The sequence below is a fragment of the Pseudomonas sp. BN417 genome (assembly GCF_029871205.1).
Taxonomy (GTDB): domain Bacteria; phylum Pseudomonadota; class Gammaproteobacteria; order Pseudomonadales; family Pseudomonadaceae; genus Metapseudomonas.
This window is the reverse complement of sequence record NZ_SSOJ01000120.1, coordinates 1-43,172: the sequence shown is the minus strand read 5'-3', so window position 1 is coordinate 43,172 and position 43,172 is coordinate 1. Positions and strand designations below refer to the sequence as shown.

41 protein-coding genes and 1 pseudogene are annotated in these 43,172 nt (G+C 64.3%); 24 read left to right on the top strand and 18 right to left on the bottom strand.

The genetic code is table 11. The features are described 5' to 3' along the window. Nucleotides 1–381: 381 nt before the first annotated feature. From rnk to E8F11_RS15090, 4 genes are all read right to left on the bottom strand, one after another. Complete coding sequence (rnk, locus tag E8F11_RS15105; protein ID WP_280289640.1) at nt 382–789, bottom strand: nucleoside diphosphate kinase regulator; 408 nt, start codon at nt 787–789, stop codon at nt 382–384. Between the two features lie 140 nt (nt 790–929). Further along, nucleotides 930–1,133 (bottom strand): DUF1289 domain-containing protein, encoded by a 204-nt coding sequence (locus E8F11_RS15100; RefSeq protein ID WP_280289639.1) that lies wholly within the window; start codon nt 1,131–1,133, stop codon nt 930–932. Further along, nucleotides 1,114–1,446 carry an iron donor protein CyaY gene (cyaY, locus tag E8F11_RS15095; RefSeq protein WP_280289638.1) on the bottom strand — a complete coding sequence of 111 codons (333 nt, stop codon included), beginning with the start codon at nt 1,444–1,446 and terminating at the stop codon, nt 1,114–1,116. Before cyaY ends, E8F11_RS15100 begins: the two co-directional genes overlap by 20 nt. Before the next feature lie 11 nt (nt 1,447–1,457). Beyond that, nucleotides 1,458–2,501, bottom strand: coding sequence for an AraC family transcriptional regulator (locus E8F11_RS15090; RefSeq protein ID WP_280289637.1), 1,044 nt, complete (start codon nt 2,499–2,501; stop codon nt 1,458–1,460). 140 nt (nt 2,502–2,641) lie between these two features. Between E8F11_RS15090 and E8F11_RS15085 the strand changes: the two genes are divergently transcribed. The 6 genes from E8F11_RS15085 to E8F11_RS15060 are packed head-to-tail and all read left to right on the top strand — an operon-like array spanning nt 2,642 to nt 7,222. Next, complete coding sequence (locus E8F11_RS15085) at nt 2,642–2,782, top strand: lipoprotein (protein WP_280289636.1); 141 nt, start codon at nt 2,642–2,644, stop codon at nt 2,780–2,782. 14 nt (nt 2,783–2,796) lie between these two features. Further along, entirely contained in the window at nt 2,797–4,044 is a 1,248-nt protein-coding gene (gene lysA, locus E8F11_RS15080) for a diaminopimelate decarboxylase (protein WP_280289635.1), read from the top strand. Nucleotides 4,045–4,054: 10 nt separating this feature from the next. Then, nucleotides 4,055–4,885, top strand: coding sequence for a diaminopimelate epimerase (gene dapF, locus E8F11_RS15075; protein WP_280289634.1), 831 nt, complete (start codon nt 4,055–4,057; stop codon nt 4,883–4,885). Further along, complete coding sequence (locus tag E8F11_RS15070; protein ID WP_280289632.1) at nt 4,882–5,595, top strand: DUF484 family protein; 714 nt, start codon at nt 4,882–4,884, stop codon at nt 5,593–5,595. Before dapF ends, E8F11_RS15070 begins: the two co-directional genes overlap by 4 nt. 29 nt (nt 5,596–5,624) lie before the next feature. Beyond that, on the top strand, nt 5,625–6,521 hold the full coding sequence (gene xerC, locus E8F11_RS15065) for a tyrosine recombinase XerC (protein WP_280289631.1): 897 nt from the start codon (nt 5,625–5,627) through the stop codon (nt 6,519–6,521). Next, nucleotides 6,518–7,222 carry an HAD-IA family hydrolase gene (locus tag E8F11_RS15060; RefSeq protein WP_280289630.1) on the top strand — a complete coding sequence of 235 codons (705 nt, stop codon included), beginning with the start codon at nt 6,518–6,520 and terminating at the stop codon, nt 7,220–7,222. The genes xerC and E8F11_RS15060 overlap by 4 nt, the downstream gene beginning before the upstream one ends. 225 nt (nt 7,223–7,447) lie before the next feature. Here E8F11_RS15060 and sutA read toward each other — a convergent pair whose 3' ends face one another. From sutA to glnK, 4 genes are all read right to left on the bottom strand, one after another. Beyond that, a complete protein-coding gene (gene sutA, locus E8F11_RS15055) occupies nt 7,448–7,762 on the bottom strand; it encodes a transcriptional regulator SutA (RefSeq protein ID WP_280289629.1) in 315 nt (104 codons plus the stop codon). 76 nt (nt 7,763–7,838) lie between these two features. Next, entirely contained in the window at nt 7,839–8,264 is a 426-nt protein-coding gene (locus E8F11_RS15050) for a secondary thiamine-phosphate synthase enzyme YjbQ (RefSeq protein WP_280289628.1), read from the bottom strand. Nucleotides 8,265–8,401: 137 nt separating this feature from the next. Then, a complete protein-coding gene (locus tag E8F11_RS15045) occupies nt 8,402–9,721 on the bottom strand; it encodes an ammonium transporter (protein WP_280289627.1) in 1,320 nt (439 codons plus the stop codon). 34 nt (nt 9,722–9,755) lie between these two features. Then, nucleotides 9,756–10,094, bottom strand: a complete 339-nt coding sequence (gene glnK, locus E8F11_RS15040; protein ID WP_003457590.1) for a P-II family nitrogen regulator — start codon at nt 10,092–10,094, stop codon at nt 9,756–9,758. A 410-nt stretch (nt 10,095–10,504) separates the two neighbouring features. Between glnK and E8F11_RS15035 the strand changes: the two genes are divergently transcribed. From E8F11_RS15035 to E8F11_RS14995, 9 genes are all read left to right on the top strand, one after another. Beyond that, nucleotides 10,505–10,768, top strand: a complete 264-nt coding sequence (locus E8F11_RS15035; protein WP_280289626.1) for an accessory factor UbiK family protein — start codon at nt 10,505–10,507, stop codon at nt 10,766–10,768. Nucleotides 10,769–10,805: 37 nt separating this feature from the next. Further along, nucleotides 10,806–12,302, top strand: coding sequence for a YifB family Mg chelatase-like AAA ATPase (locus tag E8F11_RS15030; protein WP_280289625.1), 1,497 nt, complete (start codon nt 10,806–10,808; stop codon nt 12,300–12,302). Nucleotides 12,303–12,603: 301 nt separating this feature from the next. Beyond that, nucleotides 12,604–14,580: a choline BCCT transporter BetT gene (gene betT, locus E8F11_RS15025; protein ID WP_280289623.1), complete on the top strand. Its 1,977-nt coding sequence runs from the start codon at nt 12,604–12,606 to the stop codon at nt 14,578–14,580. Nucleotides 14,581–14,818: 238 nt separating this feature from the next. Next, a complete protein-coding gene (locus tag E8F11_RS15020) occupies nt 14,819–15,619 on the top strand; it encodes a TlpA disulfide reductase family protein (RefSeq protein WP_280289622.1) in 801 nt (266 codons plus the stop codon). Between the two features lie 433 nt (nt 15,620–16,052). After that, complete coding sequence (locus E8F11_RS15015; protein ID WP_280289621.1) at nt 16,053–16,652, top strand: fimbrial protein; 600 nt, start codon at nt 16,053–16,055, stop codon at nt 16,650–16,652. 52 nt (nt 16,653–16,704) lie between these two features. Next, nucleotides 16,705–17,412 (top strand): molecular chaperone, encoded by a 708-nt coding sequence (locus E8F11_RS15010; protein WP_280289620.1) that lies wholly within the window; start codon nt 16,705–16,707, stop codon nt 17,410–17,412. Nucleotides 17,413–17,515: 103 nt separating this feature from the next. Continuing rightward, entirely contained in the window at nt 17,516–20,029 is a 2,514-nt protein-coding gene (locus E8F11_RS15005; RefSeq protein WP_280289619.1) for a fimbria/pilus outer membrane usher protein, read from the top strand. 19 nt (nt 20,030–20,048) lie between these two features. Then, entirely contained in the window at nt 20,049–20,258 is a 210-nt protein-coding gene (locus E8F11_RS15000; protein WP_280289618.1) for a hypothetical protein, read from the top strand. Continuing rightward, nucleotides 20,255–21,283: a fimbrial protein gene (locus E8F11_RS14995; protein WP_280289617.1), complete on the top strand. Its 1,029-nt coding sequence runs from the start codon at nt 20,255–20,257 to the stop codon at nt 21,281–21,283. The genes E8F11_RS15000 and E8F11_RS14995 overlap by 4 nt, the downstream gene beginning before the upstream one ends. A gap of 267 nt (nt 21,284–21,550) precedes the next feature. On the opposite strand, the pseudogene E8F11_RS14990 reads toward E8F11_RS14995, so the two are convergent. Further along, nucleotides 21,551–21,850 (bottom strand): annotated as a pseudogene (locus tag E8F11_RS14990) (hypothetical protein); the annotation flags it as partial. Nucleotides 21,851–22,088: 238 nt separating this feature from the next. On the opposite strand from E8F11_RS14990, the gene E8F11_RS14985 reads away from it, so the two are divergent. Further along, nucleotides 22,089–22,988, top strand: coding sequence for a molecular chaperone (locus tag E8F11_RS14985; RefSeq protein WP_280289616.1), 900 nt, complete (start codon nt 22,089–22,091; stop codon nt 22,986–22,988). 17 nt (nt 22,989–23,005) lie between these two features. Further along, complete coding sequence (locus tag E8F11_RS14980; RefSeq protein WP_280289615.1) at nt 23,006–24,064, top strand: fimbrial protein; 1,059 nt, start codon at nt 23,006–23,008, stop codon at nt 24,062–24,064. Nucleotides 24,065–24,325: 261 nt separating this feature from the next. Here the strand turns inward: E8F11_RS14980 and E8F11_RS14975 are convergent, their stop codons facing one another. Beyond that, on the bottom strand, nt 24,326–25,243 hold the full coding sequence (locus E8F11_RS14975; protein ID WP_280289614.1) for a LysR substrate-binding domain-containing protein: 918 nt from the start codon (nt 25,241–25,243) through the stop codon (nt 24,326–24,328). Nucleotides 25,244–25,379: 136 nt separating this feature from the next. Between E8F11_RS14975 and E8F11_RS14970 the strand changes: the two genes are divergently transcribed. Further along, complete coding sequence (locus E8F11_RS14970; protein ID WP_280289613.1) at nt 25,380–26,777, top strand: NorM family multidrug efflux MATE transporter; 1,398 nt, start codon at nt 25,380–25,382, stop codon at nt 26,775–26,777. Between the two features lie 355 nt (nt 26,778–27,132). On the opposite strand, the gene E8F11_RS14965 is transcribed toward E8F11_RS14970, so the two are convergent. Next, complete coding sequence (locus tag E8F11_RS14965) at nt 27,133–28,806, bottom strand: bifunctional diguanylate cyclase/phosphodiesterase (RefSeq protein ID WP_280289612.1); 1,674 nt, start codon at nt 28,804–28,806, stop codon at nt 27,133–27,135. Between the two features lie 256 nt (nt 28,807–29,062). On the opposite strand from E8F11_RS14965, the gene rep reads away from it, so the two are divergent. Both rep and E8F11_RS14955 read left to right on the top strand, forming a co-directional pair. Continuing rightward, nucleotides 29,063–31,075, top strand: coding sequence for a DNA helicase Rep (gene rep, locus E8F11_RS14960; protein WP_280289611.1), 2,013 nt, complete (start codon nt 29,063–29,065; stop codon nt 31,073–31,075). Nucleotides 31,076–31,120: 45 nt separating this feature from the next. Next, nucleotides 31,121–31,693, top strand: a complete 573-nt coding sequence (locus E8F11_RS14955; RefSeq protein ID WP_280289610.1) for a xanthine phosphoribosyltransferase — start codon at nt 31,121–31,123, stop codon at nt 31,691–31,693. 119 nt (nt 31,694–31,812) lie between these two features. Here E8F11_RS14955 and E8F11_RS14950 read toward each other — a convergent pair whose 3' ends face one another. From E8F11_RS14950 to dadA, 5 genes are all read right to left on the bottom strand, one after another. Beyond that, entirely contained in the window at nt 31,813–32,235 is a 423-nt protein-coding gene (locus E8F11_RS14950) for a c-type cytochrome (RefSeq protein WP_280289609.1), read from the bottom strand. 132 nt (nt 32,236–32,367) lie between these two features. Continuing rightward, nucleotides 32,368–32,916, bottom strand: coding sequence for a cupin domain-containing protein (locus E8F11_RS14945; RefSeq protein ID WP_280289608.1), 549 nt, complete (start codon nt 32,914–32,916; stop codon nt 32,368–32,370). A gap of 186 nt (nt 32,917–33,102) precedes the next feature. Further along, complete coding sequence (gene alr / locus E8F11_RS14940; RefSeq protein ID WP_280289607.1) at nt 33,103–34,170, bottom strand: alanine racemase; 1,068 nt, start codon at nt 34,168–34,170, stop codon at nt 33,103–33,105. 67 nt (nt 34,171–34,237) lie between these two features. After that, on the bottom strand, nt 34,238–34,591 hold the full coding sequence (locus tag E8F11_RS14935; protein ID WP_280289606.1) for a RidA family protein: 354 nt from the start codon (nt 34,589–34,591) through the stop codon (nt 34,238–34,240). Then, a complete protein-coding gene (dadA, locus tag E8F11_RS14930; protein ID WP_280289605.1) occupies nt 34,566–35,864 on the bottom strand; it encodes a D-amino acid dehydrogenase in 1,299 nt (432 codons plus the stop codon). Before dadA ends, E8F11_RS14935 begins: the two co-directional genes overlap by 26 nt. A 158-nt stretch (nt 35,865–36,022) precedes the next feature. Here dadA and E8F11_RS14925 point away from each other — a divergent pair, with 158 nt between their 5' ends. Both E8F11_RS14925 and E8F11_RS14920 read left to right on the top strand, forming a co-directional pair. Beyond that, the gene (locus E8F11_RS14925) at nt 36,023–36,511 is read left to right on the top strand and encodes an Lrp/AsnC ligand binding domain-containing protein (protein WP_016495366.1); all 489 of its coding nucleotides are present in this window, start codon (nt 36,023–36,025) and stop codon (nt 36,509–36,511) included. 110 nt (nt 36,512–36,621) lie between these two features. Beyond that, entirely contained in the window at nt 36,622–37,944 is a 1,323-nt protein-coding gene (locus E8F11_RS14920) for an FAD-binding oxidoreductase (protein ID WP_280289604.1), read from the top strand. Between the two features lie 119 nt (nt 37,945–38,063). Here the strand turns inward: E8F11_RS14920 and E8F11_RS14915 are convergent, their stop codons facing one another. Then, nucleotides 38,064–39,221, bottom strand: coding sequence for an MFS transporter (locus E8F11_RS14915; protein ID WP_280289603.1), 1,158 nt, complete (start codon nt 39,219–39,221; stop codon nt 38,064–38,066). A gap of 135 nt (nt 39,222–39,356) precedes the next feature. Continuing rightward, entirely contained in the window at nt 39,357–40,850 is a 1,494-nt protein-coding gene (locus E8F11_RS14910; RefSeq protein WP_280289602.1) for an aldehyde dehydrogenase, read from the bottom strand. Nucleotides 40,851–41,079: 229 nt separating this feature from the next. Between E8F11_RS14910 and E8F11_RS14905 the strand changes: the two genes are divergently transcribed. Together E8F11_RS14905 and E8F11_RS14900 are read left to right on the top strand one after the other, a co-directional pair. Then, nucleotides 41,080–42,420, top strand: a complete 1,341-nt coding sequence (locus E8F11_RS14905; RefSeq protein ID WP_280289601.1) for an aspartate aminotransferase family protein — start codon at nt 41,080–41,082, stop codon at nt 42,418–42,420. Nucleotides 42,421–42,434: 14 nt separating this feature from the next. Further along, on the top strand, nt 42,435–42,800 hold the full coding sequence (locus E8F11_RS14900; RefSeq protein WP_280289600.1) for a cupin domain-containing protein: 366 nt from the start codon (nt 42,435–42,437) through the stop codon (nt 42,798–42,800). Nucleotides 42,801–43,172 lie beyond the last annotated feature (372 nt).

Below are 43,172 nucleotides of genomic sequence, written 5' to 3'. Positions count from 1 at the left end.
CCTGCGCAACGCTTCCGCTCGGCCTGCTGACGGGGCAGAGTCGCTGCCCCACCTCTTCTGCACTGGTTCAGGCAATGAGCAGGCATCAGGATTACCGCGTCCTGTCAGGCGCGAGTCACCCCTCGCCCTCCGGGGCGAAGAGGCACGCTGTCGGAAGCACCGCTTCCGGTGCCGATAAGCGCCTTAGCGCGCAGCGATCAGGCTGGGGCGCAGGGCGGGGGCCGGGGGTGAGGGATGCATCAGGCAGGCGCGGAGGTCTGAAAGAGCCGTACTAGACGCATCTATTCGGTGCTGCAACAGCTAACGCAGACATAGCAACTGAAATCGCCCCTACGGCAGCAGAGCCCTGCAAGACTGAGCCGGCGGGGCGGCGAGGGGGGATCAGCGGCTGTATTCGCCGGCCGCCTCGGGCTGGTATTCGACAGCCAGCAGCGTCAGCTTGAAGGTCTTGCCGCCGGGAACCGGCCAGTCGATGTGCTGGCCGACGGACAGGCCGAGCAGCGCACTGCCCACCGGGGCGAGAATGGAAACCTTGCCCTCGCCACCCGCGTCTTCCGGGTAGACCAGGGTCAGGTGGTAGTCCTTGCCGCTGCCTTCTTCGCGGCAGTGCACACGGGAGTTCATGGTCACCACGCCTGGCGGCACCTCGTCGTGGCCAACCACCTGGGCGCGCGCCAGCTCCCGCTCCAGCGCCTCGGCACCGGGGCCGAACTCCTCCAGGCTGTCGAGCAGGCGCTCGAGGCGTTGCAGGTCGAGACGGGTAATGGTGATGGTCGGCTGGGTGTTCATGGCGAAGGCAAGACTCCTTGTGTGACTCGAAAAAAGCGAAACCCCGCCCGAAGGCGGGGTTTCAGAATTTGTCTGCCCGGACAATTTGCCCGGAGGCCTGACAGTACGTCAGCACGGCGGCGATTGGCAAGACCGCGCGGTCAGCCGGGCATCGGGCGCCGCCGTTGCTGGGCAGCAGCGCAGATCTCGCGGCGACGCGGGTCGCTGGCCTGGTTCCATTCGCAGATTTCCGCCAGGGTTCGACCGCAGCCTACACAGACGTCGGTCTCATCCAGACAGCAGCGTCGGACACAAGGCGACGGGTGGCGTGCCGCAGAGGCGCTGTCAGAGTTCGTCGAACTCAAGGTCTTCGCCCGCCTGTTCGCGGGTCACGCGGTTGAGCAGCTCGCCCAGGGGCTCGTCGCTGCTGTCGCAGATCCAGCGGCCGCTCGCTTCATCGTAGTCGAAGTGGAAGCCGCCCGAACGCGCTGCCACCCAGAGCTGGCGCAGCGGTTCCTGGCGGCTGAGGATCACCTGGCTACCGTTCTCGAAGCGCACGGTGAGCACGCCGGCGCTGTTCTCCAGGTCAATGTCCAGGTCACTGTCATCGAATGCGTCTTCCACCTGTTCCTGGACGGCATCGACCAGGTCGTGGAATCGGGCTTCGCTCAAACTCATCGGGGTTTACCTCAGGGCATAGGGTGTGAAGGGCGACGGTACTCGCCGAGGCTCTGTCCGGTCCAGCGGCGGAAGGCGCGGGCCAGGGAGCCGGGCTCGCTGAAACCGACCAGGAAGGCGATATCGGCCAGTTCCAGGGCCGGATCGCGCAGATAGTGCAGCACCAGCTGCTGGCGAGTCTCGTCCACCAGCTGGCTGAAGGATAACCCGGCCTCCCGCAGGCGGCGCTGCAAGGTTCTCGGGCTGAGGGAAAGGGCCTCGGCGAGCCGCTCCAGGTCCGGCCCCTCGGCGGCCAGTTGGGCGGCCAGCGACTCGCGGGCGCGGTCGAGGACGCTATGGCCTTGGCGCAACTCGCCGAGCAGGCGCTCGGCATAGGCATCGAACAGGCGGCGAACCTCGGCGTCGGCCTGGCCGAGCGGCGTCGACAGCAGGCGCCGGGGAAAGACCAGGGCGTTGTCCACCTGGTTGAACGATACCGGGCAGCGGAAGATGCGCAGGTGCTCCGAGACGTCCGCCGGCGCCGGATGCTGGAAGCGCACCTCGGTGGGCGGGATGTCCAGTCCGGTTATCCAGCGGCCGAAGGTCACCCAACCGGCCAGGGTCTCCTCCGCCAGCAGGACCCGCTGCTGCGGCAGAAGCGGCTGCCAACTGTGCGCCACCTGCGGCTCCAGGCCTTCGCGTACTGGTTCGTCGGCCAGCTCCACGCGGCCGAGGTTTCCCACTAGCGCCGCATAGCGCGCCTGTCGATGGAGGGCGTCGGCCAGGGTGGCGCAGCTCATCAGCAGGTAACCCAGCACACCGTAGTAGCCGGGCCGCACGGCCTCGCCCAGGTGCAGGCCGAGCTGCGGGTCGCCGGACAGGCGCGCGGCCTGGCCGAGCAGCTCCAGGTAGGCGCTGGCGGCGATGCGCTGGTCGCGCTGGGCGAGGATGGCCGGGGTCAGCTGCACATGCCCGAGCAGCTCGGCCGGGGCCACGCCGCTCTGCCCAAGGTGCTCCACCAGTCCCTGCAGATAGGCGACCGAGACGGAGCCGGCAAGGGATGCGCCGATGTCCATGGGATCTCCTTTTTCCAGGGGCCAATGCTAGCCCCGCGCAGGCCCGCAGGCCACGCCGGACGGGAATTCCGCCGAATAGGCAAGGCGTCGGGGGGTCGGTATACTCCGGAACAATTCACGTTTTCTGCAAGGATTCCGTCATGAAGCGACTCCACGCCCCCTTCGTCGCCCTGCTCGCCGCCGCCTGTCTGCTGGCCGGCTGCGGCCAGAAAGGCCCGCTTTATCTGCCGGACGACGAAAAAGCAGCGAAAGAACACCAGAAAGACGTGTACATCCGCTGACCGGGAGAGTCGCCATGGACGCTTTCACTTACCGCGACGGTGAGCTGTTCGCGGAAGGCGTAGCGCTGTCCGATATCGCCGCCCGGTTCGGCACGCCTACCTACGTCTATTCCCGTGCCCATATAGAGGCCCAGTACCAGGCCTATGCCGACGCCCTCGCCGGCGCGCCGGGCATGGTCTGCTACGCGGTCAAGGCCAACTCCAACCTCGGCGTGCTGAACCTGCTGGCGCGCCAGGGTGCGGGCTTCGACATCGTCTCCAGCGGTGAGCTGGAGCGCGTGCTGGCTGCGGGCGGCGATGCCTCGCGCATCGTCTTCTCCGGCGTCGGCAAGAGCCGCGACGACATGCGCCGCGCCCTGGAGGCCGGCGTGCACTGCTTCAACGTCGAGTCGCGCAACGAGCTGGAACGCCTGCAGAACGTGGCCGCGGCCATGGAAGTGAAGGCCCCGGTGTCCCTGCGGGTGAACCCCGACGTGGATGCCGGCACCCACCCCTACATCGCCACCGGCCTCAAGGAAAACAAGTTCGGCATCGCCATCGACGAAGCGGAAGCCGTCTATGCCCATGCCGCCACCCTGTCGAACCTGGACGTGATCGGCGTCGACTGCCACATCGGCTCCCAGCTCACCAGCCTGGAGCCTTTCCTCGACGCCCTCGACCGCCTGCTGGCGCTGATCGACCGCCTCAAAGCGCGCGGCATCGCGATCCGCCACCTCGACCTCGGCGGCGGCATCGGCGTGCGCTACCGCGACGAGCAGCCGCCGCTGCCCGGCGACTACATCCAGGCCGTGCGTCAGCGCATCCAGGGCCGCAACCTGGCGCTGCTGTTCGAGCCAGGGCGTTCCATAGTCGCCAATGCCGGCGTGCTGCTGACCCAGGTGGAATACCTCAAGCACACTGAACACAAGGATTTCGCCGTGATCGACGCGGCCATGAACGACCTGATCCGCCCGGCGCTCTACGACGCCTGGATGGACGTGGTGCCGGTAGAGCCCCATACCGGCGAAGAACGTACCTACGACCTGGTCGGCCCGATCTGCGAAACCGGCGATTTCCTCGCCCGCGAACGCACGCTGGTGCTGGCCGAGGGCGATCTGCTGGCGATACGTTCCGCCGGCGCCTACGGTTTCGTTATGAGTTCCAACTACAACACCCGCGGCCGCGCCGCCGAAGTGCTGGTGGACGGCGAGCAGGCCTTCGAGGTCCGCCGCCGCGAAACGATCGAAGACCTTTACGCCGGCGAAAGCCTGCTGCCGCAGTGAGGGCGCAGCCATGCTATTGCGCTTCACCAAGATGCACGGCCTCGGCAACGACTTCATGGTCCTCGACCTGGTCAGCCAGCACGCGCACATCCAGCCCAAACACGCCAAGCAGTGGGGCGACCGCCACACCGGCATCGGCTTCGACCAGTTGCTGATAGTCGAGGCGCCGACCAATCCGGATGTCGACTTCCGCTATCGCATCTTCAACTCCGATGGTTCGGAAGTGGAGCAATGCGGCAACGGCGCACGCTGCTTCGCCCGCTTCGTCCTCGACAAGCGCCTGACGGTGAAGAAGCGCATCCGCGTCGAAACCAAGGGCGGCATCATCGAGCTGGATGTGCGGCCCGATGGCCAGGTCACCGTGGACATGGGGCCGCCGCGCCTGGTCCCGCAGCAGATCCCCTTCAGCGCCGACGGCGAAGCCCTGAGCTACCCGGTGGACGTGGATGGGCAGACCGTCGAACTGGCGGCCATCTCCATGGGCAATCCCCATGCGGTGCTGCGCGTCGATGACGTCGCCACTGCGCCAGTGCACAGCCTGGGGCCTAAGCTGGAACATCACCCGCGCTTCCCGCAACGGGTGAATGTCGGCTTCCTGCAGATAGTCGACCGCAAGCTGGCCAAGTTGCGTGTCTGGGAACGCGGCGCGGGGGAAACCCAGGCCTGCGGCACCGGCGCCTGCGCCGCAGCGGTAGCGGCGATCCGTCAGGGCTGGATGGACTCCCCGGTGCAACTCGACCTGCCGGGCGGCCGGCTCTGCATCGAGTGGGCAGGCCCGGGGCACCCCGTTATGATGACCGGACCCGCCGTCCGCGTATTCGAAGGACAGGTTCGCCTATGACCGACCAGCACCAGGATCAGGATCAGGATCAGCCGCATCACCTCGACGCCGAGACCGTGGCCGCCTACCTGCGCCTCCATCCGGAGTTCTTCGTCCACCACGAAGAGCTGATTCCCGAAATGCGCATCCCCCACCAGCCGGGCGATGCCGTGTCCCTGGTGGAGCGCCAGATCAAGCTGCTGCGCGAGCGCAACATCGAGATGCGCCATCGCCTGTCGCAGCTGATGGACGTGGCCCGGGAGAACGACCGGCTGTTCGACAAGACCCGCCGTCTGGCGCTCGACCTGCTCGACGCCTCCTGTCTGGAGGAAGTAGTGGGCGCGGTGGAAGACAGCCTGCGCCATGAGTTCCAGGTGCCCTTCGTCAGCCTCATCCTGTTCAGCGAGAACGCCCTGCCGGTGGGCCGCAGCGTCAGCGCAGCCGAGGCGCACCAGAGCATCGGCGGCCTGCTCGCGGGCGGCAAGACCATCTGCGGCGTGCTGCGCAGCCACGAGCTGGAGTTCCTCTTCGGCAGTGATGAGCGCGACCAGGTCGGCTCCGCCGCCGTGGTCAGCCTGACGCACCAGGGCCTGCACGGCGTGCTGGCCATCGGCAGCCCGGACCCGCAGCACTACAAGAGCTCCCTCGGCACCCTGTTCCTCGGCTATGTCGCCGAAGTCTTGGCCCGAGTGCTGCCGCGCTTCGCCACACCGCTGCGTTCGGTGAGATAACCGCACACCGCGCATCCCAAGGAAGTCCCATGCAAGCCGACCTGGATGCCTACCTGAACCACCTGCGCAGCGAGCGCCAGGTCTCGGCCCACACCCTGGACGGCTATCACCGTGACCTACTGAAAGTGCGCGCGCTCTGCGAGAAATTCGCCATCGCCGACTGGAACGACCTGGACGTGCGCACCCTGCGTAGCTTCGTCGCAAGGCTGCACCAGGATGGCCTCTCCAGCCGCAGCCTGGCCCGCCTGCTCTCGGCCGTGCGCGGCCTCTATCAGTACCTGATCCGCGAAGGCCGCTGCCGCCACGACCCGGCCAACGGCTTATCTGCCCCCAAAGGCGCCCGACGCCTGCCCCGGGCGTTGGACGCCGACCGCACTCTGCAGCTGCTGGACGGCGCCGTGGAAGACGACTTCATCGCCCGCCGCGACCAGGCCATGCTGGAACTCTTCTACTCCTCCGGCCTGCGCCTCTCCGAGCTGGTGGGGCTGGACCTCGACGGCCTCGACCTCGCCGCCGGCCTGGTGCGCGTGCGCGGCAAGGGCAACAAGACCCGCGAACTGCCGGTTGGGCGCAAGGCCCGCGAAGCGCTGGACGAGTGGCTCCCGCTGCGCGCCATGGCCGGCCCCGGCGACCAGGCGGTGTTCATCAGCCAGCAGGGCCGCCGCCTGACCCCACGAGCCATCCAACTGCGGGTGCGCCAGGCCGGTGTTCGTGAACTGGGCCAGCATTTGCACCCGCACATGCTGCGGCACTCCTTCGCCAGCCATATGCTGGAGTCGTCCCAGGACCTGCGGGCGGTCCAGGAACTGCTCGGCCACGCCGACATTTCCACCACCCAGATCTACACCCACCTGGACTTCCAGCACCTGGCCTCGGTCTACGACCAGGCCCACCCCAGGGCCAAGCGACGCGGAGCGGACGAATGAGCATCCGACTGATCACCTTCGACCTGGATGACACCCTCTGGGACAACCGCCCTGTAATCGAGGGTGCCGAAACGGCCATGCGCGACTGGCTGATGGAACACACCCCAGCCCTGGGAACCCTGCCGGTGGAGCACCTCTGGGCCATACGCGCCGAGGTCCTGGCCGCCGAGCCGGCCCTCAAGCACCGCCTCAGCGAGCTGCGCCGGCGCACCCTGCGCCGCGCGCTGCAGGGCGTCGGCTATTCCGCCGAGGACGCCGTAGACCTGGCCGAAGGTGCCTTCCAAGCCATGCTCCACGCGCGTCACCGCATCACCTTCTTCCCCGACACCGTGCCCACCCTGGAGCGCCTGGCCAACCGCTATAGCCTGGGGGTGATCACCAACGGCAATGCCGACGTGCGCCGCCTGGGCCTGGCCGACTACTTCAAGTTCGCCCTCTGCGCCGAGGAACTGGGCATCGGCAAGCCGGACCCGGTGCCCTTCCTCGAAGCGCTCAAGCGGGGCGGGGTCAGCGCAGGGGAAGCCGTGCACATCGGCGACCATCCGGCCGACGACATCGAAGGCGCACGCCGCGCCGGCCTGCGCGCCATCTGGTTCAATCCCCTTGGCAAGGAGTGGAGCGGCGAGCAGCTGCCGGATGCGGAAATCACCAGCCTGGCCGAGCTGCCCGGCGTGCTGGCGCGCTTGGCGCGCTGGCATTGAGGGAAGAGCCTCTCTCGTAGGGTGGATCACGCTTCACCGATCCACCATCGGCGTTCGGCATGGCAGACCTGGTGGACAAAAGAGCGCTGTCCACCCGACAGATCCGACGGGCGAGCCCGCGGACTTTCGCGAATGAATTCGCCCCCACAAGTGCCCGCCCCACGCCATTCCAATCGCCCATGAAAAAGCCCGCCATATAGCGGGCTTCTTCGACGGGTGCCTGCCTCAGATGGGGCGGCTGCCGTACTTGCTGTCCGGCTTCTTCGGCGGGTCGGCTACCACGTTGGGCTCGACCTCTTGCACCTTGCCGCCACGGGCCAGGAAATCTTCCATGGCCTTGGCCAGGGCGTCACGCTCTTTCTGCTTGGCTTCGATGCTGGGCATCTCTTCGACTTCGACTGCGGCCTTGGCCTTCTTCCCGGAGGGAGCAGGGGCCTCGCCTTCGTCGTCGCTATCACCATCATCGGCTGCAGCCAACTCTTCGCCGTCGTCCTCGTCGGCCGCTTCCAGCTCGTCTTGTTCCAGTTCTTCGTCGCTCATGTTCTACCTCATGCCTTGCCAAAGCAGGTTAGTTATAGCCCAGCTGCGCCAGCTTTCTAACGCTGCCGGAAAAAATTCAGGGCACCTCGCCGTGCAAGGTCGCCATCACCCTGCGCGCACCGCCCTGGTCGCGGTGCTCGCCCAGGTAGACACCCTGCCAGGTGCCCATCGCCAGTTGCCCGTCATGGACCGGCAAGCTCAGCTGGCAGCCCAGGAGACTGCCCTTGAAGTGCGCGGGCAGATCGTCCGGCCCTTCATAATCATGTTCATAGTCGCTTTCACCCTGGGGCACCAGGCGATTGGAGAATCGCTCGAAATCCCGACGCACTGCAGGGTCGGCATTTTCGTTGACCGTCAGGGAAGCCGAGGTGTGCTGCAGCCAGAGGTGCAACAGACCGACGCGGTAGCGCCTCAGTTCCGGCAATGCCGCGAGGATTTCATCCGTGACCAGATGGAAGCCACGCGGCCTCGGGCGCAAGGTGATCAGGGTCTGCTGCCACATCCGCAAATACCTGTCTCGGCTCGTTCGGCGGGCATTCTAGCGCGGCCGCTGAAAAAACAAAGGGCGCCTTGCGGCGCCCTTTCGGCTTTCTTGCCAATTCCCCCGCCGGCAGCTGCCGAACGGGGAAATCACAAGGATCAGAGGTTGTAGCCGCGCTCGTTGTGCTGGGCCAGGTCGAGACCGACAGTCTCTTCCTCGTCGTTGACTCGCAGGCCCATGACCACGTCCAGCACCTTGAGGATCACGAAGGTGACGATGCCGGTGTAGACCACGGTGAAGGCCACGCCTTGGAACTGGGTCAGCAACTGGGCGCCGATGTCTTCGACGGTGCCGAAGCCACCCAGCGCTGGGGCTGCGAAGACGCCGGTCAGCAGGGCGCCGACGATGCCGCCGACGCCATGCACGCCGAAGGCATCCAGGGAGTCGTCGTAGCCCACCTTGCGCTTGAGGCTGGTGGCGCAGAAGTAGCAGATCACGCCAGCGACCAGGCCGATGACCAGGGCACCCATCGGGCCGACGGTACCAGCGGCCGGGGTGATGGCGACCAGGCCGGCAACCACGCCGGAAGCGATGCCCAGGGCGCTCGGCTTACCGTGGGTCAGCCACTCGGCGAACATCCAGCCCAGGGCAGCGGCGGCGGTAGCAATCTGGGTGACCAGCATGGCCATGCCGGCAGTACCGTTGGCGGCTACCGCGGAGCCAGCGTTGAAGCCGAACCAGCCGATCCACAGCATGGCGGCGCCGAGCAGGGTGTAGCCCAGGTTGTGCGGGGCCATCGGGGTGTGCGGGTAGCCCTTGCGCTTGCCCAGCACCAGGCAGGCCACCAGACCGGCGACACCGGCGTTGATGTGCACCACGGTGCCGCCGGCGAAGTCCAGCACGCCCCAGTCCCACATCAGGCCGCCGTTGCCGCTCCACACCATGTGGGCGATCGGCGCATAGACCAGGGTGAACCAGACGGCCATGAAGATCAGCATGGCGGAGAATTTCATGCGCTCGGCGAAGGCGCCGACGATCAGGGCCGGGGTGATGATGGCGAAGGTCATCTGGAAGGTGATGAACACGCTCTCAGGCACCGCGTACACCAGGCTGCTGGTGTTCAGGCCGCTGAGGAAAGCCTTGGACAGGCCGCCGACGAAGGAGTTGAAGTTGACGACGCCCTGTTCCATGCCCGTGGTGTCGAAGGTCAGGCTGTAGCCGTAGACCACCCACAGGATGCTGATCAGGCCGGTGATGGCGAAGCACTGCATCATCACCGAAAGAACGTTCTTGGACCGCACCATGCCGCCGTAGAACAGTGCCAGACCGGGAATAGTCATGAACAGCACCAGCGCGGTAGCGACGATCATCCATGCCGTATCGCCGCTGTTCAGCACGACCTCGTCGGCGGCCATGGCCAGGCCGGGGGTAACGAGGGACAAAAGGGCTCCTAGCCCTGCGGTTTTACGCAGAGTCATGTTGTTTTCTCCTGGGGCGTTGGGGTTCGGCGGCTTAAATCGCGTCTGTGCCGGTTTCGCCGGTACGGATACGGATGGCCTGTTCCAGATTGACGACGAAAATCTTGCCGTCACCGATCTTGCCGGTATTGGCTGCCTTGGTGATGGCCTCGATGACCCGATCCAGCTGGTCGTCGGCGATAGCCACGTCAATCTTCACCTTGGGCAGGAAATCGACAACGTACTCGGCGCCACGGTACAGCTCGGTGTGGCCCTTCTGCCGTCCGAAGCCCTTGACCTCGGTGACCGTGATGCCCTGCACACCGATCTCCGACAACGACTCGCGCACGTCGTCGAGCTTGAAAGGCTTGATGATGGCGGTGACTAGCTTCATGAAACTTCTCCCGTGTTTGGTTGACTTGCCCCAGGAAAAACGAACCCGGCTCAAGTCTAAGCGCAGTGTCTGGCTTTGTAACGCGTCGGACCGCCCTGGCTCGGCACTCCGACAAAAAAACCAACCGCTTCTGGCGAAACACTCCCCCGCCTCGCCCGGTGCACCGGAACTGCATCGGTGCATGCGTCGCTCACCACCTAGCAGAAATCTTGCCAGCTCCCTGCAAAGTGTCTCTTTTCAAGTAGATACTGGCGCAGTGCCGGCCTTTGGCCGCAAAAGCCCCACCCATAACGCACCAAAGAAGTGCGCCACGCCCCGGTGCCCTGCTCAAAAAGTGTGCGCCGGCCATCGCCCGCCCCGGCTCCGGCCACGTGGTAGACTCCCGCCCCATTCACCTCTGGATACCCACCATGCTGCCGCCCAAAGCCCTGCTCGATACGCTTGCCTCCACTGCTTCACGCCTGTTCAGCGGTGATAGCCCGCTGCCTCGCGCCGAGGTCGAGGCGCAGTTCAAGGCCCTGCTGCAGAGCGCCTTCGGCAAGCTCGACCTGGTCAGCCGCGACGAGTTCGACAGCCAGATGGTCGTCCTCGCCCGTACCCGCGCCCGCCTGGAGGCCCTCGAAGCCAAGGTCGCCGAACTGGAAGCCAAGCTGAATCCGCCGTCGGCCGACTGACCCCGGTCCTGCCCGGCGGACCGATCAAGGAGTGATCATGTCCCTGGCCATCGTCCACAGTCGCGCACAGGTCGGCGTCGAAGCCCCTGCCGTGACCGTCGAAGCCCACCTCGCCAATGGCTTGCCGTCCCTGACTCTGGTCGGCCTGCCGGAAGCCGCCGTCAAGGAAAGCAAGGACCGCGTGCGCAGCGCGATCCAGAACAGCGGCTTCGATTTCCCGCCTCGCCGCATCACCCTCAACCTCGCCCCGGCCGATCTGCCGAAGGATGGCGGCCGCTTCGATCTGGCCATCGCCCTCGGCGTACTCGCCGCCAGCGGCCAGTTGCCCACCAACGCCCTGGACGAAGTCGAATGCCTGGGCGAGCTGGCTTTGTCCGGCGCCCTGCGCCCGGTCCAGGGCGTGCTTCCCGCCGCCTTGGCCGCCCGCGCCGCCGGACGCACCCTGGTGGTGCCGAAGGAAAATGCCGAGGAAGCCAGCCTGGCCGGTGGACTCAAGGTGCTGGCCGCCGGGCACCTGCTGGAACTGACAGCCCACTTCGCCGGCCATACGCCGCTTGCTCCCTACGAAGCGAAGGGGCTGCTGGAAGAACGCCCGCCCTACCCCGACCTGGCCGAGGTCCAGGGCCAGGCCGCCGCCAAGCGAGCGCTGCTGGTGGCCGCCGCCGGCAGTCACAACCTGCTTTTCTGCGGTCCGCCGGGCACCGGCAAGACCCTGCTCGCCAGCCGCCTGCCAGGCCTGTTACCGCCCCTGGAGGAAGACGAGGCGCTGGAAGTGGCGGCCATCCACTCGGTGGCCAGTCATGCACCGCTGCAGGCTTGGCCGCAGCGCCCGTTCAGGCAGCCGCACCATAGTGCCTCTGGCGCCGCGCTGGTGGGCGGGGGCAGCCGACCCAAGCCGGGCGAGATCACGCTAGCCCACCAGGGTGTGCTCTTCCTCGATGAACTACCAGAATTCGACCGCAAGGTTCTGGAGGTCTTGCGCGAGCCCCTGGAAAGCGGAGAAATCGTCATCGCCCGCGCCCATGACAAGGTGCGCTTCCCGGCACGCTTCCAACTTGTCGCGGCGATGAACCCCTGCCCCTGTGGATATCTCGGCGACCCCGGCGGACGCTGCCGCTGCACACCCGAACAGATCCAGCGTTACCGGGCCAAGCTCTCCGGCCCGCTGCTGGATCGCATCGACCTGCACCTGACGGTGGCCCGCGAAGCCACCGCCCTGGAGCCCCCCACCAGTACCGGCCCCGGGAGTACGGAAGCCGCCGCCGAAGTGGCCCGGGCGCGACGCCTGCAGCTCCAGCGCCAGGGCTGCGCCAACGCCTTTCTCGACCTCAAGGGCCTGCGCCAGCACTGCGCCCTGGAGGGCACCGACCGCAACTGGCTGGAGGAGGCCTGCGAACGCCTCAACCTGTCCCTGCGCGCGGCCCATCGCATCCTCAAGGTGGCCCGCACCCTGGCCGACCTCGAACAGGCCGAGCACATCGGCCGCCACCACCTGGGAGAAGCCTTGCAGTACCGGCCGGAGTCCATGACCTGAAGCGGGGGCGTACCTGAGAACAACTGTAGGAGCGAGGGGGACGCCGAGTTCTTGCTCGCGAAAGATCGTGCTCGGGCTGTTCGCGAGCAAGCTCGCTCCTACAGGTCCGTAGCCTGGATGAGTTCCGGGAAAGTCCCGTCGCCGCTCTCCCTCACGCCTACAAAAGACGGTCTTCGCCCGAGTCAAAATGCAGATTAAAACTATCAGAAACATCCTACCGAAAGCTCTGCTCTATCGATTGTGCTAGGATTGCGCGCCTTCCGCCCTTGGCGGCCATCCGATTACAAGGAGAGCTAGCTCAATGGAGGCAATCAAGTCTTCGCAATCCACCCTCAACCCGCCGGTCTTTTTCGGCTCCGCTTTCCTCATCATCGCCCTGGTGCTCTTCAGCACCCTCGCCCGTGACCAGGCCCAGGCCCTGTTCGGCGAGATCCAGAACTGGATCGTGCAGAACGCCAGCTGGTTCTATGTGCTCAGCGTGGCGCTGATCCTCATCACGGTACTTTTCCTCGCCGTCAGCCGCCTCGGCGATATCAAGCTGGGGCCTGACCACAGCCAGCCCGACTACAGCAACGGCACCTGGTTCGCCATGCTGTTCGCCGCCGGCATGGGCATCGGCCTGATGTTCTTCGGCGTCGCCGAGCCGCTGATGCACTACGTCAATCCGCCGGTGGGCGATCCCAACACCGTGGCCGCGGCGAAGGAGGCGATGAAGCTGACCTTCTTCCACTGGGGCCTGCACGCCTGGTCGATCTACGCCATCGTTGCGCTGATCCTGGCCTACTTCTGTTTCCGCCACGACCTGCCGCTCACCCTGCGCTCCGCGCTCTACCCGCTGATCGGCGAGCGCATCTTCGGCCCCATCGGCCACGCTGTGGATATCTTCGCCATCCTCGGCACCGTGTTCGGCATCGCCACCTCCCTGGGCTACGGCGTGCTGCAGATCAACAGCGGCCTGCATCACCTGTTCGGCCTGCCGGTGAGCGTGCCGGTACAACTGGTGCTGATCGCCGTCACCTGCGCATTGGCCACCCTTTCGGCGGCCAGCGGGCTGAACAAGGGCATCCGCGTACTCTCCGAGCTCAACCTCGCCCTGGCAGCGCTGCTGATGCTGCTGATACTTGTCCTCGGCCCCACCGTGTTCCTGCTGCAGACCTTCGTGCAGAACACTGGCGGCTATCTCTCCGAGATCGTCAGCAAGACCTTCAACCTCTACGCCTATGAACCCACCGACTGGATCGGCGGCTGGACCCTGCTCTACTGGGGCTGGTGGCTGTCCTGGTCGCCCTTCGTGGGGCTGTTCTTCGCACGCATTTCCCGTGGGCGCACCATCCGCGAATTCGTCTGCGGCGTGCTCTTCGTCCCGGCCGGCTTCACCCTGCTGTGGATGACCATCTTCGGCGACACGGCCATCCACATGGTGCTGCACCAGGGCGTGACCAGCCTGGTGGATACCGTCCGCGAAGACAGCTCGCTGGCGCTGTTCGCCTTCCTCGAACAATTCCCCTTCTCCACCCTGCTGTCGCTGATGGCAGTGATGATGGTGGTGGTGTTCTTCGTCACCTCTGCCGACTCGGGTGCCCTGGTGCTGGACATGCTGGCTTCCGGCGGAAAGGAAAACACGCCGCTCTGGCAGCGGCTGTTCTGGTCGATCCTCACCGGCGTGGTGGCCATGGCCCTGCTCCTGGCCGACGGCCTGAAGGCCCTGCAGACCGCCACCATCGCCAGCGCCCTGCCCTTCGCCGTGGTGCTGCTGGCCGCCACCTGGGGGCTGCTCAAGGCCCTGCGCCTGGACGCCACCAAGCGTGATATCCGCTACCAGGCGCTCAACCTCTCGCGCCCGCCCCAGCGCCAGGAGGGCGGCTGGCAGCGGCGTCTGCGCAACATCCTGATGTTCCCCCGCCGCGTCCACGTCACCCGTTTCATCGACGAGGTAGTGCGCCCGGCCTGCCAGGAAGTGGCCGAGGAGCTGCGCAAGCAGGGGTGCCAGGTAGCGGTGCAGAACGGCGAGGACGGCCGCTGCAAGCTGAACGTCGGCCACGGCGATGAAGTGGACTTCTCCTATGAGGTGCGTCCCCGCTCGCTGCTCCTGCCCCGCTTCGTCGCCCGTGACAACGGCGAAGAGAATGGAGACGCACGCAAGTACTTCCGCGCCGAGGTCCACCTGCGTGAAGGCGGACAGGACTACGACGTGATGGGCTGGAGCCGCGAGGAAGTGATCGGCGACCTGCTCGACCAGTACGAGAAGCACCTGCACTTCCTGCACGTGGTGCGTTGAGTCCTCACCCGGCAACCACAACCTGGCTTTTTGTGGGGGCGAATTCATTCGCTAAGGGCAGCGAAGCTGCCCCCTGGAGTTCCCAGGGGCAGACCTTCGGTCTGCATAGCGAATGAATTCGCCCCCACAGGAAAGGCCCCCCCGCTCAGAGCAGCGCCCGAAACATTTATCCACAGCCTGGCCCTGCCCTCACCACGCCAGCTTGCGATACTCGCCGCCTGTTCCAGCGGAGACCAGCATGACCAGCTTCAACCTCGGCCCCTTCGCCATCCCCATGCAGCATGCGCTGCTCTACCTCGGGTTCTTCGCCGCGCTGTTCACCGGCTGGCTGGCCGGTCGCAAGCGCAAGGCCAATCCCGAAGGCACACTGTTCGTGATGCTGGTCGGCGGCCTGCTGGCGGCGCGGGTGGCCTTCGCCGCCAGCTACTTCGAGCAGTATTCGGACGAGCCGTTGGGCCTTGTGGATATCCGCGATGGCGGCTTCCTGCTCTGGCCCGGCCTGATCGCCGCCGCCCTGCTGGGAGCCCTGCTCGCCTGGCGCCAGCCGGCCCTGCGGCACCCCCTGGTGATCGCCCTGCTGGTGGGCTGCAGTGTCTGGGGTGGCGGCCAGGCGGTGGTCTCGGCCCTGGAACGCAGCCGGCAGCTGCCAGCCCTGAGCCTGATGGACCTGCAAGGTCGCCCGGTGGACTTGCGCGAACTGGATGGCCGCCCGCTGGTTATCAACCTCTGGGCCACCTGGTGTCCGCCATGCCGCCGCGAAATACCGGTACTGGAAGCGGCGCAGAAGGCCCGCCCACAGGTGCGCTTCCTGCTGGTCAACCAGGGCGAACATGCCGAGGCGGTGACCCGCTACCTGGCCGAGCAAGGCCTGGCGCCCCGGGAAGTCCTGCTGGACAGGGGCAATCGCCTGGGCCAGGCCACCGGTTCCTTCGGCCTGCCCACCACACTCTTCTACGACCCGCAGGGCCGGCTGCGGCACAGCCAAATGGGCGAGCTGTCGGCGGCAAGCCTGGAGTACGGCCTGCGCCAGTTGCCTTAGCCCAGCGGTTCGCGCCCCAACCTGCCGAACCCGCAGGGCCGTCCAATGCCTCCTGGACGGCCCTGCCCACTCGACCCCGCCGATGGGTTGAGTTTTCCCACCGCGAACTTCCGCGCCATCAACCCGCCCAAACTCCGCCATTACTGACTGTATTGAACGGTCAGAAACTTCCTTCAGAAAAACACAAATCCATATTCAGAACTTACGCACCAACTTCAATCCGGCACTTGGTTGCCGCCACCTGTTGATACAGATCAAATAAAAACATGAATTTCCTACTTTGTAGGAAAAACCCTACAAGCCAATGAGAGAAAACCAGTAGTCCCGTAGGAATGGCTTTATAGATGTGCTTCTAAGTTTCCTTGAAAATTTAACCAACTCCCAAGGAGTTCAACGACGCAAAAACCTCAATCAGCCAAAAGGAAGTTCTATCGTGACTATCTCCATGAAAAGTCTGCTGGCCGCCGCTGTCGCCAGCCTCCTGGCCAACGGCGCAATGGCCGCCGACGGCACCATCAACTTCACCGGCGAAATTGTCGCCGCCTCCTGCGGCATCTCCGGCGGCGCCGGTACCGGTGTCAGCGGTGAAAAAGGCAACAAGATCATCGACGTCGAACTCGGCAAGGTCTCCATCGACACCCTGGGCGGCACCGCCGGCGGCGGCATCGCGGGCGGCACCAACATCAACCTGAACCTCGACTGCGGCGGCACCGGCACCGGCCTGACCCACGTCCAGCTGAAGTTCGACCCGGCTTCCGGCTCCGGCTTCGACAGCAACACCGGCCTGCTGAAGACCACCGGTGACGCCAAAGGCGTCGGCATCGGCCTCTACAAGGCCGACGGCACCCGCATCAACCTGGCCAACTCGAGCGACGTCTTCGAGGCCGAACTGGTCAAGAGCGGCACCGAGCCGGACGTCACCTACAAAGCCGACATGAACCTGCGCGCCGGCTACGTCATGAGCGGCAAGGTGGAAGACGTCAAGCCGGGTACCGCCGAAGGCACCCTGCCCTTCACCCTGACCTACCGCTAATCCATCAATACCGGAGGGGGCTCGCCCCCTCCGCACCAGAGGCGAGTTCACCATGAGCTATCAACTGTCTTCCAAGATCCTGCTGGGTGGTTGCCTGCTGCTCGTTTCCAGCCTGGCGTCGGCCGGCATCACCCTGGGCAGCACGCGCGTCGTACTCAGCGCCCCCGCCAAAGAGGCCTCGGTGCTGGTCAAGAACCAGGCGAGCCAGGACATCATGATCCAGTCCTGGATCGAAGACGAAGGCGCCACGGGGAAACAGGATGTTCCGTTCGCCATCACTCCCGCGCTGAGCCGCCTGGGCGGCAACAAGCAGCAGAACCTGCGGATCCTCTACTACGGGCAAGGCCTGCCGACCGACAAGGAATCGCTGTTCCGCCTGAACGTACAGGAAATTCCGCAGAAGGCGAAATCCGAGAACACCCTGCAGATCGCCCTGCGCCAGCGGATCAAGTTCTTCTATCGCCCCGCCGGCTTGCCGGGAAAAGTCGAGGACGCTCCCGCCGCCCTGAAATGGCGCCTGACCGGCAAGGGCCTGGAAGTGAGCAATACCTCGGCCTTCCATGTTTCCTTCGGCCGAGTGAAGTTCATCAGCGCCGGCAAGTCCTACGACGTGGACGCAGACATGGCCGCGCCGGGGTCGACACTCGAACTGGGTATCAAGAACTTCCCCGGCAACACTTCCGGTTCCCGGAAAGTCGAGTTCGAAACCATCAATGACTATGGCGGAGTCGACAAGCACACGAGCGAACTCGCCAACTAAATAGCAAGTTTCATCGCCCCAATATCAACGCCTGAAGTCAATCAGCACATTTCAAAAGAGTTATTTCCTCCGGCACGGGGAATTCGACTCAAGGGATAGTTACATGGCCAATTTCATGAAAAAGTTCAATTTCAAGATTGCCGCCTATTCCGGGTCGTCCTGTTTCCTGGCCCTTGGCCTGACCATGCCGGGCGACATCCTGGCCGCGGAGTTCAACGAGCTGTTCCTGAACCAGAGCGGCGGAGCGGTCGAACTCGAGTACTTCGAAAAGGGCAGCAGCGTGCTGCCGGGCTCCTACAGCGTCGATATCTACCTGAACCATGCACTGGCCACCCGCCAGGACATCAACTTCGCCGCCGATGCCACGACCGGCATCGTACGGCCACTGATCCAGCTGGGCCTGCTGAAATCCCTGGGCGTGGATGTCGCCCGGCTGATGCGGGAAAACATCCTCCCGGCGAACCTGGAAGACGTCGCGCCGCTGGATGTCGCCGCCACCATCCAGGGCGCCTCGGTGGAATTCGAGGTCACCGAGCTGGCCCTGATGATCAGCATTCCCCAGGCCTACGTCCGGCGAAATGCCCGCGGCTACGTCGACCCCGCCCTGTGGGACGACGGCATCACCGCCCTGTTCAGCAACTACCAGACCAACTTCAGCCGCAACATCCAGGACGGCCGGACCAGCGACTACCGCTACATCGGCCTGCGCAACGGCTTCAACCTGTTGGGCTGGCGGCTGCGCAACGATTCCTCGCTGACCGGCGGGACGGGCATGCGCAACACCTTCCGCAGCAATCGCACCTATGCCGAACGGGACATCCGTCGCCTCAAGGGCACCCTGGCCGTGGGCGAGCTCTACAGCCCGGGCGAGATCTTCGACAGCGTGCGCATGCGCGGCGTGCAACTCAATTCCGACATCGGCATGCTGCCCGACAACGAGGCCGGGTACGCCCCGGTGGTACGCGGCATCGCCGAGACCAACGCCACGGTGGAAGTGCGCCAGAACGGCTACGTGATCTACTCCACCAGCGTGACGCCGGGGGCCTTCGAGATCACCGATATCTACCCCAGCGGCTCCAATGGTGACCTGGAAGTCCGGATCATCGAAGCCGACGGGCGCGAGCGCAGCTTCCAGCAGTCCTTCTCCTACCTGCCGGTGATGACCCGGCGCGGCAACCTGCGCTACAGCTTCGCCGCCGGCCAGTACCAGACCGATGGCCTTGCCTCGCCCAACTTCACCCAGGGCACCGCGGTCTACGGCATGACCGACAACCTCACCGGCTACGGCGGCGCGGTGGTGGCGGACAAGTACAACGCGGCCAACCTCGGCGTGGGCGTCAACACTCCCATCGGCGGCCTGTCCTTCGACGTCACCAACAGCCAGTCCAAGGCCCGCAGCGGCAACAAGAACCAGGGCCAGAGCGCGCGCTTCCTGTACGCCAAGACCCTGGCCGCCACCGACACCACCTTCACCATGGTCGGCTACCGCTACTCCACCGAGGGTTACCGCACCCTGAACCAGCATGTGGAGGACATGGACTACATCAGCGGCACGAGCGTGGGTCGGCAGAAAAGCCGTTTCGACATGAACATCAACCAGACGCTCAACGGGCGCAGCTCCCTGTTCCTCGGCGTAGGCGAAACCAACTACTGGAACCGCCAGGGCAGTACCCGTCGCTGGCAGCTCGGCTACAGCAGCAGTGTGCGCTCCGCCAGCTACAGCCTCTCCATGTCCCGCACCCAGGACTCCGGCCCGGCGGCGCAGTCGGATACCCAGTTCACCGCCTCCATCAGCATTCCCCTTGGCAGCGGCGCCCGCTCGCACCGGGTCAATGCCAGCGCCATTTCCTCGAACGATGGCGACTCCAGCCTGCAGACCAGCGTTACCGGCTATCTGGACGAAGGAAACACCGTCAACTACGCCGCCCAGGCCAGCCACAGCGATCGCGGGGGCAGCTCGGGCAGCCTGGGCATCGGCTGGGATACCCCGAAATCCAAGCTGAACGCCAACTACAGCCAGGGCCGCGACAACAAGCACATGGACCTGAGCGCCGCGGGTTCCGTGGTGCTGCACAGCGGCGGGGTGACTTTCGGCGCGCCGGTGGGGGAAACCTTCGCCCTCGTCGAGGTACCGGAAATCCGCGGGGTCGGCGTCGAGGGCTACCAGTCCGTCCGCACCGACCGCAAGGGTTACGCCGTGGTCCCCTATGCCCAGCCCTACCGCTACAACTGGCTGAACCTGGACACCAATACCCTGGGCAGCGATACCGAAATCGCCGACAACGCGCAGATGGTCGTGCCGACCCGTGGCGCCATCGTCAAGGGCCGTTTCGCCGCCGAATCCGGCCGCCGCGTGCAGTTCGACCTGAGCCAGGACAACGGCCAGAAGATTCCCTTCGGCGCCCAGGCACATGACGAGAAGGACAAGGTACTGGGCATGGTGGACAACCTGTCCCGCCTGTTGGTGTTCGGCATCCAGGAGCAGGGCCGGCTGGCGATCCGCTGGAGCGAGGGTGCCTGCACGATCGACTACTCCCTGCCGCCGGTGAACAAGGAGCTGGCCTACGAACGGGTCGCCGCGTCCTGCCGTCCTAGCCCCATCGAGCAACCCCTGTGAAGGCCGAGGAGTTAACGCGATGTTCCCCAACGTCCTGAACAAACTGATGCTGACCAGCCTGGCCCTCGCCGCGAGCCTGGCCTGGACCAATGCCTACGCCACGTGCACACCCAACCACTCCAATATGGAGAAAGGCATCACCCTGCCCGCCAGCATCTCCATCAAGGCCGCCAAGATAGGCAGTGCGCGGGGATTAGCTTGGAATCTTGTAGAGGAACTTTATAAATGACGCATATTAAAGGACTCATCATCGGTTGCTTTACGCTACTACTTCTGCCTTCCCTTGCTTATGCAAACTCCTCAGCAAACAATGTGTGTCGCAGTAGCTCATCCGCTTCACCGGGGAACAACACAGTTAACGTCAAACTATCTAGTTTGCGCCCCTTCAACCTCACCCCGTTGAATGGAGTGCTGGGCACTATCGCCATGTCTGGCAACATCACCTGTTTTGACGAACCGAATTCCATATGGAATTCCAGATATGATTTTTATATACAAGTCAAACCCAACGAGGGATCAGGTAACGTTTGCCCCACTCCGCTCGACGGAATAGGAATTCGTTACAGGAATATAAATGGCGAATACATATCCTGTAGCGGATGGTCGGAAGTCTTCAAGATAGAGAAGCCATCACGCGGCTCCTCTCACGCGATGAGTGTTCCCGTTCTGGCCGAACTGGTGAAAACCAAAGCCAGTACGACCCTTGCTCCAGGGCTTCATGACGTAAGCCTCTCCACGAAGGGCAAGCTTTTATCTTATTGGTATGCTGGGTCTAACAGTACTGACTGGGCCCCTTTGAAACTTAGCACCTCCGCCCAACTGCTGGTGACTCCGTGCAGCATTACCGATGTACAGCAAACCGTTGATTTTGGATTCGTAGCCGCAGCCAATATTATCAACGACACTATCAGGAAGCCATTTAAACTAGGAATAGGCAACTGTGGCAGCCAGCAGAATGCCGAGTTCTTCAACAATGCCGCGTCATTTCGTTTCGAATCAGCGAATCTCCGCACCGATGGAAGCCTCGATATAAAGTGCAAAGGCTGTGCTACAGGCGTGGTCATCGAGATAGAAACCGAAGACGGAAAAACGATAGACTTGAATAGAACCTTCAAACTTAAAGACGGCACTTTCGATATAGATAGTCAGACGATAAAACAACGATTCAACGCCAAGCTCAAACGCGATCCATCGAGTCCTCTCACAGTAGGGAAAATCGATTCGATACTGACAATCGTCATCGACACTCTATAAACACCATCACGCCACTTTCTTGAAAACGCTCACTTGGTTGCCCATATGGTGTGCCGACATTATCGGCTACAACTGGATCATTATCGTGCAGATAGGGGACTGCACGCTCACATGCTTGGCCCCGGCCCTTTAACTGGCTACACGATAAGTGTCGACCATCGTCGGCGGATTGGCCGGTAGCCGTGCTGGAGTCTCGCACGGCCCCGACATCCAAGCTTGAATTGCTCGCGTTCTCGGCAGCCCCGTCTCCCACTCCAAACCAAACAGTCATGCCGGCCCGATGAGTTGAAGCCTGTACAAGGTATGCCCCTGCTGAATCTGCTCTGGCGTCACGATCACCCAGTTCTTCTCCGCCGTCACCGGCAGTCCGGCCTTGGACTGGACGGCGGAATGCTCCCTGATCATCCCGTTGACCTGGCCCATGTACTTGGCCTTGTGTTTGATCCACAGGTGCATGCCGTTTTCCGCGGCGCCATTGAGCAGCATGTAGCCGCCGCTGGCCGGAGTGTCGCCGGCGACCAGGATCGGCCGCTTCAAGCGGTCGATATAGGTGAAGATCGCCGCCTGTTACTTGAGTTGTTGGGTTCGAATTCAATCATTCAACTTCCTCCTATTCCACGATCAGGAAGACGTTTCCTACAAGCCAAAAAATGGAAAGCCGATAGACCAAATGTGAAAAAACTGCAAACTTTTGGCAATTCAGCCATGAAGCTTAAAGTCGAAAGACCCAAGAAAAACAGAGCTCACATTTATGATACGGAGTGAATCTTCAGGAATAGCAATACCATGGCGCCATGACGTTGCGATGTCATTTAATCCTATGTATTGCAATGGCAAAGCCAAAATAATTAACTCAAGAAGCCATAAATATCATCATTTACATGACGCCATAAACCTCTTTGGGAAAATCCCAAAAAGAGATGCACAAACAAAAACATGCATTCGATCAGGATTAAACTTCCGCACAATTAACAAAATCCGCTTTTCATTCTTCCCATTGCTCTTTCTACTCTTGGCAGGGCCATCCACAAATGCCAGGGCGGAACTCTCCTTCAACGGGGAAAGCCGCTTCATCATGGCGGACGCTCGCCTGACCATAACTCTGGCCAACGAAGACAAAGAAGCCGCCCTCGCGCAAGTCACCCTCGACTGGGGAGATGGGGAAGAGGCGCGGGACCTGCCCATGGCGCTTTCCACGCCACTGATGCGAATTCCGGCGCGGCAGAAAGCGACAGTGGATGTTTTCTACCTGGGCCACGGGCTGCCCGAGGATCGCGAATCCTACTTTCTGCTCAGCGCGCTGGAAGTCCCGAAGGCGCCAAAGGACCCGAACGTGCTACAGATCGCCCTCCGGCATCGCTTCAAGTTGTTCTATCGCCCGGCCCTGCAGATGACTCCGGACGCAGCCAGAGCCGCATTGACTTGGGAACGGCAGCCAGGGAACGAAGGCCATACCAGGGTCAGCAACCCCTCCCCCTACTACCTGACCCTCAGCGATATCGAAGCCAAGGCGCCCGATGGCCGCAGCTGTGGCACGCCGATCGAACACTTGATGCTTTCGCCCTTCTCATCGCACGTCCTGGACACGCCCACCTGCCCGCCTGAGGGTTTCCACTACCAGGTCATCAGCGACGCAGGTAACCCACGCGCCTACCACGTGGCACTCGAACCTGGCGGGAAAAGCCAGGGTTCCCCCCGCTCCTGACCCAAGGAAAAACGAACATGAAGAACATGATCCGATTGGTGTTCCTCGGCCTGATGCTTGCGCTGGCCCAGAAGAGCTTCGCCCTGGCCTGCCTGAAAGACACCAGCAAAAACGGTTGGCAGATTACTGGAGAAGTCTCTGATACGGCTTACATAGACACCACCATTGCCGTGTCCAACACCTTGCCGAAGAACACGGTGTTATGGCGTTCGCCGGAATACAGCATAAGTATCACCTGCTGGCAGGACCGCTCCGCGAGTGGTGAATACGTTTACTTCTATTTGAGTCCGGACGATCCGGGTTACACCAAATTGGGCCCGGACCTGGAGTTGGGCATTCGATTGGATGGCCATGATTATTACTGCGACAACGGGATGGAGCGGTTCCAAGGCCGTTGCCGGAAGAAACTCGAGTATTTCTACTTCTATTGCGGCACGAACACCGCGCCAGGTGGCAACGGGTGCCCGGACAAGGCCATTACGAAACAGTTGAGCTACAGCTTCTTCGTTTCCAAACGCAGCGCACCGAGTACAGGCAAGGAAGGCAAGCTGACAGGGGTCGTCGGTGCTTACGGCGCCTTCCAACTGGACGGCGTCGGCGGTATGAACGACCACCTCGACAAGAACTTCCGCATGTATGTGAATGGCCTGAGCAACATGCGCTACATCGCCTGCGGCGCGACCCTGAGCATTTCCCCCGAAACGGTCTACTTCGGCCACATCCACCCGAGCCTGGCCGAAGCAGGCAAAGAGATAAAGGAACTGCCGCTGACCATCACCGTTAACAAACCCTGCTCCAGCGTCTATGGCCTTGGCGCCCAGCTCACACCGATCAATGCCAAGGCAAAGGACGGCTACACCCTGATACCGAACGACAACTCATCCGTCGGCATTCAGTTGTTCCGTAAGGAGACGCTCGCTCGCATTCCGTTCAACAAGGAATTTCTCCTGATGGCCAATACCGCCAGTAACGGACAAATACCGCAGAACTTCCTGGCCCGGCTGAAATGGACCAGCAACGAGGCGATCATCGGCCCGTTCAATGCCTCGGCGTCAGTGGACATCTACTACAAGTGATTGGTGGGCCTGGCGTAAGCGGCACTATTCCAACACTTGATCCACGTCCTACCGAGGTGTCGATTACAACTGGATCACCGGTGAGAGCGAACTTGCGATATCCATCAGCCCTGTCCGCATGGGTATCGCTCCGCTCGCGGAACGCCGCCCGACCCATCCTACGTGGGGCGAGGCCACCTGTAGTCGGTAGCCCGGATGAAATCCGGGGAAATCCAACCGCCGCTCCCGGATTTCATCCGGGCTGCGATTTGGCGATTCCACCTAGCCCAGCAACTCCACCTTCGGCAGGACCATGGCCGCCACTTCGGCCTGGAGGAAGTCGCGCAACCGGCGCAGGCGGTCCTGGCCGCTGCGGGCGCGGGGCCAGGCCAGGTAGTAGCTGTCGCCGCTCGCCACCGCCGTCGGCCAGGGCAGGCCGATGCGGCCTTGGGCAACATCTTCGGCCACCATCACCAGGTCGCCGATGGACACGCCATAGCCCCGGGCTGCGGCGACTATGCCCAGTTCCAGGGTGTCGAATACCTGGCCGCCCTTCAGCGAAATCTCTTCGCCCAGCTCCATGCGCTGCAGCCAGCGCCGCCAGTCGCGGCGGTCGGGCGTGGGGTGCAGCAATTCGGTTTGCTGCAGGCGCTCCAGGCTCCAGGGCTCGGCCGCCTGGGATGGCTCGCAGACCGGGATCAGCCATTCGCTGAACAGCAGGGTCACTTCCCAGTCCTGGTTGAAATGGCCGTCGCTGAGCAGCACCGCGCAGTCGAAGGGCTCGTGCTGGAAGTCGACCTTGTCCACATCCATCCAGGCGCTGGTGAGCTGCACCTCGATGTCCTCGTTCAGGTGCCGGAAGCGCGACAGGCGCGACAGCAGCCAGCGCATGGTCAGGGTGGAAGGCGCCTTCAGGCGCAAGGTGGCGTCGTCGATCCGCAGGGTGATGCAGGCCCGTTCCAGGGAGTCGAAGCCCTCGCGCAGGCCAGGCAAGAGCATCCGCGCCGGTTCGGTGAGTTGCAGGCTGCGTCCCTGGCGCTCGAACAGGCGGCAGGAGAAATGTTCCTCCAGGGTGCGGATATGCCGGCTCACCGCACTCTGGGTGATGGCCAGCTCTTCCGCGGCGCGGGTGAAGGAGGCATGGCGGGCTGCGGCCTCGAAGGCACGCAAGGCGTAAAGCGGGGGCAAGCGGCGGGACATGAGGCCATCCATGAGTCAAAGTCATGAGTGGCATCATTTTTTTCCTTTTGTGCCTGATGTTCAAGGCTCGGAGAATTGGCGAATTCCAAGCCGGCCGAGGGAATCGGCCGGCCCTCCGAGACAGTGAGCCTTACTCATGCCCCAGAGCATACGCAATGAACTGCTGGCCATCCTGCGCCTGGCCGGCCCGCTGATCGCCGCCCAGCTGGCGCACGTGCTGATGGTCTTCACCGATACCGTGATGATGGGCCTGCTCGGTCCGGCGGAACTCGCCGCCGGCGGCCTGGGCGCGGCCAGCTATTCCTTCGTGTCGATCTTCTGCGTCGGCGTGATCGCCGCCGTGGGCAACCTGGTCGCGATCCGCCATGGCGCGAATGACACAATGAGTGCGGCGCGCCTGACCCAGGCCGGGCTGTGGCTCGGCTGGGGACTGGCGCTGGCCGCCGGCCTCTTGCTGTGGAACCTCGAACCGCTGCTGCTGCGCTTTGGCCAAGAGCCGCAGAACATCGAAGGCGGCATGCGCTTCCTCTCCACCCTGGTGTTCGCCCTGCCCGGCTACATGAGCTTCATGGCCCTGCGCGGCTTCACCAGCGCCATCGGCAGGCCCGGCCCGGTGATGGCGATCAGCATCGGCGGCGCGCTGGCCAACTTCGCCCTCAACTATGTACTGATCCACGGTTGGTTCGGCTTGCCGCAACTGGGCCTGGCCGGCATCGGCCTGGTCACCGCGCTGGTGATGAACGTCATGGCCCTGCTGCTGGCCTGGCACGTCACCCGCCATCCGGCCTATGCCGCCTACTCGTTGCGCCAGGGACTGTTCGAACCGCGCCTGGACGACCTCAAGGAGTTGCTGCGCCTGGGCCTGCCCATCGGCGGCACTTACGCGGTGGAATCGGGCCTGTTCGCTTTCGCCGCCTTGTGCATGGGGGCGCTGGGCAGCCTGTCGCTGGCCGCGCACCAGATCGCGATCATGTCGGTGTATGTGGCCTTCATGGTGCCGGTGGGGATTTCCTATGCCGTGACCTTCCGCATCGGCCAGCACTATGGCGCCGGCCGGCTGGAGGAAGCGCGCCGCGCGGGGCGCCTGGGCATCGGCTTCGGCGCCGGCTGCATGTTGGCCTTCGCGGCGCTGTTCTGGGTAGCGCCGGAGTGGGTGGTGGGGCTATTCCTCGATCGCCACGCGGCCGAGTACCAGGAGGTGGTGCGGCTAGCCGTGAGCCTGCTGGCGGTGGCCGCCTGGTTCGAGCTGTTCGACGGCACCCAGACCATCGCCATGGGCGCCATCCGCGGCCTCAAGGACGCCAAGACCACCTTCCTGGTCGGCCTCGGCTGCTACTGGCTGGTGGGCGCGCCGGCGGCCTGGCTGCTGGCCTTCCCCCTGGGCTGGGGCGCCGAGGGCGTGTGGTGGGGCCTGGCCCTGGGCCTGGCCTGCGCGGCGCTGGGGCTGACCCTGGGCTTCGAATGGAAGACGGCGCGGTTGCTGCGGTCGGAAATGAATTCAGTGGAAGTGTCGGGAATTGGCGCGCACCAGTAACCCCGCACGGTCTCCACGGTAGGGTGCGCCGCGCGCACCGGGCACGGCCGATTCCCCCGCGCGAAAGTCATCGGTGCGCACAGCGCACCCTACGGTCCAGTTCGCAGGATGGGTCGGGCGGCGTTCCGCGAGCGGAGCGATACCCTGCGGACAAGGCTGATGGGTATCGCAAGCTCCACCCATCCTACGGAAATGAATTCAATCGGGAGTTGGCGCGCACCGGTGACCCCGCACGGCCTCCACGGTAGGGTGCGCCGCGCGCACCGGGCACGGCCGATTCCCCCGCGCGAAAGTCATCGGTGCGCACAGCGCACCCTACGGGGAGCCTCGAAGGTTGGGCAGAGCTCCAGTGCCGTCAGGACTCCTGGGTGGCCAGGTGCGGCCGGCGCGGGCTGAATACCAGGAAGCGCGCCAGCTCGGCCAGCGGCAGGGGGCGGCTGATCCAGTAGCCCTGGGCCTGGTCGCAGCCGAACTGGCGCAGCAGCGCCAGCTGCTCGGAGTTTTCCACACCCTCGGCCACCACCTCCAGCTTGAGGTTCTGCGCCAGGTTGATCATGGCCTTCACCAACTGGCGGTTTTCCGGCCGGTCGTCCATGCCGCCGACGAAGCTCCTGTCGATCTTCAGCAAGGCGATGGGCAGGCTGTTGAGGTGGACGAAGGAGGAGAAGCCGGTACCGAAGTCATCCAGGGAGAAGCGCACACCCAGCTGGCCCAGTGCGTCCATGGTCTGCCGGACTTGTTCGCTGCGGCGCATGATCGCGGTTTCGGTGAGTTCGAACTCCAGCCAGCGGGCATCCACGCCGCGCTCGTGGATCAGCCGGCTCAGAGTGGTCAGCAGCTGGCTGTCCTGGAACTGCCGGAACGACAGGTTCACTGCCATGTGCAGCGGCGGCAGGCCGCGCCCGCGCAGCCATTGCATGTCTCGCAGGGCGCGGGAGATTACCCAGTAGCCGAGCGGCACGATCAGCCCGCTTTCCTCGGCGAGCGGCACGAATTCATTGGGGGTGAGCAGCCCGCGCTCGGCGTGGCGCCAGCGCACCAGGGCCTCCAGGCCGAGGATGTTGCCCGTCTTCAGACAGAGTCGCGGCTGGTAGTGAAGCTCCAGCTCGTCGCGGCGCAGGGCGCGGCGCAACTCGCTCTCCAGGTCAGCTTGGCTGCGTGCGCTGCGGTTGATGCGCTCATCGAACACATGGAAGGTGCAGCCCTGGCTGGCCTTGGCTTGCTGCATGGCGATATGGGCGTGCCACATCAGCGGATCGGCGCCTTGGCTGGCGCGGGAGTGGGCGATGCCGAGGCTACAGCCCAGCAGCAGGCTTTCGCCGTCCACCTGGTAGGGCTCGGCCAGGGCTTCGGCGATGCGTTCGGCGACCTGTTCGGCGCGGGTCGGGTCACGACGGACGTCCAGCAGCAGGGCGAACTCATCGCCCCCCAGGCGCGCCAGCTGGTCGCCGGCGCGCAGCTGCCCTTTGAGCCGCGCCACCACCTGCAGGATCAGGCGGTCGCCGGCCTGATAGCCGAGGGAGTCGTTGGCGTGGCGGAAGTTGTCCAGGTCCAGGTGGCCGAGGGCCAGGCCACACCCTTCGTATTCCACAAGACGCGCCGCCAGCAGGGTCTGGAATCCCTGGCGGTTGGCGATGCCGGTGAGCGGGTCCTGTTCGGCCAGGCGTTCCAGGGCGTGCTGCAGGTTGCGCCGCTCGCGCACATGGCGGAGGGTGCGACGCAGGGTGTCGGTGTTGAGGTGTTCACGCACCAGCCAGTCGCTTACCCCCTGGGGTGCATCAAAGGGCTCCTCCTCCAGCAGCAGGATGATCGGCAGCGGGCAACGCCCGGCGGCCGGAAGCAGGCGCGGGGTGCAGAACACCAGGGAGCAGTCGAGTTCGTCCGCCACGCTGCTGGCGGCATCCCAGGAGCCCGCGGTGATCAACGGGGACGCGCTGCCCATCGCGGCCAGCAGCTCGCGTAGGGGTTCCGCCCAGGCCGGCGTATCCGCCAGCAGGAGCATGCGCATGGGCTCAACGAGCGCGGACAAATGACCTCCCCAGGGTCACAGAGACTACGGCGCTTTCGCGCCGGGTTGCGCCATTTCTGGCGTCATTCTTTCCACGCGTCCCTGCGCAGCCTTCCCGGAACGCCGGCACAGGCGGGACCATCGTACTGCTTGCACGGAATTTTCCAAGCACTACCCACCGGCAAGGGGCGATGCGTCACAGTTGCCCAGAGGTACTTCGGTACACCCCGGCCGGCCTGCTAGAATGCGCGGCCATTCGCCTTGATCCAGCCCCAGCATGTCCCGACTCAACCCCCGGCAGCAGGAAGCCGTGAACTTCGTCGGTGGTCCGCTCCTGGTGCTCGCCGGCGCCGGCTCCGGCAAGACCAGCGTGATCACCCGCAAGATCGCCTACCTGGTGCAGCAGTGCGGCATCCGCGCGCAGCACATCGTCGCGGTGACCTTCACCAACAAGGCGGCGCGCGAGATGAAGGAGCGCGTCAGCTCCCTCCTGCGCGGCAGCGAGGGCAAGGGCCTGACGGTCTCGACCTTCCACAACCTCGGCCTGAACATCATCCGCAAGGAGCACTCGCGCCTGGGCTACAAGCCGGGGTTCTCGATCTTCGACGAGTCGGACATCAAGGCGCTGCTGACCGACATCATGCAGAAGGAATATGCCGGGGATGATGGTGTCGACGAGATCAAGGGCTACATCGGCAACTGGAAGAACGACCTGATCATGCCGGAGGAGGCGCTGGCCAAGGCGCGCAACCCGAAGGAGCAGACCGCCGCCGTCGTCTACCTGCACTACCAGCGCACGCTCAAGGCGTACAACGCGGTGGACTTCGACGACCTGATCCTGATGCCGGTGAAGCTGTTCCAGGACAACCCCGACATCCTGGAAAAGTGGCAGCAGCGCGTGCGCTACATGCTGGTGGACGAATACCAGGACACCAACGCCAGCCAGTACCTGCTGGTGAAGCTGCTGGTGCAGCACCGCGCGCAGTTCACCGTGGTGGGTGACGACGACCAGTCGATCTACGCCTGGCGCGGTGCGCGCCCGGAAAACCTGATGCAGCTGAAGGAAGATTTCCCGTCGCTTAAGGTGGTGATGCTGGAGCAGAACTACCGCTCCACCAGCCGCATCCTCAAATGCGCCAACATCCTCATCGCCAACAACCCCCACGTGTTCGAGAAGCAGCTGTGGAGCGAGATGGGCGTGGGCGACCCGATCCGGGTGATCCGCTGCCGCAACGAGGACGCCGAGGCCGAGCGCATCGCCATGGAAATCCTCACCCTGCACCTGCGCACCCAGCGCCCTTACAGTGAGTTCGCCATCCTTTACCGGGGCAACCACCAGGCCAAGCTGATGGAGCTCAAGCTCCAGCACCACCAGGTGCCCTATCGCCTGTCCGGCGGCACCAGCTTCTTTGGCCGCCAGGAAGTGAAGGACCTGATGTCCTACTTCCGCCTGCTGGTGAACCCGGACGACGACAACGCCTTCCTCCGGGTGATCAACGTGCCGCGCCGGGAAATCGGCTCCACCACCCTGGAGAAGCTCGGCAACTACGCCACCGAGCGCGGCATCTCGATGTACGCGGCCAGCGACGAGATGGGCCTGGCCGAGCACCTGGACGGCCGCTTCACCGAGCGCCTGCAGCGCTTCAAGCGCTTCATGGACGGGGTGCGCCAGCAGTGCGCGCAGAACGACCCCATCGCCGCGCTGCGCAGCATGGTGATGGACATCGACTACGAGAACTGGATACGCCAGAACGCTTCCAGCGACAAGGTCGCCGATTTCCGCATGGGTAACGTCTGGTTCCTCGTCGAGGCGTTGAAGAACACCCTCGAGCGGGACGAGGAAGGCGGCATGACTATCGAGGAAGCCATCGCCAAGCTGGTGCTGCGCGACATGCTCGAGCGCCAGCAGGAAGAGGAAGACGGCGCCGATGGCGTGCAGATGATGACCCTGCACGCCTCCAAGGGCCTGGAGTTCCCCTATGTCTTCATCATGGGCGTGGAGGAGGAGATCCTCCCCCACCGCTCCAGTATCGAAGCCGACACCATCGAAGAAGAACGCCGCCTGGCCTACGTGGGCATCACCCGCGCGCGGCAGAACCTGGCCATGACCTTCGCCGCCAAGCGCAAGCAGTACGGCGAAATCATCGATTGCTCCCCCAGCCGGTTCCTCGAGGAATTGCCCCAGGAAGACCTGGAATGGGAAGGCATGGAAGACGCGCCAGTGGAAGTGAAGGCCGCGCGCGGCAACACGGCCCTGGCCGACATCCGTGCCATGCTGAAGAAGTCGTAACCAAAGCACCCCGGCACAGACCGGGCTACAAATGAGGGTAAGGGCGTGGAAGCGCTGAAACAGAAGATTCGTGAAGAGGGCATCGTACTGTCCGACCAGGTACTGAAGGTCGACGCCTTCCTCAACCACCAGATCGACCCGCGCCTGATGCAGCAGGTCGGCCATGAGTTCGCCGAACGCTTCCGCGGGCAGGGCATCACCAAGATCGTCACCATCGAAGCCTCGGGGATAGCCCCGGCGGTGATGGCCGGCCTGGAACTGGGCGTGCCGGTGATCTTCGCCCGCAAGTTTCAGTCGCTGACCCTGAAGACCGACCTGCTGATCTCCAAGGTGTTCTCCTTCACCAAGCAGACCGAGAGCACCATCGCCATCTCGGCCCGGCACCTGACCGCTGCGGACAAGGTGCTGGTGATCGACGACTTCCTCGCCAACGGCCACGCCGCCAAGGCGCTGATCGACCTGATCCAGCAGGCGGGCGCGAGCATTGCCGGCATCGGCATCGTGATCGAGAAGTCCTTCCAGGAAGGCCGTGCCCTGCTGGAAAGCGAGGGTTACCGGATCGAATCCCTGGCGCGGATCGCATCCCTGGCCGACGGCCAAGTGACCTTCCTCGACTGAGTTCGGAGCGGTCGCTTCATCGATTGCGGACGGACCGGACGATGGCTGCGACAACAGGTCGCAGCGAACAGGCACAAAAAAGCCGCCCTTGGGCGGCTTTTTCGTCGGTGTCGGGACTGTTACAGGCCGGACATCTTCTTGATGGCGCCTTTCAGCTCATCATCGCTGCAGTCGGCGCAGGTGCCCTTCGGCGGCATGCTGTTGACGCCGGAGATTGCCTTGGCCAGCAGACCATCGACACCACCTTCTTTAGTGGCGCGCTCTTTCCACGCTGCGCCGTCGCCGATCTTCGGCGCGCCCAGCACGCCAGCGGTGTGGCAGGCGCCACAGTGCTTGGCGATGATGTCGTCCGGCGTGCGAGCACCGCCGCCAGCGGCTGCGGTTACGGCGCCAACGCCCTTGCATTCCTGACCCTGTACGCAGACCTCGCCCACCGGCTTGATGCGCTCGGCAATGGCCTCGTCGGTCGCGGCCTGGGCGCTAACAGCCCACAGGGCCAATACGGCAGCATGGGCCGCCAGCATCTTCTTGATTAGGTTCACCCTTACACCCTCATCGTGGCTAGTATCGCCCGCGGCCACGGTTTCGCGGGCGGGCGCAAGTATATACGGTTAGTCCGCCACGCTGAAACAACCCAACTTGTCGCAGGGAAATGGGCGTGGCGGTTGCGGAATTCAGAAGTTCGCCGGCGTGGTGGCGCTGATCAGGCGCGCAGGGGCATCGAAGGGATTGCGGAAGCGGTGTGGCTTGCTGCTTTCGAAGTAGTAGCTGTCGCCCGGTTCGAGGATGTACACCTCGTTGCCTATGGTCAGCTCCAGACGGCCTTCCACCAGCATGCCGGCCTCTTCGCCATCATGGGCGTACATCTCGTCACCGGTGTCGGTACCCGGCGGATAGGTCTCGTCGAGGAAGGCCAGGGCGCGGCTGGGATGGGCCTTGCCCACCAGCTTCATGGTGATGGCGCCGCTGCAGATATCGGTGAGTTCGGAGGCCCGGTAGACCACCTGGGTCTGGTTTTCCTGCTCCAGGTCGAGCGAGAAGAACTCCACCAGCGACATGGGAATACCCCCCAGCACCTTCTTCAGCGAGCTGATGGAAGGGCTGACGCTGTTTTTCTCGATCATGGAAATCGTGCTGTTGGTGACGCCCGCCCGTTTGGCGAGTTCACGCTGGGAAAGGCCTTTCAGCTTGCGGATGGCTTGCAGTCGAACACCGACGTCCAATGGCGGGATCCTCCTTGGGGATCAGGGGTATTCACGGTCGCCGTATCATGGCAACAGCGTTCAGTATTTACAACACTTCGGTCGTCAATACTGCGCGAACTTTCCCCGTCCCAAGTAAAATCTCAGTAAAAGCAGGTACTTGGCGGATAACGTCGGTGAACCGATCGATTTCCTGATCACTTGAGATCAGTCGTAGACGAGCGGCACCCGGCGCAGGTTGCAGAAGATCTGGTAGGGAATGGTGCCCGCCTGGGCCGCCACTTCGCTGGCCAGAACCTGTTTGCCCCAGAGCTCGACACGGCTGCCCAGCCCCGCCTGGGGCAGGTCGCTGAGATCGACCGTGAGCATGTCCATGGACACGCGGCCGATCAACCGGCTTGGCTGGCCGTCGATGCTCACCGGGGTGCCGGTGGGGGCGTGACGCGGGTAGCCATCGGCATAGCCCATGGCGACCACGCCGACGCGGGTGGGACGTTCGGTGACGAACTTCGCGCCATAGCCGACTGGCTGGCCGGCGGGCAGTTCGCGCACGCTGATGACCCTGGATTCCAGGGTCATCACGGGTTTCAGGCGCTCCGCCAGGGGGTGGGCCTGCTCGAAGGGGGTGGCGCCGTAGAGCATGATGCCGGGGCGTACCCAGTCGCTGGGCACTTGCGGCCAGCCGAGCAGGGCCGGCGAATTGCGCAGGCTGACTTCGTCGGCAAGGCCGGCGCGGGCCTGTTCGAACACTGCCACTTGTTCGGCGCTGCTGGCGCAGTCCAGCTCGTCGGCGCGGGCGAAGTGGCTCATCAGCACGATCTTTTCCACCTTGCCGCTGGCCTTCAGGCGCTGGTAGGCGTCGCGGTATTCAGCCGGGTGCAGGCCGACCCGGTGCATGCCGGAGTCGAGCTTGAGCCAGACGGTCAGCGGCTTGCGCAGGCTGGCACGTTCGATGGCCTCGAGTTGCCAGTTGGCGTGCACCACGGTCCAGAAATCATGTTCCTGGATCAGCTCCAGTTCGTCAGCCTCGAAGAAGCCTTCCAGCAGCAGGATCGGCTTGCGGATCCCCGCCGCGCGCAGCTGTAGCGCTTCCTCGATGCAGGCCACGGCAAAGCCGTTGGCTTCGGCCTCCAAAGCCTCGGCGCAGCGCACCGCACCATGGCCATAGGCATCGGCCTTGACCACGGCCAGGGCCTTGGCGCCGCTGACTTCGCGGGCGAGACGGTAGTTGTGGCGAAGGGCTTCGAAATCGATCAGGGCACGGGCGGGACGCATGGCGAAGGCTTCTTCTATTTGGGCTGGTGGAAAAAACCCGGCGCGAACGCCGGGCTGAGCAAGAAACTTAAGGCAGGGCGGCGATGACGGTCATCTCCACCAGCACGTCGGGCGAGTACATCGCCGCCTCGACGCAGGCGCGGGCCGGGGCGGCGCCTTTCGGCACCCAGGCGTCCCACACCGCGTTCATCGCGGCGTAGTCGGCGGCCATGTCCTTGAGGTAGATGGTCACCGACAGGATGCGGCTCTTGTCGGTGCCGGCCTCTTCCAGCATGCGGTCGATGGCGGCCAGGGTCTCGCGGGTCTGCTGGCCGATACCCTCGCCATGGTTCTCATCCAGTTGGCCGGCCAGGTAGACCGTGCCGTTGTGGATGACGATTTCGCTGTAGCGGGTTTCAGTGCGCAGGCGCTGGATTGACATTGTTCGGGGTCTCCTTGGAATTGCCATAACGGAAGATGTCCAGGCCTTCGGCGCTGATCTGCGGACGCTTGCGCGCCATCAGGTCGGCGAGCAGGCGACCGGAGCCGCAGGCCATGGTCCAGCCAAGGGTACCGTGTCCGGTGTTGAGGAACAGGTTGCGGAACGGCGTGGCGCCCACGATCGGGGTGCCGTCCGGGGTCGCCGGACGCAGGCCGGTCCAGAAGCTGGCCTGGGTCAGGTCGCCACCTTCCGGGTAGAGGTCGGCGGTGATCATTTCCAGGGTGTCGCGGCGAGCTGGATTCAGGTCCAGATTGAAGCCAGTGATCTCGGCCATGCCGCCCACGCGGATGCGGTTGTCGAAACGGGTGATGGCCACCTTGTAGGTCTCGTCCAGGATGGTCGAGGTTGGCGCCATGTCCGGGTTGGTGATCGGCACGGTCAGCGAATAGCCCTTGAGCGGATAGACCGGCGCCTTGATGCCCAGCGGCTTGAGCAGCTGCGGGGTGTAGCTGCCAAGGGCGAGCACGTAGCGGTCGGCGGTTTCCAGCTTGCCGTCGATCCACACACCATTGATGCGGTCACCGGCGAAGTCCAGGCCCTCGATGTTCTGCCCGAAACGGAATTCGACGCCCAGCTTCACCGCCATCTCGGCGAGGCGGGTGGTGAACATCTGGCAGTCGCCGGTCTGGTCGTTGGGCAGGCGCAAGGCGCCGGCCAACTTGTGCTTGACGTTGGCCAGGGCTGGTTCGACGCGGACGATACCGTCGCGGTCGAGCAACTCGTAGGGCACGCCGGAAGCCTCGAGCACGGCGATGTCCTTGGCAGCGGCGTCGACCTGGGCCTGGGTGCGGAACAGCTGGGTGGTACCGAGCGAGCGGCCTTCATAGCTGATGCCGGTTTCAGCGCGCAGCTCGTCGAGGCAGTCGCGGCTGTACTCGGACAGACGCACCATGCGCTCCTTGTTCACCGCATAGCGGGCCGCGGTGCAGTTGCGCAGCATCTGCGTCATCCACAGGTACTGGTCGATGTCGCTGGTGGTCCTGATGGCCAGCGGCGCGTGCTGCTGCAGCATCCACTTGACGGCCTTCAGCGGCACGCCGGGCGCCGCCCAGGGCGAGGCATAGCCCGGGGAAACCTGGCCGGCGTTGGCAAAGCTGGTTTCCATGGCCACAGCGTTCTGGCGGTCAACCACGACCACCTCGAACCCTGCTTGGGCCAGGTAATAGGCGCTAGTCGTACCGATCACACCACTGCCAAGGACCATCACTCGCATGTCTGTCTCCAGTCGCGGCGGGGAAACCGCTGCGTTTGTTATCTTGAGCGTCGATGGCGCGAAGTATAGGAAGACGACACCAGTGATATTCACTATATAACTAGCTATATTTGGCGATAATTCTCGGCAGAATGCGCTCCAGCGGAGGGGCATCCACCATGCGCACCCAGCATCAATCCCGGCGTGAATTGGACAAGATAGACCGGAATATTTTACGAATCCTGCAGGAGGACGGCCGCATCTCCTTCACCGAACTCGGCGAGCGCGTGGGGCTTTCCACCACGCCCTGCACCGAGCGGGTCCGCCGCCTGGAGCGCGAGGGCATCATCCTCGGCTACAACGCCCGGCTGAATCCGCAGCACCTGAAGGCCAGCCTGCTGGTGTTCGTCGAGATCAGCCTGGACTACAAGTCCGGCGACACCTTCGAGGACTTCCGCCGCGCCGTGCTCAAGCTGCCCCATGTGCTGGAGTGCCACCTGGTGTCGGGCGACTTCGACTACCTGGTGAAGGCGCGGATCAACGAGATGGCCTCGTACCGCAAGCTGCTCGGCGACATCCTGCTGAAGCTGCCCCATGTGCGCGAATCCAAGTCCTACATCGTCATGGAAGAGGTGAAGGAATCGCTGAACCTGCCGATTCCCGACTGATTTCCCACTGATTTGGTACTCGCGGTCCAAACCCCTTGGCATTGCCGAGGGGTTCGCCTTATCCTGCACGAGCGTAAAATTTTCCACACAATAAAATCAGGATTTCGCACATGAACGCCCGCGTTCGCAACCCGGTGCATACCGAACGGCACGCCCCCTCCTATTACGCAGCGAGCGCCAACCGGCGCATCGACTACCCGCCGCTGGCGGGTGAGGAGTTGGCCGACGTGTGCATTGTCGGTGGCGGTTTCTCGGGGCTGAACACGGCGATCGAGCTGGCTCGCCGCGGCCTCTCGGTGGTGCTGCTGGAGGCCCGGCAGATCGGCTGGGGCGCCAGTGGGCGCAACGGCGGGCAGTTGATCCGTGGCGTCGGCCACGGCGTCGAGCAGTTCGAGCCGGTGATCGGCGCGGACGGCGTGCGCGCGCTCAAGCTGATGGGCCTGGAAGCGGTGGAGATCGTCCGCCAGCGTGTCGAGGAGTTCGCCATCGACTGCGACCTGACCTGGGGCTACTGCGACCTGGCCAACCGGCCGCGCGACCTGGCTGGCTTCGCCGAGGACATGGAGGAGCTCAAGGGCCTCGGCTACCGCCATGAGCTGCGCCTGGTGCAACCGCACGAGATGCGCAGCGTGGTGGGCTCGGACCGCTACGTCGGCGGCCTGATCGATATGGGTTCCGGCCATCTGCATCCGCTCAACCTGGCCTTCGGCGAGGCCGTCGCGGCGACCCAACTGGGCGCCCGCCTGTTCGAGCATTCGGCGGTCACTCGCATCGACTACGGCCCCGAGCTGAAGGTGCATACCGCCCAGGGCCATGTCCGCGCCAAGACCCTGGTGCTGGGCTGCAACGCCTACATGAATGACCTCAACCCGGCCCTTGGTGGCAAGGTGCTGCCCGCCGGCAGCTACGTGATCGCCACCGAGCCGCTGCCGGCCGAACTGGCCCATGAACTGCTGCCGCAGAACATGGCGGTCTGCGACCAGCGCGTGGCCCTGGACTATTACCGCCTCTCGGCCGACAACCGCCTGCTGTTCGGCGGCGCCTGCCACTACTCCGGACGCGACCCGGCGGATATCGGCGCTTACATGCGGCCGAAGATGCTCGAAGTATTCCCGCAGCTGAAGAATGTGCGCATCGACTACCAATGGGGCGGCATGATCGGCATCGGCGCCAACCGCCTGCCGCAGATCGGCCGGCTGCCGGACCAACCCAATGTCTACTTCGCCCAGGCCTATTCCGGCCACGGAGTGAACGCCACCCACCTGGCCGGCAAGCTGCTGGCCGAAGCCATCTGCGGTGAGCAGAGCCAGGGCTTCGATGTGTTTTCCAAGGTGCCCCACATCACCTTCCCGGGCGGTCGCCACCTGCGCTCGCCGCTGCTGGCCCTGGGCATGCTCTGGTATCGGCTGAAGGAAGCGGCGGGGATCGCCTGATCCCCTTTGGTGGAAATCCGCCACGCGGATTTCCACCCTACACAAGCGCCGATCCACCACCGTCCGAACCCTGTGGGGGCGAATTCATTCGCGAAGGGCCGCAACGCGGCCCCACTCCACTACCCCTGGTCGCCAACGGCTTCCACGCCGTCTTCGAACAGCTCCCGAGTCCAGGCCAGCCAGACGAATCCGGCAGCGCCGAGCGCCATCATCAACGGCAGCGCGTGACCGGTCGCCCACTGGCTCACGGCACCGGTCACCAGCGGCCCGACCAGGCAGCCTATCCCCCAGAGCTGGGCGATATGGGCGTTGGCCCGCACCAGTTCGTCATCGCGATAGCGTTCGCCGATCAGGATCAGCGCCAGGGTGAAGAGACCGCCTGCGCTGGCGCCGAACAGCACCCAGGTCGGCCAGATCAGCACGGTATGCAGCAGCACCGGTATCGCCAGGCTACTGATGAGCAAGGCCACGCCGCAGACGCGGAACAGGGTGCGTCGGGACATGCGGTCGGCCAGCCAGCCGATGGGCAACTGCAGGGCGGCATCCCCCACCACGACCACACTGGCCATCAGCAGCGCCACGTCCTGGGTGAATCCCTGGCGCAGGCCGTAGATCGGCAGGAGGGTCAGCATCATGGCCTCGAAGGCGGCGAACAGCACCACGGCCCAGGCGATGGTCGGCAGGCGCATGCAGAACGACCAGAGGCCCCGTCCCGAGGCGCTGTGGGCATCGACGCTGGGCGCGCCGGTACGGCCGAGGAGGAGCAGCGAGCCGCCCACCAGCAGGCCGGTACCGGTCCAGAAGCCGAGGTCGTTGCCGGTACCCAGGGCGCTGAGCAGCAGCGGGCCGGAGAGCTGGCTCAAGGCATAGCCGGTGCCGTAGAGCGCCACCAGGCGGCCGCGCCACTGCTCCACCGCCAACTGGTTGATCCAGCTTTCGCCGAGGATGAACACCACCGTCAGGGCCACGCCAATCAGCAGGCGCAGCACTACCCAGACCGGATAGCTCTGCACCAGCGCCAGCAGGGCCACCGACAGGGCGCCCACCAGCAGGCACAGCTGCATCAGAGTGGTGGTGCCCAGGCGTGCCGCCAGGCGCCCGGCCAGGACGGCGCCGAGCAACACGCCCACAGCCGGGGTCGCAGCCATCACGCCGATGGCGAAGGTGTCGTAACCCCAACTCTCCAGCCGCAGCGACACCAGCGGCATGGTCACGCCAAGGGCGAGCCCGATGCTGATGACCGCGCCGCAGACGGCGAAGTAGGTACCCCAACGCATTGCCCAAGCCCTCCATTGCAGGTGAAAAAGCAAAACGGCCGGGTTCCTGTAAAGGAAACCCGGCCGCAGGTGTGGCTCGAAAGAGCCGGCCCCTCCCTGGGGAAGGGCGGACCTTGGGCGGTTACCCGCCCGATGTCAGAGCTTGATCCAGGTGGCTTTGAGCTCCGTGTACTTGTCGAACGCGTGCAGCGACTTGTCGCGGCCGTTGCCGGACTGCTTGAAGCCGCCGAAGGGCGCGGTCATGTCGCCGCCGTCGTACTGGTTGACCCAGACGCTGCCGGCACGCAGGGCCTTGGACACCAGGTGGGCCTTGGACAGGTTGCTGGTCCAGACCCCGGCAGCCAGGCCGTAGATGGTGTCGTTGGCGATGGCGACGGCTTCTTCCGCGTCATCGAAGGCGATGACCGAGAGCACTGGGCCGAAGATCTCTTCCTTGGCGATGCGCATGGCGTTGTCCACGCCGTCGAAGATGGTCGGCTCGACGTAGGTGCCGCCGGTTTCCTCGAGCACGCGATTGCCGCCGGCCACCAGCTTGGCGCCATCGTCATGGCCGGCCTGGATGTAGGCCAGCACGTTGTTCATCTGGGTAGTGTCCACCAGGGCGCCGACGTTGGTGGCCGGGTCCAGCGGGTTGCCCGGTTTCCAGGCCTTGATCGCCTCGACCACCATGGGCACGAACTTGTCCTTGATCGAGCGCTCCACCAGCAGGCGCGAACCGGCGGTGCAGACCTCGCCCTGGTTGAAGGCGATGGCGCCGGCCGCGGCTTCGGCGGCGGCCTGCAGGTCAGGAGCGTCGGCGAAGACGATGTTCGGGCTCTTGCCACCGGCTTCCAGCCAGACGCGCTTCATATTGGATTCGCCGGCGTAGACCATCAGTTGCTTGGCGATCTTGGTGGAGCCGGTGAACACCAGGGTATCGACGTCCATGTGCAGGGCCAGGGCCTTGCCCACGGTGTGGCCGAAGCCCGGCAGCACGTTGAACACGCCAGCCGGAATACCGGCCTCGATGGCCAGTTGGGCGAGGCGAACGGCGGTCAGCGGGGACTTCTCGGACGGCTTGAGGATCACCGAGTTACCGGTGGCCAGCGCGGGACCGAGCTTCCAGCAAGTCATCAGCAGGGGGAAGTTCCAGGGCACGATGGCGGCGACCACGCCGATCGGCTCGCGGGTCACCAGGCCCAGCTCATTGTGCGGAGTGGCGGCGACTTCGTCGTAGACCTTGTCGATGGCTTCGCCATTCCAGCGGATGGCGCGGGAAGCGGCGGCGACGTCGATGCTCAGGGAGTCGCTGATCGGCTTGCCCATGTCCAGGGTTTCCAGCAGGGCCAGCTCCTCGCCGTGGGCGTCGATCAGGTCGGCGAAGCGGATCAGCACTTCCTTGCGCTTGACCGGCGCCAGGCGCGACCAGACACCGGATTCGAAGGTGGCGCGGGCGTCCTTGACCGCCAGCTCGGCGTCGGCCAGGTCGCAGCTGGCCACCTTGCCCAGCAGGCGGCCGTCGACCGGGCTGATGCAGTCGAAGGTCGCGCCGGAAACGGCATCGGTGTACTCGCCATGGATGAAGGCGCGGGTTTCGATCTGCACGGACTTGGCGCGCTGTTCCCAATCTGCACGGGTCAGGGTGGTCATTGGAGCTTTCCTCTTATTAGAAGAGTGCCGCCAGCTCAGGCATGCACTGTCAAAAATTCTGCAAGGCCGACCTGTCGATGGCCATCCTCGCAACCCTAAACCAGAGAGACTAGCCTTTTCAATATATTTTACAGATGCCGGCCAAACACCCTTGTCATGTTCGTTATATTAAACATAGACTCCGGCGAAATCACTACAACACTGCACCTTGCCTTTTCTGGTGGCCACAATGACAAACAGCAGTTCGCCGCAACCGGGCAGAATATCCAACAGTCTCGACGACTTCTGGATGCCCTTCACCGCCAACCGCCAGTTCAAGGCCAATCCGCGCCTGCTGGAAAGCGCCGAAGGGATGTACTTCACCAGCACCGACGGAAGCCAGGTGCTCGACGGTACCGCCGGTCTCTGGTGCTGCAACGCCGGCCACGGTCGCCGCGAGATCACCGAGGCGGTGAGCCGGCAGATCGCCAAGCTCGACTTCGCCCCGACCTTCCAGATGGGCCACCCGCTGCCCTTCGAGCTGGCCGAGCGCCTGGCCGACGTGGCACCCAAGGGCCTGAACAAGGTGTTCTTCACCAACTCCGGCTCGGAATCGGCGGACACCGCCCTGAAGATCGCCCTTGCCTACCAGCGCGCCATCGGCCAGGGCACCCGCACCCGCCTGATTGGCCGCGAGCTGGGCTACCACGGCGTCGGTTTCGGCGGCATCTCGGTGGGCGGCATGGTCAACAACCGCAAGGCCTTCCCCGCCCTGCTGCCGAACGTCGACCACCTCCCGCACACGCTGGATATCCAGCGCAACGCCTTCAGCCGCGGCCTGCCGGAGTTCGGCATCGAGAAAGCCGACGAACTGGAGCGCCTGGTCACCCTGCACGGTGCCGAGAACATCGCCGCGGTGATCGTCGAGCCCATGTCCGGCTCCGCCGGTGTGATCCTGCCGCCGGTGGGTTACCTGCAGCGACTGCGCGAGATCACCCGCAAGCACGGCATCCTGCTGATCTTCGACGAAGTGATCACCGGCTTCGGCCGCGTTGGCCAGGCCTTCGCCGCCCAACGCTGGGGCGTCACCCCGGACATCATCACCTGCGCCAAGGGCCTGACAAACGGCGCCATCCCCATGGGTGCGGTGTTCGTCGCCGAAGAGATCTACCAGGCCTTCATGCAGGGTCCGGAAAGCGCCATCGAATTCTTCCACGGCTATACCTATTCCGGTCACCCGGTGGCCTGCGCCGCCGCACTGGCGACCCTGGACATCTACCAGGGCGAGCGCCTTTTCGATCGCGCCATCGAATTGGAGGGCTACTGGCAGGACGCACTGCTCGGCCTCAAGGAGCGACCCAACGTGATCGATATCCGCGCGGTAGGCCTGGTCGGCGGCGTGCAGCTGCAGCCCAGCGCCGAAGGAGCAGGCAAGCGCGGCTTCCAGGTCTTCGAGCAGTGCTTCCGCGACGGCGTGCTGGTGCGCGTCACCGGCGACACCATCGCCATGTCGCCGCCGCTGATCGTGGAAAAGGAACAGATCGACACCCTCGTCGGCACGCTCGCCGACGCCATCCACAAGGCCGCCTGAACAGGGACAACAGCATGAACATCCAGCAGATAGTCGACTTCGCCCAGGCCACCACCGCCCCGGAACACTACCGCCCGGCGCCCGAGAAGATCCTCAAGGGCGACCCCGAGCAGAGCGTGCGCAACCACTACGGCAGCCCCTGCGGGCAGTTCAACGTGGGCATCTGGGAAGGCGCCGTGGGCCACTGGACGGTGAGCTACAGCGAGCACGAGTACTGCGAGATCCTCCAGGGCGTATCGGTGATCCGCGACCAGGAGGGCAACGCCAAGACGGTGCGCGCGGGTGATCGCTTCGTCATCCCGGCCGGCTTCTCCGGCACCTGGGAAGTGCTGGAGCCCTGCCGCAAGGTCTACGTGATATTCGAACAGGCCGCCCGCTGAGCCTGTTCACCCCCATGCTTGTCACCCTTCAGCCCGCCATTGGCGGGCTTTTTTTATTGTGGGGGCGAACTCATTGGCTATGTCTGCGTTAGCTGTTGTTGCATCGAATAAAACGCCCTAACACGGTATTTTCAGACCTCCGCACTTGCCTGATACATCCCTCACCCCCGCCCCTCTCCCAAAGGGCGAGGGGTGACTCGCGCCTGCCAGGGCGCGGCAATCCTGATGCCTGGTCATTGCCTGAACCTGTGCAGAAGAGGTGGGGCAGCGATTCCGCCCCGTCAGGAGGCCGAGTGAAGCGTTGCGCAGGGGGGACGAGCGGCATGGATGCCGCGAGAGGCGTGTAGGGCCAGGGATGGCCCTTCGCGCCGT

Coding starts and splice junctions, on each gene's coding strand:
- rnk (WP_280289640.1), bottom strand. CDS start 789: ATGAACACCCAGCCGACCATCACCATTACCCGTCTCGACCTGCAACGC.
- cyaY (WP_280289638.1), bottom strand. CDS start 1,446: ATGAGTTTGAGCGAAGCCCGATTCCACGACCTGGTCGATGCCGTCCAG.
- E8F11_RS15090 (WP_280289637.1), bottom strand. CDS start 2,501: ATGGACATCGGCGCATCCCTTGCCGGCTCCGTCTCGGTCGCCTATCTG.
- E8F11_RS15085 (WP_280289636.1), top strand. CDS start 2,642: ATGAAGCGACTCCACGCCCCCTTCGTCGCCCTGCTCGCCGCCGCCTGT.
- lysA (WP_280289635.1), top strand. CDS start 2,797: ATGGACGCTTTCACTTACCGCGACGGTGAGCTGTTCGCGGAAGGCGTA.
- dapF (WP_280289634.1), top strand. CDS start 4,055: ATGCTATTGCGCTTCACCAAGATGCACGGCCTCGGCAACGACTTCATG.
- E8F11_RS15070 (WP_280289632.1), top strand. CDS start 4,882: ATGACCGACCAGCACCAGGATCAGGATCAGGATCAGCCGCATCACCTC.
- xerC (WP_280289631.1), top strand. CDS start 5,625: ATGCAAGCCGACCTGGATGCCTACCTGAACCACCTGCGCAGCGAGCGC.
- E8F11_RS15060 (WP_280289630.1), top strand. CDS start 6,518: ATGAGCATCCGACTGATCACCTTCGACCTGGATGACACCCTCTGGGAC.
- sutA (WP_280289629.1), bottom strand. CDS start 7,762: ATGAGCGACGAAGAACTGGAACAAGACGAGCTGGAAGCGGCCGACGAG.
- E8F11_RS15050 (WP_280289628.1), bottom strand. CDS start 8,264: ATGTGGCAGCAGACCCTGATCACCTTGCGCCCGAGGCCGCGTGGCTTC.
- E8F11_RS15045 (WP_280289627.1), bottom strand. CDS start 9,721: ATGACTCTGCGTAAAACCGCAGGGCTAGGAGCCCTTTTGTCCCTCGTT.
- glnK (WP_003457590.1), bottom strand. CDS start 10,094: ATGAAGCTAGTCACCGCCATCATCAAGCCTTTCAAGCTCGACGACGTG.
- E8F11_RS15035 (WP_280289626.1), top strand. CDS start 10,505: ATGCTGCCGCCCAAAGCCCTGCTCGATACGCTTGCCTCCACTGCTTCA.
- E8F11_RS15030 (WP_280289625.1), top strand. CDS start 10,806: ATGTCCCTGGCCATCGTCCACAGTCGCGCACAGGTCGGCGTCGAAGCC.
- betT (WP_280289623.1), top strand. CDS start 12,604: ATGGAGGCAATCAAGTCTTCGCAATCCACCCTCAACCCGCCGGTCTTT.
- E8F11_RS15020 (WP_280289622.1), top strand. CDS start 14,819: ATGACCAGCTTCAACCTCGGCCCCTTCGCCATCCCCATGCAGCATGCG.
- E8F11_RS15010 (WP_280289620.1), top strand. CDS start 16,705: ATGAGCTATCAACTGTCTTCCAAGATCCTGCTGGGTGGTTGCCTGCTG.
- E8F11_RS15005 (WP_280289619.1), top strand. CDS start 17,516: ATGGCCAATTTCATGAAAAAGTTCAATTTCAAGATTGCCGCCTATTCC.
- E8F11_RS15000 (WP_280289618.1), top strand. CDS start 20,049: ATGTTCCCCAACGTCCTGAACAAACTGATGCTGACCAGCCTGGCCCTC.
- E8F11_RS14995 (WP_280289617.1), top strand. CDS start 20,255: ATGACGCATATTAAAGGACTCATCATCGGTTGCTTTACGCTACTACTT.
- E8F11_RS14985 (WP_280289616.1), top strand. CDS start 22,089: ATGTCATTTAATCCTATGTATTGCAATGGCAAAGCCAAAATAATTAAC.
- E8F11_RS14980 (WP_280289615.1), top strand. CDS start 23,006: ATGAAGAACATGATCCGATTGGTGTTCCTCGGCCTGATGCTTGCGCTG.
- E8F11_RS14975 (WP_280289614.1), bottom strand. CDS start 25,243: ATGTCCCGCCGCTTGCCCCCGCTTTACGCCTTGCGTGCCTTCGAGGCC.
- E8F11_RS14970 (WP_280289613.1), top strand. CDS start 25,380: ATGCCCCAGAGCATACGCAATGAACTGCTGGCCATCCTGCGCCTGGCC.
- rep (WP_280289611.1), top strand. CDS start 29,063: ATGTCCCGACTCAACCCCCGGCAGCAGGAAGCCGTGAACTTCGTCGGT.
- alr (WP_280289607.1), bottom strand. CDS start 34,170: ATGCGTCCCGCCCGTGCCCTGATCGATTTCGAAGCCCTTCGCCACAAC.
- E8F11_RS14935 (WP_280289606.1), bottom strand. CDS start 34,591: ATGTCAATCCAGCGCCTGCGCACTGAAACCCGCTACAGCGAAATCGTC.
- dadA (WP_280289605.1), bottom strand. CDS start 35,864: ATGCGAGTGATGGTCCTTGGCAGTGGTGTGATCGGTACGACTAGCGCC.
- E8F11_RS14925 (WP_016495366.1), top strand. CDS start 36,023: ATGCGCACCCAGCATCAATCCCGGCGTGAATTGGACAAGATAGACCGG.
- E8F11_RS14920 (WP_280289604.1), top strand. CDS start 36,622: ATGAACGCCCGCGTTCGCAACCCGGTGCATACCGAACGGCACGCCCCC.
- E8F11_RS14915 (WP_280289603.1), bottom strand. CDS start 39,221: ATGCGTTGGGGTACCTACTTCGCCGTCTGCGGCGCGGTCATCAGCATC.
- E8F11_RS14910 (WP_280289602.1), bottom strand. CDS start 40,850: ATGACCACCCTGACCCGTGCAGATTGGGAACAGCGCGCCAAGTCCGTG.
- E8F11_RS14905 (WP_280289601.1), top strand. CDS start 41,080: ATGACAAACAGCAGTTCGCCGCAACCGGGCAGAATATCCAACAGTCTC.
- E8F11_RS14900 (WP_280289600.1), top strand. CDS start 42,435: ATGAACATCCAGCAGATAGTCGACTTCGCCCAGGCCACCACCGCCCCG.